This is a genomic window from Streptomyces sp. NPDC026394 (assembly GCF_055567735.1).
The window spans coordinates 401475-458245 of the sequence record NZ_JBVHPX010000004.1 but is presented as its reverse complement, the minus strand read 5'-3'; the positions used below and the strand labels follow the sequence as shown (position 1 = coordinate 458245).

The 56771-nt window shown below is 73.4% G+C and carries 46 protein-coding genes and 3 pseudogenes (2 of these 49 cut by a window edge); 24 read left to right on the top strand and 25 right to left on the bottom strand.

What is annotated here, in order from left to right; translation table 11 throughout:
- Together ACZ4QV_RS13345 and ACZ4QV_RS13340 are read left to right on the top strand one after the other, a co-directional pair.
- Nucleotides 1–1024, top strand: the end of a protein-coding gene (locus ACZ4QV_RS13345; protein ID WP_467762899.1) for an ABC transporter permease. The gene continues 1055 nt to the left of window position 1, outside the view; only the last 1024 of its 2079 coding nucleotides appear in the window; its start codon lies off the left edge, out of view; the stop codon is at nucleotides 1022–1024.
- 483 nt (nucleotides 1025–1507) lie between these two features.
- On the top strand, nucleotides 1508–2254 hold the full coding sequence (locus tag ACZ4QV_RS13340) for a transglycosylase family protein (protein ID WP_361148000.1): 747 nt from the start codon (nucleotides 1508–1510) through the stop codon (nucleotides 2252–2254).
- A 282-nt stretch (nucleotides 2255–2536) separates the two neighbouring features.
- On the opposite strand, the pseudogene ACZ4QV_RS13335 reads toward ACZ4QV_RS13340, so the two are convergent.
- Together ACZ4QV_RS13335 and ACZ4QV_RS13330 are read right to left on the bottom strand one after the other, a co-directional pair.
- A pseudogene (locus tag ACZ4QV_RS13335) lies at nucleotides 2537–3820 on the bottom strand (amino acid permease); the annotation flags it as partial.
- A gap of 186 nt (nucleotides 3821–4006) precedes the next feature.
- Entirely contained in the window at nucleotides 4007–5209 is a 1203-nt protein-coding gene (locus ACZ4QV_RS13330) for a lactonase family protein (protein WP_467762898.1), read from the bottom strand.
- Nucleotides 5210–5481: 272 nt separating this feature from the next.
- Here ACZ4QV_RS13330 and ACZ4QV_RS13325 point away from each other — a divergent pair, with 272 nt between their 5' ends.
- Entirely contained in the window at nucleotides 5482–6567 is a 1086-nt protein-coding gene (locus tag ACZ4QV_RS13325; protein ID WP_361635486.1) for a tetratricopeptide repeat protein, read from the top strand.
- Here ACZ4QV_RS13325 and ACZ4QV_RS13320 read toward each other — a convergent pair.
- Nucleotides 6464–7891, bottom strand: coding sequence for a lipase maturation factor family protein (locus tag ACZ4QV_RS13320; protein ID WP_361147992.1), 1428 nt, complete (start codon nucleotides 7889–7891; stop codon nucleotides 6464–6466). The genes ACZ4QV_RS13325 and ACZ4QV_RS13320 overlap by 104 nt on opposite strands.
- Nucleotides 7892–7986: 95 nt before the next feature.
- On the opposite strand from ACZ4QV_RS13320, the gene ACZ4QV_RS13315 reads away from it, so the two are divergent.
- Nucleotides 7987–8862 (top strand): Fpg/Nei family DNA glycosylase, encoded by an 876-nt coding sequence (locus ACZ4QV_RS13315; protein WP_361147990.1) that lies wholly within the window; start codon nucleotides 7987–7989, stop codon nucleotides 8860–8862.
- A 345-nt stretch (nucleotides 8863–9207) separates the two neighbouring features.
- Complete coding sequence (locus tag ACZ4QV_RS13310) at nucleotides 9208–9378, top strand: hypothetical protein (protein ID WP_331787188.1); 171 nt, start codon at nucleotides 9208–9210, stop codon at nucleotides 9376–9378.
- Between the two features lie 78 nt (nucleotides 9379–9456).
- Here the strand turns inward: ACZ4QV_RS13310 and ACZ4QV_RS13305 are convergent, their stop codons facing one another.
- Complete coding sequence (locus ACZ4QV_RS13305) at nucleotides 9457–10080, bottom strand: TIGR03086 family metal-binding protein (RefSeq protein WP_361587775.1); 624 nt, start codon at nucleotides 10078–10080, stop codon at nucleotides 9457–9459.
- 290 nt (nucleotides 10081–10370) lie between these two features.
- Between ACZ4QV_RS13305 and ACZ4QV_RS13300 the strand changes: the two genes are divergently transcribed.
- Both ACZ4QV_RS13300 and ACZ4QV_RS13295 read left to right on the top strand, forming a co-directional pair.
- Nucleotides 10371–11921 (top strand): AMP-binding protein, encoded by a 1551-nt coding sequence (locus ACZ4QV_RS13300; protein WP_467762897.1) that lies wholly within the window; start codon nucleotides 10371–10373, stop codon nucleotides 11919–11921.
- An 85-nt stretch (nucleotides 11922–12006) separates the two neighbouring features.
- A complete protein-coding gene (locus ACZ4QV_RS13295; protein WP_361635466.1) occupies nucleotides 12007–13134 on the top strand; it encodes a methyltransferase domain-containing protein in 1128 nt (375 codons plus the stop codon).
- Nucleotides 13135–13173: 39 nt separating this feature from the next.
- Here ACZ4QV_RS13295 and ACZ4QV_RS13290 read toward each other — a convergent pair whose 3' ends face one another.
- The 3 genes and pseudogenes from ACZ4QV_RS13290 to ACZ4QV_RS13280 all read right to left on the bottom strand — a co-directional run bounded on the left by ACZ4QV_RS13290 (nucleotide 13174) and on the right by ACZ4QV_RS13280 (nucleotide 15318).
- Nucleotides 13174–13602: a VOC family protein gene (locus ACZ4QV_RS13290; protein WP_361147983.1), complete on the bottom strand. Its 429-nt coding sequence runs from the start codon at nucleotides 13600–13602 to the stop codon at nucleotides 13174–13176.
- 135 nt (nucleotides 13603–13737) lie between these two features.
- Nucleotides 13738–14641, bottom strand: a pseudogene (locus ACZ4QV_RS13285) (LysR family transcriptional regulator).
- Nucleotides 14642–14793: 152 nt separating this feature from the next.
- On the bottom strand, nucleotides 14794–15318 hold the full coding sequence (locus tag ACZ4QV_RS13280; protein ID WP_361614524.1) for a DUF6790 family protein: 525 nt from the start codon (nucleotides 15316–15318) through the stop codon (nucleotides 14794–14796).
- Between the two features lie 57 nt (nucleotides 15319–15375).
- On the opposite strand from ACZ4QV_RS13280, the gene ACZ4QV_RS13275 reads away from it, so the two are divergent.
- Together ACZ4QV_RS13275 and ACZ4QV_RS13270 are read left to right on the top strand one after the other, a co-directional pair.
- Nucleotides 15376–15849: a MarR family winged helix-turn-helix transcriptional regulator gene (locus tag ACZ4QV_RS13275; RefSeq protein WP_361147977.1), complete on the top strand. Its 474-nt coding sequence runs from the start codon at nucleotides 15376–15378 to the stop codon at nucleotides 15847–15849.
- A 305-nt stretch (nucleotides 15850–16154) separates the two neighbouring features.
- The gene (locus ACZ4QV_RS13270; protein ID WP_361635462.1) at nucleotides 16155–17081 is read left to right on the top strand and encodes an SDR family oxidoreductase; all 927 of its coding nucleotides are present in this window, start codon (nucleotides 16155–16157) and stop codon (nucleotides 17079–17081) included.
- Between the two features lie 30 nt (nucleotides 17082–17111).
- Here the strand turns inward: ACZ4QV_RS13270 and ACZ4QV_RS13265 are convergent, their stop codons facing one another.
- From ACZ4QV_RS13265 to ACZ4QV_RS13245, 5 genes are all read right to left on the bottom strand, one after another.
- Nucleotides 17112–17309: a hypothetical protein gene (locus ACZ4QV_RS13265; protein ID WP_361147974.1), complete on the bottom strand. Its 198-nt coding sequence runs from the start codon at nucleotides 17307–17309 to the stop codon at nucleotides 17112–17114.
- Between the two features lie 179 nt (nucleotides 17310–17488).
- Nucleotides 17489–18502, bottom strand: coding sequence for a zinc-dependent alcohol dehydrogenase family protein (locus tag ACZ4QV_RS13260; RefSeq protein WP_361635459.1), 1014 nt, complete (start codon nucleotides 18500–18502; stop codon nucleotides 17489–17491).
- Nucleotides 18503–18560: 58 nt separating this feature from the next.
- Complete coding sequence (locus tag ACZ4QV_RS13255; protein WP_361147970.1) at nucleotides 18561–19037, bottom strand: RpiB/LacA/LacB family sugar-phosphate isomerase; 477 nt, start codon at nucleotides 19035–19037, stop codon at nucleotides 18561–18563.
- Between the two features lie 10 nt (nucleotides 19038–19047).
- Nucleotides 19048–19887, bottom strand: coding sequence for a triose-phosphate isomerase family protein (locus ACZ4QV_RS13250; RefSeq protein WP_361635456.1), 840 nt, complete (start codon nucleotides 19885–19887; stop codon nucleotides 19048–19050).
- A 147-nt stretch (nucleotides 19888–20034) separates the two neighbouring features.
- Nucleotides 20035–21354 carry an aldehyde dehydrogenase family protein gene (locus ACZ4QV_RS13245; RefSeq protein WP_361635453.1) on the bottom strand — a complete coding sequence of 440 codons (1320 nt, stop codon included), beginning with the start codon at nucleotides 21352–21354 and terminating at the stop codon, nucleotides 20035–20037.
- 152 nt (nucleotides 21355–21506) lie between these two features.
- Here ACZ4QV_RS13245 and ACZ4QV_RS13240 point away from each other — a divergent pair, with 152 nt between their 5' ends.
- From ACZ4QV_RS13240 to ACZ4QV_RS13230, 3 genes and pseudogenes are all read left to right on the top strand, one after another.
- Nucleotides 21507–21935: a MarR family winged helix-turn-helix transcriptional regulator gene (locus ACZ4QV_RS13240; protein WP_361147964.1), complete on the top strand. Its 429-nt coding sequence runs from the start codon at nucleotides 21507–21509 to the stop codon at nucleotides 21933–21935.
- Nucleotides 21936–22195: 260 nt separating this feature from the next.
- The gene (locus tag ACZ4QV_RS13235) at nucleotides 22196–24322 is read left to right on the top strand and encodes a restriction endonuclease (RefSeq protein ID WP_361147962.1); all 2127 of its coding nucleotides are present in this window, start codon (nucleotides 22196–22198) and stop codon (nucleotides 24320–24322) included.
- Between the two features lie 33 nt (nucleotides 24323–24355).
- A pseudogene (locus tag ACZ4QV_RS13230) lies at nucleotides 24356–25342 on the top strand (phosphotransferase family protein).
- 37 nt (nucleotides 25343–25379) lie between these two features.
- On the opposite strand, the gene ACZ4QV_RS13225 reads toward ACZ4QV_RS13230, so the two are convergent.
- Nucleotides 25380–26327 carry an aminoglycoside phosphotransferase family protein gene (locus ACZ4QV_RS13225; protein ID WP_361635450.1) on the bottom strand — a complete coding sequence of 316 codons (948 nt, stop codon included), beginning with the start codon at nucleotides 26325–26327 and terminating at the stop codon, nucleotides 25380–25382.
- Nucleotides 26328–27031: 704 nt separating this feature from the next.
- On the opposite strand from ACZ4QV_RS13225, the gene ACZ4QV_RS13220 reads away from it, so the two are divergent.
- The 8 genes from ACZ4QV_RS13220 to ACZ4QV_RS13185 all read left to right on the top strand — a co-directional run bounded on the left by ACZ4QV_RS13220 (nucleotide 27032) and on the right by ACZ4QV_RS13185 (nucleotide 36819).
- On the top strand, nucleotides 27032–28207 hold the full coding sequence (locus ACZ4QV_RS13220) for a CapA family protein (protein WP_467762896.1): 1176 nt from the start codon (nucleotides 27032–27034) through the stop codon (nucleotides 28205–28207).
- A gap of 184 nt (nucleotides 28208–28391) precedes the next feature.
- Nucleotides 28392–29018: a TetR/AcrR family transcriptional regulator gene (locus tag ACZ4QV_RS13215; RefSeq protein WP_361148776.1), complete on the top strand. Its 627-nt coding sequence runs from the start codon at nucleotides 28392–28394 to the stop codon at nucleotides 29016–29018.
- A 317-nt stretch (nucleotides 29019–29335) separates the two neighbouring features.
- Nucleotides 29336–30571 carry a cytochrome P450 gene (locus ACZ4QV_RS13210; RefSeq protein ID WP_361147956.1) on the top strand — a complete coding sequence of 412 codons (1236 nt, stop codon included), beginning with the start codon at nucleotides 29336–29338 and terminating at the stop codon, nucleotides 30569–30571.
- 43 nt (nucleotides 30572–30614) lie between these two features.
- Nucleotides 30615–30809, top strand: a complete 195-nt coding sequence (locus tag ACZ4QV_RS13205; protein ID WP_030022493.1) for a ferredoxin — start codon at nucleotides 30615–30617, stop codon at nucleotides 30807–30809.
- A complete protein-coding gene (locus tag ACZ4QV_RS13200) occupies nucleotides 30806–32089 on the top strand; it encodes an NAD(P)/FAD-dependent oxidoreductase (protein WP_361635447.1) in 1284 nt (427 codons plus the stop codon). The genes ACZ4QV_RS13205 and ACZ4QV_RS13200 overlap by 4 nt, the downstream gene beginning before the upstream one ends.
- 82 nt (nucleotides 32090–32171) lie before the next feature.
- Nucleotides 32172–34610 (top strand): excinuclease ABC subunit UvrA, encoded by a 2439-nt coding sequence (gene uvrA / locus ACZ4QV_RS13195; protein ID WP_361635444.1) that lies wholly within the window; start codon nucleotides 32172–32174, stop codon nucleotides 34608–34610.
- A gap of 118 nt (nucleotides 34611–34728) precedes the next feature.
- The gene (locus tag ACZ4QV_RS13190) at nucleotides 34729–34941 is read left to right on the top strand and encodes an EF-hand domain-containing protein (protein WP_361147950.1); all 213 of its coding nucleotides are present in this window, start codon (nucleotides 34729–34731) and stop codon (nucleotides 34939–34941) included.
- A 1194-nt stretch (nucleotides 34942–36135) separates the two neighbouring features.
- Nucleotides 36136–36819 (top strand): transglycosylase SLT domain-containing protein, encoded by a 684-nt coding sequence (locus tag ACZ4QV_RS13185; RefSeq protein WP_361587807.1) that lies wholly within the window; start codon nucleotides 36136–36138, stop codon nucleotides 36817–36819.
- 200 nt (nucleotides 36820–37019) lie between these two features.
- On the opposite strand, the gene ACZ4QV_RS13180 is transcribed toward ACZ4QV_RS13185, so the two are convergent.
- On the bottom strand, nucleotides 37020–38465 hold the full coding sequence (locus tag ACZ4QV_RS13180) for an amino acid permease (RefSeq protein ID WP_361635440.1): 1446 nt from the start codon (nucleotides 38463–38465) through the stop codon (nucleotides 37020–37022).
- A gap of 188 nt (nucleotides 38466–38653) precedes the next feature.
- On the opposite strand from ACZ4QV_RS13180, the gene ACZ4QV_RS13175 reads away from it, so the two are divergent.
- Nucleotides 38654–38875: a dodecin gene (locus ACZ4QV_RS13175; RefSeq protein WP_361147944.1), complete on the top strand. Its 222-nt coding sequence runs from the start codon at nucleotides 38654–38656 to the stop codon at nucleotides 38873–38875.
- 52 nt (nucleotides 38876–38927) lie between these two features.
- Here the strand turns inward: ACZ4QV_RS13175 and ACZ4QV_RS13170 are convergent, their stop codons facing one another.
- The 9 genes from ACZ4QV_RS13170 to ACZ4QV_RS13130 all read right to left on the bottom strand — a co-directional run bounded on the left by ACZ4QV_RS13170 (nucleotide 38928) and on the right by ACZ4QV_RS13130 (nucleotide 49739).
- Nucleotides 38928–39794 carry an ABC transporter permease gene (locus tag ACZ4QV_RS13170; RefSeq protein ID WP_361635437.1) on the bottom strand — a complete coding sequence of 289 codons (867 nt, stop codon included), beginning with the start codon at nucleotides 39792–39794 and terminating at the stop codon, nucleotides 38928–38930.
- Nucleotides 39791–40675, bottom strand: a complete 885-nt coding sequence (locus ACZ4QV_RS13165; protein ID WP_361147940.1) for an ABC transporter ATP-binding protein — start codon at nucleotides 40673–40675, stop codon at nucleotides 39791–39793. Before ACZ4QV_RS13165 ends, ACZ4QV_RS13170 begins: the two co-directional genes overlap by 4 nt.
- Entirely contained in the window at nucleotides 40672–41430 is a 759-nt protein-coding gene (locus ACZ4QV_RS13160; RefSeq protein WP_361614508.1) for a PIG-L deacetylase family protein, read from the bottom strand. Before ACZ4QV_RS13160 ends, ACZ4QV_RS13165 begins: the two co-directional genes overlap by 4 nt.
- Nucleotides 41427–42266, bottom strand: coding sequence for a DUF1796 family putative cysteine peptidase (locus ACZ4QV_RS13155; protein ID WP_467762895.1), 840 nt, complete (start codon nucleotides 42264–42266; stop codon nucleotides 41427–41429). Before ACZ4QV_RS13155 ends, ACZ4QV_RS13160 begins: the two co-directional genes overlap by 4 nt.
- Nucleotides 42263–43780, bottom strand: a complete 1518-nt coding sequence (locus ACZ4QV_RS13150) for a glycoside hydrolase family 3 protein (protein ID WP_361635433.1) — start codon at nucleotides 43778–43780, stop codon at nucleotides 42263–42265. The genes ACZ4QV_RS13155 and ACZ4QV_RS13150 overlap by 4 nt, the downstream gene beginning before the upstream one ends.
- 219 nt (nucleotides 43781–43999) lie before the next feature.
- Nucleotides 44000–45196: a methyltransferase domain-containing protein gene (locus ACZ4QV_RS13145; RefSeq protein WP_361587816.1), complete on the bottom strand. Its 1197-nt coding sequence runs from the start codon at nucleotides 45194–45196 to the stop codon at nucleotides 44000–44002.
- 307 nt (nucleotides 45197–45503) lie between these two features.
- Nucleotides 45504–45965 (bottom strand): universal stress protein, encoded by a 462-nt coding sequence (locus tag ACZ4QV_RS13140; protein WP_125043827.1) that lies wholly within the window; start codon nucleotides 45963–45965, stop codon nucleotides 45504–45506.
- Nucleotides 45966–46089: 124 nt separating this feature from the next.
- Nucleotides 46090–48951, bottom strand: a complete 2862-nt coding sequence (locus tag ACZ4QV_RS13135) for a peroxidase family protein (protein WP_467762894.1) — start codon at nucleotides 48949–48951, stop codon at nucleotides 46090–46092.
- An 83-nt stretch (nucleotides 48952–49034) separates the two neighbouring features.
- Nucleotides 49035–49739: a PAS domain-containing protein gene (locus ACZ4QV_RS13130; protein ID WP_361147930.1), complete on the bottom strand. Its 705-nt coding sequence runs from the start codon at nucleotides 49737–49739 to the stop codon at nucleotides 49035–49037.
- Between the two features lie 105 nt (nucleotides 49740–49844).
- Here ACZ4QV_RS13130 and ACZ4QV_RS13125 point away from each other — a divergent pair, with 105 nt between their 5' ends.
- The 3 genes from ACZ4QV_RS13125 (at nucleotide 49845) to ACZ4QV_RS13115 (ending at nucleotide 54897) form a co-directional block, all read left to right on the top strand.
- Nucleotides 49845–53060, top strand: coding sequence for a cytochrome P450 (locus ACZ4QV_RS13125; RefSeq protein ID WP_361147928.1), 3216 nt, complete (start codon nucleotides 49845–49847; stop codon nucleotides 53058–53060).
- A 133-nt stretch (nucleotides 53061–53193) separates the two neighbouring features.
- The gene (locus tag ACZ4QV_RS13120) at nucleotides 53194–54369 is read left to right on the top strand and encodes an FAD-dependent monooxygenase (protein ID WP_361635427.1); all 1176 of its coding nucleotides are present in this window, start codon (nucleotides 53194–53196) and stop codon (nucleotides 54367–54369) included.
- A 57-nt stretch (nucleotides 54370–54426) separates the two neighbouring features.
- Nucleotides 54427–54897, top strand: coding sequence for a hypothetical protein (locus ACZ4QV_RS13115; protein WP_361147925.1), 471 nt, complete (start codon nucleotides 54427–54429; stop codon nucleotides 54895–54897).
- A gap of 23 nt (nucleotides 54898–54920) precedes the next feature.
- On the opposite strand, the gene ACZ4QV_RS13110 is transcribed toward ACZ4QV_RS13115, so the two are convergent.
- Together ACZ4QV_RS13110 and glgX are read right to left on the bottom strand one after the other, a co-directional pair.
- Nucleotides 54921–55439, bottom strand: coding sequence for a DUF2165 domain-containing protein (locus ACZ4QV_RS13110; protein WP_361147923.1), 519 nt, complete (start codon nucleotides 55437–55439; stop codon nucleotides 54921–54923).
- 44 nt (nucleotides 55440–55483) lie between these two features.
- Nucleotides 55484–56771, bottom strand: the 3' portion of a protein-coding gene (gene glgX, locus ACZ4QV_RS13105; protein WP_361147921.1) for a glycogen debranching protein GlgX. 746 nt of this gene lie beyond the right edge of the window; 1288 of the gene's 2034 nt are visible here — the last part of the coding sequence; its start codon lies beyond the right edge, outside the window; it ends in the stop codon at nucleotides 55484–55486.

The following is a 56771-nucleotide window of genomic DNA, read 5'->3' as shown; positions in this document are numbered from 1 at the left end:
GCACGCGGACGTCACCGGCTTCAACCGGCTCACCCTCGACGCCGCCCCGGGCACCACCATCGTTGTCGTGGGCCCCAACGGCGCGGGCAAGACCACGCTGTTGCGCGCCCTGCTCGGCCTCACGCCGCGGGCGCACGCCGCACTGACACTCGGCGCGCAGGACGTCAGCGCCCAGCCGCCGCACCGCCGCGGCGTCGCCTGGGTCCCGCAGGACGGCGCGCTCTTCCCCCACCTGACGGCCCTCGGCAACACGGCGTACGGGCTGCGCGCCCACGGCACCGGACGCGCCGAAGCCCGCCGCGAGGCCCAGTTGTGGCTGGACCGGCTCGGTGTCGGCCACCTCGCGCACCGTCGGCCCGCCCAGCTCTCCGGCGGCCAGGCCGGACGGGTCGCGCTGGCCCGCGCGCTGGCCGCCCGCCCGCGCCTGCTGCTGCTCGACGAGCCGCTCGCCGCCCTCGACCAGAGCACCCGCGCGCACGTCCGGCACACCCTGCGCCGGCACCTGGCCGGCTTCGGCGGCGTCTGCCTGATGGTCACCCACGACCCGGTCGAAGCGGTCTCGCTCGCCGACCGCGTCCTGGTCCTGGAGGACGGGCACACGGTCCAGGACGCCGTCCCCGCCGAGGTGACCCGGCATCCACGCTCGCCGTGGGTCGCGCGGATGCTCGGCCGCAACGCGTGGCCGGGCACCGCCACCGGCGACGGACTGCGGATGACGGGCGCCGGGCGGCTGGTCGCCGCCGACCCGCTGCCCGAGGGCACCGGCGCGCTGGCGGTCATCGGCCCCGAAGCGGTCTCCGTGCACCGGACGCGCCCGTCCGGCAGCCCGCGCAACGTCTGGCCGGGCCGGGTACGGGAGATCACCGCGCTCGGCAGCCGGCTGCGGGTCCTCGTCGGGTCGCCGGAGGTGCCCGACCTGGTCGGCGAGATCACCCCGCAGGCCGCGGCGGAACTCGGCCTGGCCGAGGACACCGAGGTCTGGGTGAGCGTGAAGGCGACCGAGGTGACGCTCGTACCGCTCTGAGCGGCCCCTCCCGTACCGGAACCAAACCCTCCGCAGGGAGGGGTGCGTTGCGCCGCCCGGGGGCCCGTGCGCGGTGCGTGCGGACGCCCGCCGCGCGTGCCCCGAGCCTCCGAACGCGCTCCTGCGGCACCCCCGGCTCGGACAAGCGCTCGATACGCCCGGGCAGACCATGCGCTCGGTCTCCGGGGGTGCGCCCCTACCCGGCAGAAGGGGGTGCCATGCGGAGCCGTCGGCCCCCACTCCGGCGGTGCGGAGGCAGGGGGTACCGCCGAGGCGCTACCGCGCGCTCTGCCGGTGCCGTCCGTGGCCGTGGTTGTCTCGTACTCGTCGAATTCATGACGGCTCGGAAAACGCACCGCGGGAACTCGGTGGAACCACGGGGAAAGCCCGCGGAAAAGCCGGGAAAGCGCGCGCATTCACGGGACGTCATGCATCCCCAAGGCCGCCGGGAAACCGGGCGGTGAGCGACGGGAGCACAGGTCGATGGAATTTCCTCAGGGAACGGAAACGAGCGGACGCGGTGAGGTCCGGGGGCGTGGGGCCCGGGGAGCGACGGCGGCAGCGGTCCTGCTGGCGGCCGGCGCGCTGAACGTGGCGGCCGAAGGGCCGGCCGAGGCCCGCAGCGGTGCCACATGGGACCGGCTGGCCGGGTGCGAGAGCGGGGGCAACTGGCGGGCCGACACCGGCAACGGCTACTCCGGCGGACTGCAGTTCGCCCACTCCACCTGGCGTTCCTTCGGCGGCGGCAGGTACGGGTCCCGGGCGGCGCGGGCGTCCCGGGCCCAGCAGATCAGGATCGCCGAACGGGTGCTGGCCCGTCAGGGCTGGGGCGCCTGGCCGGCCTGCTCGGCCCGGCTCGGCCTGCGCTCGTCCGGCGCGCGGCACAGCACGCCGGACTCCGCCGCCCGCCGGTCGGCGCCGCGCGCCGACACCCAGGCCCGCACGAACGGTTCGAGCCGGTACCGCGAACGGTTGCGCAGCCCCCGGCACCGGGACGGGTCCGGCAGCCGGTACGGCCACGCCAAGCCGTACAAGCAGCGCGACGCCCGGCCCCGGCGGGCCTCCGGCGGCCATGTCGTCAATCCCGGGGAGACGGTGAGCGGCATCGCGTACGCCTACGGCTGGGGCTGGCAGGAGTTCTACCGCCTCAACCGCCAGGTGATCGGGGCGAATCCGAACCTCATCCATCCGGGAATGCGTCTCGCCGTCCGCCGCTCCGGCACCGGCTGACGCCAGGCCGACAAACCGTAAATCGGCCGGCCGGAACCCGGTCGGCCACCAAGAGGGCATGGTGGGGCATTTCTTCCCACCCTCCCGGGAATTCCCCGTGACGAATTCCCATGGAACGGCGGTCCGGCTGGGGGCGGGCGGACCGCCGCGGGAAGCGGTGGGCACCGGCAGGCCGTCCGTGGCGCCGCGGACGGCCTGCACCGCACCGGCGCCGGCGGCCGTGCACCCGTTACGTCCACCCGGCCCGATCCCTCCGGTGCGTCCGGTGGCGCGCCGCCGCCGTACCTCGTAGGCCGCCAGGACCACGCCCACCGTGAGCAGGCTCAGCCAGAACTGGGCCCGGCTGCCCGGCAGGAAGGCCATCGCCCCGATCACCGTGGCCATCAGGGCGACGGTGGCCCGGCTGAGCCAGGGGAACAGCCACATCCGCAGCGTCAGCCGCTGCGGTTCCTCACGTTCCAGCTTGCGGCGCAGGCGGAGCTGGGCGACCGCGATCGCCAGGTACACGAACAGGGCGACGGCACCGTAGGAGTTGATCAGGAACGTGAAGACGACGTCGGGGGAGGCCCACGCCGCGATCACCGACAGATAGCCGGCGGACGTCCCGGCGAGCAGCGCCCGGCGCGGCACCCCGCCGCGGCTGAGCCGGGTGAAGCCGCGCGGCGCGTCCCCGTTGCGGGTCAGCGCGAACAGCATCCGCGACGAGGTGTACAGCGCGGAGTTGAGGCAGGAGAGCACGGCGATCAGGACGACGGCGTTCATGACCGTGGCGGCGGCGGGCACGTCCAGCCGGTCCAGCACCGCCGCGTACGGACTGACCTCGACGGCCGGGGACGTCCACGGCACGACCGCCACGACGAAGAGCACCGACAGTACGTAGAAGCCCACCACGCGCAGCACGATCGAGCGGATCGCCGCCGCCACGGCGCGCTCCGGCTCCACCGACTCGGCCGCCGCGATGGTCACGATCTCCGCGCCGGTGAAGAAGCCGACGCAGGGCACGACCGCCGCCAGGACCGCGCCGACGCCTTCGGGCGCGAAGCCGCCGGAGTCGGTGAGGTGCGCCAGGCCGCCGTGGGCCTGCGGCCACAGCCCGGTCAGGTACAGCGCGCCGAGGAAGAGGAACACCACGATCGCGATGACCTTGACCGACGAGAACCAGTACTCGAACTCGCCGAAGGAGCGGGCCGAGACCAGGTTGGTCGCGGTCAGCAGCGCCAGCAGCGCCAGGCTGACGGCCCACAGGGGCACGCCGGGCAGCCACAGCCGTACGATCCGGCCGCCCGCCACCGCCTCGACGGCCACCACGATCACGAAGAAGTACCAGTACAGCCAGCCGACCGTGAAGCCGGCGCGGTGTCCCAGGGTCTCCCGCACATGGGCGTAGAACGAGCCGAGGGCGGGCCGGGCCACCGTCATCTCCGCCAGCATCCGCATGATCAGGACGGTGAGGAGACCCGCCGCGAGGAACGACAGCACGGCGGCCGGTCCGGTGGCCCGGATGACCACGCCGCTGCCCACGAACAGGCCCGCGCCGATGACACCGCCCAGCGCGATCAGGCTCATGTGACGCCGCCGGAGGCCCTTGCGCAGTTCTCCGTCGGCCTGCCCGCCGGCCTGTCCGCCGTGCGACGCGGTGGCCGGTGCCGTCTCCCGTGATGTTCCCGTACTCATGCGGGCCGACGCTATCGACGCAATCCTGCGGGGCTGTTGCCGCAGTGTTTCGGCTGCCGGGGCAGCGGCCCCCGGGCGTCAGAGCGGCAGCACGCACACCGGAACCGGCGCCGGGAACGGATCGCCCAGCCGCCGCAGCCCGCCCCCGGCGCCCACCGCGAACACCGTCACCGACCCCGACCGCTGGTGCGCCGCGAAGAGCAGCCGCCCGTCCGGCGAGAAGGCCAGGTGGCGGGGGAAGTCGCCGCCGGACGGCACCGTGTCCAGCAGCCGCAGCCGGGCGCCCGCCGCCTCGACCGCATAGCGCGTCAGGCTGTTGTGGCCACGGTTGGCGAGGTAGGCGAAGGCGCCGTCGCGGGTCACCAGGAACTGCGCCGGGTAGCTGGTCCCGGGACCGGTCCCGGTGGACTGCGGCGCGCCCGGCGTGAGCGTGCCGGTGGCCGGGTCGTACGCGCAGACCACGGCGGTGTCGTCGACCTCGTTGGCCAGGTAGGCGTAGCGGCCCGACGGGTGGAAGGTGAGATGCCGCGGGCCCGCGCCGGGGCGCAGCGAGGCGTACGAGATTTGGGTGAGTTTTCCGGTGGTGGTGTCCAGCCGGTAGGTGTAGACGGTGTCGTTCCCCAGGTCGACGGCGAGGACGTGGCGGCCGTCCGGGCCGGTGACGATCTGGTGCGCGTGCGGCCCGGTCTGCCCCGGACCCGGCGGGGGAGCGGTGTGGGTGACCAGGTCCGTACGCTCGCCGAGCGCGCCGTCCCGGGCCGGGTCGACGGGGTGCACGGCGACGCTGCCGGAGAGGTAGTGGGCGCTCAGCAGCCAGCGCCCGCCGGGGTGCACGGAAAGGTGACACGGCCCGGCGCCGCCGGCGGGGCGGCTGCCGAGGACCCGGTGGCGGCCGTCGGCGCGCAGGGCGACGGCGGTCACCGCGCCCTGCTGCCGTTCGTTGACGGCGTACAGGGTCCGGCCGCAGGGTGAGAGGGCCAGGTAGGACGGGTCACTGACACCGTCGATCACTCCGGTCGCGGTGATCCGGCCGCGGATCGGGTCGTACGTGCCGAGGCCCACGCCCGTGCCGCCGCCCGCCACGGAGGTGTACGTCCCCAGGAACAGCGGCCGGACCGCGTGCGGCCGGGTGCGAGCCCCGGATGCGGCCTGCTCGGGTGCGGCCTGCGCGGGAGCGGCCGCGCCGCCGAGGCTGCCGCCCGCCGCGGTCAGCGCGGCGCCCGCCACGACCGAGCGGAGAAAGCGGCGGCGGTCGGTCCCCGCCCGTGCCCTGCTGTCCATGCCACACCTCGGGGTCCGGAGATCGTGGTCGGCAGCCAGGGTGGCCCGGACCGGCCGCCCCGGCAAGAGGCGCAACCCGGTCTGCGTGATGTGCAACCGCTCGACGGTGTCGGCCGAAGGCCGGACGACCCGTACGTCCCGATGATGACCAGGTCCCTCTCGCGTAGGACCGGAGGCATACGGCACGACCAATCCGTGGAGGGATTCGCCGGCCCCTCTCCTGTCCGTAGCTTCGTGATCAAGCACATGCACGACCAGGAGGCCACGGATACATGTACGGCAAGGCATTCGCCCCGGAGTACCAAGGCGAGCTGGGCACCGCCCTCAGCGTGAACTCGTCCTACGAGGACGTGCTCGCCACGGCCCGCCGCGCGCGGCGCGACGCCCGCACGGCCCTGGAGCGCGCCCGTGCCTCCCTCGCCGTCGCCGAGGCCAACCGGCGCCTGGGACGGGTCGACGAGGCCCGCACGGCCTGGCGCGACAGCTACCGCAGCGCCCGCGGAGCCGGTGACCGCGGCGCGATGTCCTGGGCTCTGTGGAGCGGCGGCACGCTCGCCCGGCAGTGCGGCTCCCTCGCGCTCGCCCGCAGGCTGCTGGCCCTGGCCGTCACCCTCGCCGACGAGGGCGGCGACCGCCTCGCGCACGGCTACTCCCTCGCCGGTCTCGCCGAGACCGGCCGCATACAGGGCGACTACGCCGCCGTCGCCGACCTGCACGAGCAACTGCTCGAACAGGCACGGGCGCACGGCGAGGCCCGGCACATGGTGTGGGCGATGTCCGGCATCGCGCAGATGCACCGCAACACCGGCGATCACGCCAAGGCCCTGGAGCTGTTCGAGGAGTCCGCGCGCATAGCCGCCGACGGCGACGACGCACGGGGCCGCGCCTGGTCCCTGCGCGGCGTGGCCGACGTACTGTCCGTACAGGGCCACACGGAACGGGCCCTGACCCTGCTCGGTGAGGCCGAGACCATCTGCCGCGCCATGGACCTCGCGAGCGCCCTCGCCTACAACCACAAGATGCGCGGCAACGTCCTCTTCCGGGCCGGGCGTTACGCCGAGGCCTGCGCGGTCTACGACGGCGCGCTGCGCGAGTTCGAGGACATGCACGAGCCGCGCGGCACCGCCCTCGCCCGCCTCGGACTGGTCAAGTCCCGCTCCCGGACGGGCGGCTCGAAGGACCAGACACTCACCGAACTGGACGAGCTGGAGCGCGACTTCGAGCGGATCGGGCTGCGGCACGCCCGGGACATGGTCATCGCGTTCCGCGCCGAGCTGCTCCCGTCGGCGGGAGAAAGTCCCGCAGCTCCGTACGGTGCCACCACGCTCCGGTCTCCCGCAGTTCCCGCCACGTCGTGAAGCGGTACTGGAACAGCCGGGCCCGCACCAGCGCGGGCGGCGCGTCCGGGAACGGGTTGTGGCGCAGCAGCCGCAGCGTGTCGGTGTCGTTCTCCAGCAGGCGTTCCACGAACGGCCCGAACCAACTGCGCGCGTAGCCGGGCGAGAGCGCCGCGAACCACATCAGCCAGTCGAGCCTCAAGTGCATGGGCGCGTACTGGCGCGGCATGCGCCGTACGTCGCCCGGTTTGCCCCGGAACCCGTACTCCCGCCACACCGCGTCCGGCGAGGCCACCGCCGAGTCCGTGCCCTCGATCACGATCTCCCGGCGTACGCGGGTGACGCTGCCGAAGGCGCCGTAGGAGTTGACCAGGTGCAGCGGGTCGAAGGAGGTGTTCATCACCTGCTGCCGGGACAGCAGATTGCGTACCGGACGGTAGCTGCGGCAGGCGACGAAGACGGTGACGGCCACGGTCAGCACCGCGAACCAGACCGGGGGAGCGGTGGACGCGGACGCGGGCGCGTCGGCGAGCCAGGAGACGTCCACGGCGGACAGGGCCAGGGCGACGGTCAGCCAGTTCAGCCAGGCGAAGTTGCCGGACAGCACCAGCCAGAGCTGCGTCACCGCGATCCCCAGTGCCGCCCAGGTGGCCACCGGCTGCGGCGTGAACAGCAGTACCGGCAGCACCAGTTGCGCGAAGTGGTTGGCAGCCGTCTCCACCCGGTGCAGCGGCTTGGGCAGCCGGTGGAAGAACCAGCTCAGCGGGCCCGGCATCGGCTGCGTCTCGTGGTGGTAGTAGAGGCAGGTCAGATCGCGCCAGCAGCGGTCACCCCGCATCTTGATCAGCCCCGCCCCGAACTCCACCCGGAACAGCAGCCACCGCAGCAGCCACATCACGAGCACCGGCGGCGCCGTGTCGTCGTTGCCGAGGAAGACGGCGAGGAAGCCGGTCTCCAGCAGCAGCGACTCCCAGCCGAAGCTGTACCAGGTCTGTCCGACGTTGACGATCGACAGGTACATCGCCCACAGCACCGCCCACATCGCCATCGCCGCACCCAGCGGCACGGCGTCGGCCGCCCCGGCGGCCACGGCGGCGGCCAGCAGGGCGCCCGCCCAGGACCACAGGGCGAAGAACCGGTCCGAGTAGCGCCAGTGGAACACCGAGGGCGCCTTGCGGAACGGCGCCCGGCGCAGGAAGTCCGGCACCGGCGTCATCCCGCGCTCGCCCATCAGCGCCCGGAACTGCCGCGCCGCCGCCACGAACGCCACCAGATACAGCACGGCCAGCATCCGCTGGAACACCAGCCGCCCCAGCCACACGTCGCTCTCCGTGAACCAGTCCACAGGACCATCCCTAGCACCGCCGGGCACCTGGCCGCCCGTCCGGCGCGCGGCGCGCACGAGATGTACCGGACCGCCGTACCGTGCAGGCTGGAGCCATGCCCGAACTGCCGGAAGTCGAAGCCCTGCGGGAATTCCTGGACGGGCGCGCCGTCGGCCGTGTCCTGGTCCGCGCCCAGCCGACCGCCGTCAACGTGCTCAAGACGTATGACCCGCCGCTGACCGCCCTCGAAGGCGGTGCGGTCACGGCGGTGGCCCGGCACGGGAAGTTCCTGGACCTCACCGTCGGCGGGCTGCACCTGGTGATCCACCTGGCCCGCGCCGGCTGGCTGCGCTGGCAGGACGCCCTGCCCGACGCCCCGCCGCGCCCCGGCAAGGGCCCGCTGGCCCTCCGCGTCCGGCTGAGCACCGAAGGAACCGGCCCGGCGCCCGGCTTCGACCTCACCGAGGCCGGTACGCAGAAGCGGCTGGCGGTGTACTGCGTGACCGACCCGGCGCTGGTCCCCGGTGTCGCCCGGCTCGGCCCCGACCCGCTCGCGGCGGACTTCACGGAGGATTCCCTGGCCGCCCTGCTGAAGGGGGAGCGGCGGCAGATCAAGGGCGTACTGCGGGACCAGAGCGTGCTGGCCGGCATCGGCAACGCCTACTCCGACGAGATCCTGCACGCGGCCCGTATGTCCCCCTTCAAAGCCGCCGCCCGTCTCGGCCCCGAGGACACGGCCCGGCTGTACGCCGCCGTACGCGACACGCTCATGACGGCGGTGGAACGGTCCAGAGGGGTGGCGGCCGGGGAGCTGAAGAAGGAGAAGAAGAGCGGGCTGCGGGTGCACGGCCGTACCGGGGAGGCGTGCCCGGTCTGCGGTGACACCGTCCGCGAGGTCTCCTTCAGCGACTCCTCGCTCCAGTACTGCCCCACCTGTCAGACCGGCGGCAAGCTGCTGGCCGACCGGCGGATGTCCCGGCTCCTGAAGTAGGGCCCGGTACGGTGGCGTGTACGGCAACCGGGTGAACACCGGGCGGTAACCGGAAGGGCGCCGGGCGGTACGCGGGTGGGGCCGCGGAGCCCGCCGGACACGGTGCGGTGACCGGTGCGCGGGGCGAGGTGGAATCTTTGCATTGTCCCCGACTTGACTTCATATCCGGTAAATGTCGAGCGCCCGCCGGTCGCGGTCGCTAATCTGGTGGACGACGGACGGCTTGTCCGGTAGATGCCAACACCCTTGGCCCGTCGCGGGAAGTGCCACAAACCCTGGCTGACATCCCGGTTTGTGCGAAGGCGCCACCGCGTCGGAAGTGTTCCCTCGATGAAGGAGTGCGTGGTGGCATTGGAAAACGCGCAACGCCAGCAGCCGCGGCCCAAGCCGGGCGAGCGGCCGGGTCGGATCAAGGAAGTCCGCAATCTGGAGGTCTGGGGCCGCTGCGTCCCGGTCAGAGTCGCCGGCTGCGACGACGACCCCACCGAGACCCACATCTTCCGCGGCATCGACTGACCGGGACCGCCGTATCGGACGGCCGGCCCGCAGGCCGCGCACGGCCCGCGGATTCCGGCCGGTCGGCGTCGGCGGTCGTCACGGCCGGCGGCCCAGCAGGCACAGCAGCCGGGTGAGGTCGTCGGCACCGGGCGGCGGCGGGACGGGATCGGCGAACATCGACGTGCCGGCGAGCTCGTCCGCGTACGGCTCGACCTCGCGCAGGGCGGCGGCCGCCAGATCCTGCGGCAGGTGCTCGTCGGCGCGGATCGCCCGGGACAGGTCCCAGGAGTGGACCACCGCGTCCATCATCATCTGCGAGCAGTACCCGGCGGCCGTACCGGTCCCGGACGACAGGTGCACCGTACGGTCCAGCGCCCCGGGTTCGGAGAACGCCGCGACCGCGGCCACCGCCGCCCGGTCCCAGGCGCCGGCCGGATCGTCACCGAGCTGGTCACCGTCGTACGCGTCCCCGACCTCTTCGATCGTGGCGCCGTCCCGCACCAGCCGCGGCACCCAGAGCTGCTCCACGGTCAGATGGCCGACCAGGTCGCGTACCGACCACTCGGCGCACGGGGTCGGGTCGTCCCACTGGCCGTCCCGCACCCGGTGGACCCGGCTGCCGAACAGGGCGATGGCCTCACCGTGCCGACGCAGAATCTCGGCATGATCTCCGTTCCCTTCCGTGCCGGGACCGTTCTTGTCCTCTTCGTGTTGGCTCATGTCCACCGAGGATAGGAGCGGGCACGGCGGCCACCGCGGCGCGACGCACGGACACGCCAGGACGGGTACAGCGCGCTCCGCGGCTCGTGCGGGGTGGTGCTGCCGATGCCGAGCCGGTCGCCCACCCGTACCTGTGCGGTGTCGTCGAAGACGGACTCGCGTGTCCGTACCACCGGTGAAACCGTCGCGCCGCCCTGTCCCGAAATGTTTGCTGACAATGTGTCAGCACCCTGGCGGGCTGCCGGAAGCGCTTGTTCAATGGGCGCCAGCCGCAACTGTCTGGAGGCTACATGGACGTCGCCGTCACGCCCCCCGCCATCCGCTGTGCCGGAGTGGAGCACACCTACCCCGTGTTCCAGGAACGGTCCGCCCGCATCGCTGCCGGACTGCGCGCCCTGGGCGTCGAACCCGGGGAGCGGATCGCGATCGTGATGCGCAACGAGCCCGCGCACCTGGAGATAGCCGCCGGAGCGGCCCGGCTGGGCGCCTCGGCCGTCCCCGTCAACTGGCACTTCCGCCACGACGAGCTGCGGCACGTGCTCGGCGACAGCGACAGCAAGGTCGTCTTCGCCCACACCGACCTGGTGCCGGGCGTCGCCGCGGCCCTCCCGGAGCGGGCCCGCCTCATCGAAGTGCCGGTACCCGACGGCACGGCCGCCGCCTGCGGCTTCCCGCCGCCCCCGGTGACCGGCGACCACCCCCTCCTGGACACCTGGCTGTCCGGCCACCCGCCGCTCGCCGAGGAAGCCGCCCGCCGGCCGTCCACCGTCATCTACAGCTCGGGCACCACCGGCCGGCCGAAGGGCGTGCTGCGCGACCCGGTCGGTACGGACCAGCTCGCCGAGGCCGTGTCCAAGTTCCTTGAATACTTCGCCGTGGAACCCGGCGGCCGCACCCTGATCCCCGCCCCGCTCTACCACGCCTCACCCAGCCAGCACGCCGTCCTCGCTCTCGCCGGCGGCCTGGACATCACCCTGATGCCGCGCTTCGACGCCGAGGAGTTCCTGCGGCTGGTCGAGCGCCACCGCATCCAGCAGGCGCAGGTGGTGCCGACCATGTTCGTACGGCTGCTGCGGCTGCCGAAGGACGTCCGCGAGCGCTACGACCTGTCCTCGCTCACCTCGGTCGTGCACGCCGCGGCGCCCTGCCCGCCGCACATCAAACACGCCATGATCGACTGGCTGGGCCCGGTGCTCCGCGAGTACTACGGCGGCAGCGAGACCGGCGCCGTGACCTGGTGCGACAGCCAGGAGTGGCTGGCACACCCCGGCACGGTCGGCAGAGCCGAAGGGACCTGCTCGGTGGTGGTCCTGGGCCCCGACGGCGTGGAACTGCCCACCGGCCGGACCGGCGAGGTCTACATCAAGCCGTCCGACACCTGGCCGCAGTTCACCTATCTCGGCGACCCCGCCAAGCGCGCGGCGATGGAGGCCGACCGGCTGCCCGGTTACGTCACGATCGGCGACATCGGCCACCTCGACGCCGACGGCTACCTCTACCTCAGCGATCGCCGCAACGACCTGGTCATATCCGGCGGCGTCAACATCTACCCGGCCGAGATCGAGGGCTGCCTGCTCGCCCTCGACGGACTGCGCGACGTCGCCGTCTTCGGCATCCCCGACGAGGAATTCGGCGAAGTACTCGCCGCCCACGTCGAACCCGAACGGGGCGCCGCCCTCACCACCGAGGACGTACGGGCCCACGTCGCCGACCGCCTCGCCTCGTACAAGGTGCCCAGAACCGTCGTCTTCGAGGAGAGCCTGCCGCGCGACGAGTCCGGAAAGCTGTTCAAACGACGGCTGCGGGAGCCGTATTGGGCTGGGCGGGAGCGCGCGATCTGAGGGCCGCCGGTCCGCGGGACCGGGACCACGGCGGCAGCGCGTTCGTTCCTCTACTGTTGCGCACCGGACGAGACTTGAAGTGGTGATGACCGTTCCACCGCAGGTTCACGCAGGGCAGGCCGCGCTGGTGGGCAGGCTGGCCGAGCGCGGCCTGCTCGCGCCGCCATGGCGGGGCGTCTGGGAACGCATCCCCCGTGAGCACTGGCTGCCGGAGCAGATCTGGGTCCAGCGGCCGGACCGGTGCGAGCCCGTGCCCGTGACCGACGCGGACGCGCGGTACCGGCTGACCTACAGTGACTCGCCCGTGGTGACCCAGGTGGACGACGGCCGGGCCGGCGGGCCGGGCGTGGCGACCTCCGCCAATTCGATGCCGTCCATGGTCGCCAAGATGCTCGGACTCCTCGGCCTCGAGGACGGCATGACGGTCCTGGAGATCGGTACGGCGACCGGGGACGTGGCGTCCAAGCTCTGCCTGCGGGTCGGTGACGACAAGGTCACCTCCGTGGAGATCGACGCGGGCCTGGCGACGCGGGCCCGGGCCAACCTCGCGCGGGCCGGCCTGGCGCCTGCCGTCCACGTCACGGACGGCGCGGGCGGATGGGCGCCGGGCGCGCCGTACGACCGCGTCATCGCGACGTGCGCGCTGCGCACCGTCCCGTCCGCGCTCCCGCGCCAGCTCCGGCCGGGCGGTGTCCTGGTCGCCCCGCTGGTGCGCGACTTCGCCTCCGGCCTGCTGTCACGGTTCGTCAAGGACGCCACGACCGGCGCCGTCACGGGTTCCTTCCATGGTGGCGCCTCGTACATGCCGCTGCGTGCCCACCGGTCCACGGCGTCGTCAGCCGTGGACGGAACCACCCCGCGCCACTGTCACGAACTGCTCGACGGGCAGCCGGACGCGTTCACGGACCTGGCCTTCGGCCTGTACGCCGGTAGCCGCCTGCCCGGGGTGCACATGACCGGGTCGCCCGACCGCCTCTTCCTGTGGGACGGGGCCGGGGTCCTCGCCGAGGAGGGCTGGGCCGCGGTCTACGGCCGAGGCCGCGACCTGTGGCAAGAACTTCTGCACGTCTGGCAGGAGTACGTCGCGGACGGCCGGCCACCGCTCAGCGACTTCGGGGTGACCCTCACCAAGGACGGCGGGTTCCGGACGTGGCTGCGCACGCCCGACGCCGTGGTCGGGCCTGCCCTCACCGTTCCGGCGCGCCGGCCCTGAGGCGAGGCGGCCCCCCTCTCCAGATCCGGGGGGGGGCGCTCAGTCGATGCAGAACTCGTTGCCCTCGATGTCCAGCATCGGAATGCACGCATCGTGGCCGTCGTACAGCGTTCGCACGTGGACAGCGCCCAGCGGGATCAGCCGAGCGCACTCGGCCTCAAGGGCGGCGAGGCGCTCTTCCCCCACGAGTCCGGTGCCGACCCGTACATCGAGATGCACCCGGTTCTTGGCGGCCTTCCCTTCGGGGACGCGCTGGAAGTACAAGCGCGGGCCCACACCAGAGGGATCACTACAGGCGAACCACGCGTCCCGCTGCTCGGGCGGCTGCGAGTCGGTGAAGTCGTCCCACGTGGCGAACCCCTCCGGTGGCGGCGGTACGACGTATCCCAACACCTCGCACCAGAAGCGGGCGAGGCGCTCGGGTTCCGCGCAGTCGAAGGTGACTTGGAACTTCTTGATCGCAGACATCGGCGCACCCTACCAGGGGCAACTGCCGCTGTTCCCGGGGGAAACCGGTCGCGATCCCGCGATTCCGTGACCCCGTGGTATCGCGGCCGCCGCTCTCGACCCCTGCTCTCCCCGGGCTCCCCGGCTCGCCGGACCTCAGGCCGGGACGGGCCCGGTGAGACGGGCGCGGGCCGCCTCGCGGAACGCCGTGACCAGGCGGCTGTGGTCGCCCGCGCGGGTCGCCAGCAGGACGTGGCTCGGTTCGACGCCGTGCAAGGGGATGCCGGTGACGTCCGGGCGCATCGTGGCCGCGCGCAGCCCGGCCGCGACGGCCACGGCCTCGCCGGCGGCGATGAGTTCGAACTTGTCCTCCAGCGCGTCGATGAAGGGGCCGTCGGGCGCCGGGCGCCCGTCGGGCCGGGGATCGAAGCGCCAGTAGGCGTTCCAGGCCGGGTCGGCCTGTCGGAGGCGGGGGAGGGGCTCGTCGGCGATGTCGGCGAGGGTGACGGTCTCCCTGCCCGCGAGGCGGTGGTCGAGCGGTACGAGCAGTACCCGCGGCTCGTCGTACAGCACCGACACCCGCAACCGGTCGGCCGGGAACGGTGACCGGGCGACCATCGCGTCCACCTGGTGGCCGAGCAGCGCCGTATGGATCGCGTTGCACCCCACGAACTGGGTGTGCACCTCGGCCTCCGGATGCCGTCGGCGCAGCTCGCGTACGGCCGGGGGTGACGATGACGCCCGTGCTGTACCCGACGCCGATGCGGGACGGGTCGGCGGCGGCACGGGCGTGGGCCACGGCCTGTGCGGCGGACCGCAGCAGCGCCTCGGCGCGGGGCAGGAAGGTTTCCCCGGCCTCGGTGAGCCGGCTGCCCCGCGGCGTACGGTCCAGCAGCCGGGCGCCCACCTGCTGTTCGAGGCGGCGTATCTGGCGGCTCAGGGAGGGCTGGGTGATACGGAGGGCCTCGGCGGCCCGGCCGAAGTGCCGGTGCTCGGCGACGGCCGTGAAGTAGCGCACGAGGCGCAGGTCGAGATCGGGCGCGGAAGCTGGGTCGGGCATGTCCGCAGCGTAGTCCGGGGCGGTGGTTCACCGTCGTCGGCTGACCTCCGGACCCACCCGACGGCAGCGGAGGCCGGGGAGGAACGGCCGTCGGTCAGGACGGGCCGTTCACATCGTCGCGGGCTCCGCTGCCGGGCGGCCGGGCGCCGTGGTCAGGTGGCCGGGTGAGCTGCGTGGACGCGGCCGGGATCGGTGCGGCGGACGTCCCGGGCGGCCAGAGCGATCATGACGGCGGGAATGAGGATGTCGTTGGCCAGGATGCCGCCCGTGTTCCCGGCGGCGTGGTCGCCGTTGGCGAACCACTGGTAGACGTGGCCGATCGCGGCTCCCCACAGGAACGCGGCGGCCGCCAGCCCGCTCGTGAGGCGCTCGCGGGGCGACGCGGACGCGCCACGGAAGCCCAGCAGGGCGAGGCCGAGGTTGGCGAAGGCGATCTCGAACTGGAACGGCGAGGAGGTGAAGCCGATGGCGTCGGCCATGCCCTCCGGGATCGCGAGGAACGAGAGCGTGATCCACAGGCTTCCGATGCCGAGGGCGCCGACGGACCACCAGCGCTGCCAGATCTCCGCCTTCGGCCGGTCCGGGTCGCGGCGGCAGCTCACCAGCGCTCCGAGGGCCGGGACCAGCATGAAGAGAAGGGGAAACGTGGTCTGAACCGCGTAAGGGAGAGTGTCCATGGCGCTGAGTGTTGCATGGTTAATATTAACGGCGCAAGTGTCCGGTAGGGTGGACACATGGACGAAGGACTGGCAGAGCTCCTGTACCGCGTGGTCATGCTGATGGGTGAGGCGGCCCGGCGCCGCTCCGGCCCGGACCAGCGCCTCTCCCCGAGCCAACTGCGGCTGCTGGGCACCCTTGAGGAGATCCAGCCCGCCACCCAGCACCAGCTCGCCGAGGCCCTGACCGTCTCCGACCCCGCCATCAGCCGCGCCCTGCGTCCGCTGGAGGCGGAGGGGTACGTGACGATCAGCGTCGACCCCGCCCACCGGCGCCGACGCCTGGTCGCCCTCACCCCGGCGGGCCAGGCCGCCTTCCTGGCCGAGGGCAAGCCGCTGGAGGAGGAATTCCGCACCGCCCTCCAGAAGGCCGGCTTCCCCTACGAGCGCTATCTCGCGGACACCCACCGGCTCGCCGCGCTGCTGACCCCCACGGAGCCACGGCGCGGAGCCACGGCCCGGAAGCCGGACGGCACATCGGAACTGGAGTGAGCGGGGCGGTGGCGGGACCGAGGAGAAAGTGATTCCCAGCCACCTGTCTCGCCGCTTCCGAAGGCCGCGCCGCCGATCGCGATGCTGCGCAAGGGACGCTGGCTCATCCGCGTACGGCCGGTCCAGCCTGCGGTGATGCCCGAGGCGCAGGTCGCCATGCGGAAGAGGCTTTGGACGAGCGGCGGTTCGCACGCGGACGATGGAGCGGTACCGGCCGGGGGCGGAGCAGCACCGGCCGGGTGGCCTGGCGTCCGTCTGGCGGCCGGGCTCGCCCCCTTTCGTTCATGCACCGAAGGAACTCACCCATGCGCGTATTCGTCACCGGAGCGACCGGATTCATCGGGACCGCAGTGGTCCAGGACCTCCTCGAAGCCGGGCACACGGTCGTCGGCCTGGCCCGCTCGGACACGGCCGCCGCGACGTTGCAGGCGGCCGGTGCCGAGGCGCACCGGGGCTCCCTGGACGATCCCGGCAGTCTGCACGACGGGGCCGCCGCGGCGGACGGCGTCATCCACCTCGCCTACCGTCACGACTTCTCGGACCACGCGGCCTTCGTGGACGCCGGCAAGCTGGACCTGCGCGCCGTCGAGGCGATCGGAAAGGCACTCGACGGTACCGGCAAGCCCTTCCTCGCCACCTCGGGAACGCTGCCGCTCGCGGCGTTGGCGCCGGGCCGCGTCGCAACCGAGGACGTCAGGGCCGAGCCCCGGACGGACCGGCCCCGGCTCGCGACGGAGAACGCGGTCGTGGCGCTGGCCGGACGCGGCGTGCGCGCCTCGGTCGTACGGCTCGCACCGTCCGTGCACGGTGAAGGCGACCGGGGCTTCGTGCCGTTGCTGATCGACACCGCCCGCGCGAAGGGCGCCGCGGCCCATGTCGGTGACGGGGCCAACCGCTGGCCCGCCGTGCACCGGCTCGACGCGGCCCGCCTGTTCCGGCTGGCGCTGGAAGCCGCACCGGCCGGTGCGGTCCTGCACGGAACGGCCGAGGAGGGCGTGCCGTTCCGCGACATCGCCGAAGCGATCGGTGCCGGGCTGGGCGTGCCCGCCGTGGGCATCACCGCCGAGGAGGCGGACGGGCGTTTCGGCGTCCTCTCCGGCATGGTGCCGGTCGACAATCCCGTGTCGAGCGCCCTGACCCGCGAGCTGGTGGGCTGGCACCCGGTGCGTCCGTCCCTTCTCGAGGACCTCGCGGCGGGGCACTACTTCTCGGGACGGACGAGCGTTTTCTGAGGGGAGGGAAGGGGCGTGGGGGAGGAGCGGTCAGCCGGTCTTCTGCGAAGTCCGCTTCGCGGACCGGCGCTCCCGCCGCCAGTCCGAGACGGTGAGCACCACGATCCATCCGAGCCAGGAGCCCAGCCCGGGCCCCAGCATGTCGCTCCACGGCCGGTCGTCCCACAGCACCGTCAACCAGGCGAAGACCAGTGCGGGCGGTACGGCCCACCCCGTGTTCCGTGCCACGCGTCGCCACATGGCTGCCGCCTACCCGGCGAGAGGCAGGGCGCACCTCCACGGCCTGTTGCGGCGGTCACGCCGGACCGCCTGCGCCCCTCCGCCCGCGCCCAGCCGTACACGCCCTCCGTACGTATCCGTCCGTCCGCGCCGGACGGCCTGAACCGCTGGAACCGCCCGCGGCCCGCTCAGTCCACCGGCCCGTTCGGGACGATCTGCAGCTTCCGGCCGGTGCCCAGTTCGAAGGTTCGCAGCGCCTCGGCGTACCGGTCCAGCCCGAAGCGGTGGGTGATCATGGTTTCGCAGTCGATCACGCCCTTGCCCAGCATCTCGACCGCCCGGCCGTACGTGTGCAGGATCGCCATGCTGCCGACGATGCGGATCTCGTCGTTGTAGATCCGGAACGGTGAGAACCGGGCCGTCTCCTGGTCGGGCGCGCAGCCGAACTGCTGGAACGTGCCGCCGCGGATCGGCCGGGTCAGGCCGTCCTCGATGGCCCGTACGTTGCCGGTGCAGTCGGTGACCACCTGCCAGCCGAGCGGGTGGCCGGCGGTGAGGTGGCCGGCGCTGGTGGCGACGGCGTCGGCGCCCAACTGCCGGGCGACCGCCAGCCGCTCCTCGTTGATGTCGACCACCGAGACCGACGCGGCGCCGGCGCGCTGGGCGACCTGGAGGTAGAGCAGCCCCATGGTGCCCGCACCGTAGATCAGGAAGTGGTCGCCGAGCTTGGGGCCGACGATGTCGAAGCCGCGCAGGATGGTGGAGAGCGGCTCGATCAGCGGGGCGTGCCGGAGCGCGACGGTCTCCGGGAGGCGGTAGCAGTTGCCGGCCGGGACCTTGACGTACTCGGCGGCGGCGCCGTCCACCGTGATGCCGATGGTGCCCCACTTCTCGCAGAGGTTGCCGTGGCCGATGGAACAGAAGTGACACGTACCGCAGTAGACCGCCGGGTCGGCGGCGACGGCATCCCCCTCGGCGAGACCGGTCACCGCCGAGCCCACCGCCACGATCTCGCCGGAGAACTCGTGACCGGGGATCACCGGGTACCGCGTCGGCCCGAACTCGCCCGCCAGCATGTGCACGTCGGTGCCGCACAGCCCGGCGGCGGTCACCTTGACGACCACGTCGTCCGGGCCGGGCACCGGGTCGGGGACCTGGCTGACGGACAGCTTGTGCGGCTCCTCGATGACAACTGCGCGCATGGTCGTGACCGCCTTTCGAAGGGGGAGAAGAAGGGGAGGGCCGGGGTGGCGGGCGGTCTCAGACCGCGGGCAGGCCCGGGGACGTCAGGTTGCGCGACTCGACCTGCTTGATCTTCTCCACCTTGGGCGCCGAACCGCCCCCGGCGAAGTCGGAGACCAGCCAGTGTTCCAGGCAGACCAGAGCGGCCTCCACGCCCATGGTGCGGCTGCCGAAGCAGGCGATCTGCGCGTCGTTGGACTTGCGGGCGCGCTCCGCGCTGTAGCTGTCCGGTATCTGGGCGGCCCGGATACCCGGCACCTTGTTGGCGGCGATGGCCATGCCGATGCCGGTGCCGCAGACCAGGACGGCGCGCTCGTGCTCGCCGCGTGCGACGCTGCGCGCGACCCGCTCCGCGACGTCCGGGTAGTCCTCGCCGTCCGCGGCGCTCAGGTCGGTCACCCGGTGGCCGCGTTCGGTGAGGTACGCGGCCATGGTGTCCTTCATGGCGGTCGCGGCGTCGTCGGCGCCGAGGGCGATGCGGTACGTGTCCTGCACGGTGAACTCCCTAGGGGCGGAGGGGAAGCGGGGCGGGCACGGTGGCCGCGGCGACTTCTTCGAGGACCTGGCGCAGGCCGGCGGTGTCATGGGCGCGCCGGCCGAGGAACAGGCCGTCGACGCTGCCGGCCAGCCGGCCGAAGGTGCCGGGCCCGGCGGTGCCGCCGTAGACGACCCGGCCGCGCACGCCGTGGTCGCGCAGACAGGTGCGGACGGCCGAGGCCACCGTCCGTATGTGCGGGGCGGGCGCCGGTTCGCGGGCGCCGATCGCCCAGACCGGTTCGTACGCGACGATCACCTCGCTGTCCGGTCCCGCGCCGCCGAGGGCGGCCCGTACCTGGATCAGCGTCTCCTCGACGGCTTGCGCGCGGCCGTTGTCGTGCCGCTCGCCCGCGCAGATGACGGGCACCAGGCCGGCCCGTACGGCGGCGCCCGTCTTGGCGGCCACGGTCGCGTCCGTCTCGCCGAAGTGGCGGCGCCGCTCCGCGTGGCCGACTTCGACGTAGCGGGCGCCCGCCTCGGCGAGCATGCCCGCGGACACCTCGCCGGTCCACGCGCCGGACTCGGCCCAGTGCACGTCTTGGGCGCCGTACGCGACGCCGGTGCCGGCCAGCAGCTCCCGGGCGTCGGCCAGGGCGGGGAAGGACGGCAGGACGAACAGATCGACGGGGCGGGGAAGTTCCGCCAGAGCGCCCTTCAGGGCGGCGACGTCCGCGAGCCATGTCCGGGTCGCGGCCAGCCCGAAGTAGAGCTTCAGCGATACGCCGACGACCGGGCGGCGGCCCGCTTCCGGAGGCCCGGAGGCCCCGGAGAGCCGGGCCGCCGCAGACGGCGAGTTCTCAGGGATCACGTCGTTCATGATGCTTCAAACAAAAGCACATGTGAAGTTCTCAGATCAAGACGTTATGTTTCCCGGTCTGGTGAGATTTTTGTGGGGATGGGTGGGAGGGAGCGGGGGCGGCGTGCCGCGTACGGCTGTGCGTGCCCCCGCACGGCCTCAGGCCAGCGGCTTGGACAGGACGGCCTTGCGGTGGCTGAACGTCTCGATCGAGTACCGGCCGTGGTAGCGCCCCATTCCGCTCTCCCCGACGCCGCCGAACGGCAGGTCGGACACGGTCAGATGGGCGACCGGCAGGCCGAACCCGAGGCCGCCCGACGAGGTCTCCCCGGTCAGCCGCCGCCGGGTCTCCGCGGACTCCGTGAAGGCGTACAGCGCCAGCGGCTTGTCCCGGTCGTTGACGAAGTCGATGGCCGCGTCCAGGTCCGCCACCTCGACGACGGGCAGGATCGGCCCGAAGATCTCCTCCCGCATCACCGGGGCGTCGGGCGCCACACCGCCGAGCACGGTCGGCGCGATGTACTTGCGCTCCCGGTCGTGCGCACCGCCCGTGACCGTGCGGCCGGAGCCGAGCAGGCCGGTCAGCCGGTCGAAGTGCCGCTCGTTGACGATGCGGCTGTAATTCGGCGCGGCGGCGGGGTCGTCGCCGTACAGGGCGGTGACGGCGCGGGCGAGGGCGGGCTCCAGGCGGGCCGCCGTCTCCGGGTCGGTCAGGACGTAGTCCGGCGCCACGCAGGTCTGGCCCGCGTTGAGGAACTTGCCGGCCACCAGCCGCGCGGCGACCGCGTCGGCGTCCGTGTCGCGGTCCACGAAGGCGGGCGACTTGCCGCCCAGCTCCAGGGTGACCGGGGTCAGATGCTCGGCCGCCGCGCGCATCACGATGCGGCCGACGGTGCCGTTGCCCGTGTAGAAGATGTGGTCGAAGCGCTGCTCCAGCAGGGCTGTCGTCTCCGGGACGGCGCCCTCGACCACCGCGACGGCGTCCGCGTCCAGGAAGCGGGGCAGCAGGCGGGCCACGGCGGCGGAGGTGGCGGGCGCCATCTCGCTGGGCTTGGCGACCACGCAGTTGCCGGACGCCAGGGCGCCGACCATGGGCGCGAGCAGCAATTGCAGGGGGTAGTTCCACGGGGTGACGACCAGGACGACACCCAGCGGGTCGAACACCGTCCACGCTTCCGCGCCGCTCAGGTGGGGCGGCACCGGCGCGGGCTCGGGCCGCAGCCATTCCTCCAGGTGGTCGAGGGTGTGGTCGATCTCGCGCAGCGTGAAGTCGATCTCGGTGCGGTACGCCTCGGTCTCGCCCTTGCCCAGGTCCGCGTGGAGGGCGGCGGCGAAGTCCTTGCCGTGCTCGGTGAGCAGGGCGCGCAGCCGCCGCAACTGGTCGGTGCGCCATTCCAGGGAGGCGGTGCGGCCGGTGCGGAAGGTGGCGCGCAGGCGCGCGACCACGGCGTCCGGCTGCTCGGGGGTGCTGCTGGTCATGGTGTCTCCGATGCGTACGGGGTGGCGCGGGGCCGGGCGGCGGGGGCGGGGATGTGGTCCCGCCGCCCGGGCGGTCGCTTGACAAGGTCAAGCACCCATTCCATGTAAATACCAACGATTGCGGAAGTCAAGTAACCCGCTATCCTGGCCGCGTGTCCGACACCACCCGGCCCGCCCCCGACGACCTCCTCCCGCCGTTCGCCCGTACGGTCCGCGGCTACTACGACGATCTCGCCGCCGCCGCCCTGCGGCACGGCCTGAGCACCGCGCAGGCCCGCGCGCTCATCGCCCTGGAGGAGCCGCTCTCGATGAGCGCGCTCGCCGGCCATCTGGTCTGCGACGCCTCGAACGCGACGCGGCTCATCGCGCGGATGCAGGAGCGCGGGCTCGTACGGCGGGAGGCCGCGCCCCAGGACCGCCGGAGCAAGGTGGTCACGGCCACCGAGGAGGGCCGGGCGCTCGCCCTCCGGGTGCGCGCCGACATGCACGCCGTGCGCGGCGCACTCGAAGCGCTCACACCCGAGGAACGCACCGCACTGCTGCCCTTGCTGGAACGCCTGGGCGCGCTGCTGAACCGCTGAAACCCGGTCGGCTGTCCGCCTGGGCTCCGCTTCCGGACCGCTGAGGCCCCGCCTCCGGACCGCTGAGCCCTCGTCTCCGGGCCGTCGGGCCCCGCCTCCGGACCGCTGCGGCCCCCTCGGGCCGTCCCCGCCGGATCCGGCCCGACCCGGCGGGGGACGACCCGCCGGGATCCCGCTAAAGTCGGATGAATACCCGCTGGTGGATGGGCCTGTGCGGGCTGTTTCGGGGTGGGCTGCCCCAGGGGAGGACGTAGATCCACATGAGTCGCCGCTCCAACGGATTAGTGGCCGTCTGGGCCGAGGCGCAGCGTCAGCAGCAGCGCCGCCAGGAGGCTCAGCGGCGAGCCGGAGAACAGGCCCGCCGCGACCAGGAGCGGCAACAGCGCGACACCGAACGCGCCATGGCCCGCATGCAGCGCGAACGCCGGGACGCGTACCGGCAGCAGCGCGAGGCCGACGCCCGTCGCCGCACCGAGGAACTGGACGCGCGCATGGCCGAGCTGTCCGGCCTGCTGGCCGACGGCTGCCGGGCCCCGGCGTTCACCGCCGACGCGCTGCGCCGCCCCGAGTACGTCGAGGCGTTCGCACCGGGCCGGCTCGCCGTGCCTATACCGATGCCCGACCCGGCCGCCTACCCGCCGCAGGCCACCGGATGGAGCCTCGGCGGCGCCCGCCGCGCGCAGGCGCAGGAAGAGGCCCGGGCCCGTTACGAACACGACTGGCACGCCGCGCAGGCGGCGGAGGCGCAGCGCCTGCGCCAACTGGAGGACTACCGGAGGCAGTACGACCAGTGGGCCGCCGGTCGGCTGGCGGAGATCAGGAACCACAACGCCGCGGTCGGGGAACTGCTGACGGGCCTGCGCGGTGGCGACCCCGACGCGGTGGTGGAGTACTTCTCCGCCGCGCTGTACGCCGCCACCGGTTGGCCGCAAGGCTTCCCGCGCCGGGTCCACGCGGCCTTCGACGCGGCGGCCCGTCAGCTCGTACTGGACTGGGAGCTGCCCGGCTTCGACATCGTGCCCGCGACCAAGTCGGTGCGCTACATGTACGCGGCCGACCAGGACAAGGACGTCGCCCGGCCGGTGACCCAGCGGCGGGCGGCCTACCGCGACGTGCTGGCCCAGTCCGTCCTGCTGGTGCTGCACGACCTGTTCACGGCGGACCCGTCCCGCACACTCGACTCCGTGGTGGTCAACGGCTTCGTCGACGATGTGGACCCGGTCACCGGGCGCCCCGCGCAGCTCTGCCTGGCCACCGTCACGGCCTCCAGGGACGCCTTCGAGGAACTGCACCTGGCGCAGGTCAGTGCCGTGGACTGCCTCACCGACGGGCTGCGCGGCCGGCTGTCGGCCCGCCCCGAGCAGCGGTCGGCGGTCCGGCCGGCGCGGCAGCCGGGCGAGGTCGGCGGCGGCGTGGTGACCCACGGCGGCGCGGCGGAGCCGGACCTGTTCACCATGGACCCGATCGCCTTCGAAGGGCTGGTCGCCGAGCTGTTCCGCGCGATGGGGATGCAGGCCGTGACGACCCAGCGGTCCGGGGACGGCGGGGTGGACGTGGACGCGCTGGACTCCGACCCCATCCGGGGCGGCAAGATCATCGTGCAGGTGAAGCGCTACCGCAACACCGTGCCGCCGACCGCCGTGCGCGACCTGTTCGGCACCGTCCAGTCCGAGGGCGCCAACAAGGGCGTACTGGTGACCACCTCCCGCTTCGGGCCCGGCGCCCACGCCTTCGCCAACGGCAAGCCGCTCACCCTCGTCAGCGGCCCCGAACTGGTCGACCTGCTGGCCCGTCACGGTCTGCGCGGACGCCTCGGCGCCGCCCCGGTCCCGGCCCAGCGGCAGGCGCCCGCCGAGGAGGAGGCGGCACAGGACCCGGACGCGGCCCCGGAGGCGGAGCGGGACGCGGGCAGCATCCTCGGCATGAACTGGTCCGGCAGCGTCTCCCTCGACGTCTGCGCGCTGGTCTGCCAGGGCAACCGCGTACTGAGCGACGACCACTTCGTCTTCTACAACAACCCGCGCACCCCGGACGGCACCGTACGGATGCTGTCCGGCTTCGCCCCCGACCGGGCCGCCGTGCAGGTGGCCTTCGACGCCCTGCCCGCCACCGCCGACCGGCTCGTCCTCGTCGCGGCCGTCGACCCGGAGACCGATCCGCACGCGGACCTGTCCGGCTTCACCGACGCGTGCATCCGCCTGGTCGACGCGTCCGGCACCGAACTGGGGCAGTTGGAGGTCTCCGACGGGCGCAGCGGCGAAACGGCGCTGGTACTCGGCTCCTTCCGCCGCCGCGCCAACGGCGACTGGGACTTCGTCCTCGGCGGCAAGGGCTACGAAGGCGGCTTGGAGGCGCTGGTGCAGGAGTACGGGATCGAGGTGGCCTGAGCCCGGCCGCGGCAGACGCTCCACGTCGTGGCCATGGTGACGCCTGAGAACGTGGATGTCTCGGCAGCCGACCGCGGCGACCACGGGTGGGAGGGCACGCGTGCCTGGGGGGAGAAGCAGGCGGGCGGCGGTGCCGGGTCGAGGCCGCCGAGCGGCTGCGCGGCGGCTGGACCTCGGAGAGGCGGCAGCTGCGGATCGGCGGGCCCGATGTGCCGCGGTGGCTGGTACTCGGATCCATCGTCCGGCCGTTCTTCGCGCGGCACGCGGAGGGCCTGCTCACGCGCGAAGCGGACACCCTGCGTCTGCTCGGTGGGACGGACGTGCCCGCGGCGGCGTTCCACGCGGTGGACGCGACGGCGGCACACTGCGCGCCCACCCGTCGTTGCCGATGTCCCTGCTGCCCGGCACGGTCCGCGTGGACGAGGCGGAGGCAGCCCTGCGTACGCCGTTGCCGGCGCGCCAACTCATGGGCATCCACCGGATACACGTCCCGGCCGAGGCCCGCCCGCGCGGGTACGAGGCGTGGGCCGCGCCCGACCGGGTGCGCCGGCCCGAAAGCACCGGCCGCCCGGGCCTGTGGGAGCGGGCCGTGGACGTCATCCGCCGCGAACCCCCTGACCACCGGCCGTGTTTCCTGCACCGGTACGTCCATCCGGGCAATGTGTTCTTCACCGGACAGGGCACCGGCCTGCGGATCACGGGCGTCGTCGACTGGGGGGGGAGACGTCCTGGGGGCCGGCCGACCTGGATGTGGCGCACTGCTCCACGGCCCTGGCCCTGCTACACGGCGTCGAGGAGGGGATGCGGCCGGCCGACGCCTACGTGGCGGCCGGAGGGGCGTTGAGCGACAACCCCGCGGATCACCTGTACTGGCGCGTCCTGAACGCGCTCGGGTTCGCCCCGGACACCGGGAAGGTAGGGGAGCCCTGGCGGGAACTGGGGCGCGACGACCTGACTCCGGGCCTGTCGGCAAGCAGGCTGGAAGACTGTCTCCAGGAACTGTTCCGCACGTTCGGCTGATCGCACCCGCCCGGGGGAGGGGCGCCACCGCCGCTTCTCACAGTCCCGCCAGCCCCGCCAGTACCGCCGCCACCTCCAACTCCGCCTCGCCGTCCTGGATGTCACCGTGGTCGGCGCACCACAGAGCGTTCTCCACCGTGCGGGCCGCCGCCCATGCCAGCAGGCGGGCCGGGGGCTCGGAGAGGGCATCGGCCACCAGGGCGAAGCGTTCGCGCAGGACCGGGCGCGGGTCGTCGTACTCGAACGGGTCGTCGATCTGCTCCAGCAGCGGCCAGGGGTCGTAACCGGGGTCGCCGACCATGGACTTGGGGTCGATGGCCAGCCACGGGCGACGCCGGGCGGAGAGGACGTTGCCGGGGTTGAAGTCGCCGTGCACCACGACCTCGCGGGTGGCGGTGGCGGGCAGTTCGCGCAGCAGCCGGGCGCCGAGCCGGACGAGCCCGGGGTCGTAGCCGGGCCGGATCCGGGCCATGCGGTCCTCGACCGTGCCGGCCCATTCGGCGCACACGTCCGCGACCCGCTCCAGTTCGCCGTCGGGCGGTGCGGGCGCGGCCCACAGTTCGCGCAGGACGCCGGCGGCGAGCAGCAGCCGTTCGTCGGCGGGGAGCGGACTGTCCTCCAGTTCGCCGCCCGGTGTGCAGCGTTCGATCAGCAGCGCGTACCGCTCCCGGTCGTGGCGGAGCAGCCGTACGGCGCCGCTGCCGTCCCAGGCGCGCAGGGCCGGTGCCTCCCCGGCGGCCTCCCGGTGCGGCCAGGTCACCTTCAGCACCGCGTCGCCGCCGTCCGGTAGTCCCACGGGGGCGACCCACGAGCAGCTGCCGCCGTGCAACGGCGCACCCAGCCGCAGGTCCCACTCCTCCTGGACGGACCGGACGGTGGCGGGCAGCCGGTCCAGCCACGCGCGCCCGTCCGGGGTGCTGCCCACGGTGGCGTACACGGGGAGGTCGGCGGGGAAGAAGTCACTGTTCAGAGAGGCTCGGGCCATCCGGGCACCCTAGCTTTCCCGGGTTTCCCGTGGGGCTCGTTCACTTTCGGATCGAGTGATCCCATATCTCTGACGGTTCGTGCGGCGGGTCGAGCATGACGGCATGACCGATCCGGAACCCCTCGCGGACGGCACGGCGGGCCCTTGCTCCGGAGCCCGGCCCCCGGCCGCTGAACCCGCACTCCGGGCGAACTCACCCTGAGCCACGTCCCTGACGCGGGAGTCCTCACCCACTTCCACGGCGATCACACCGGGTGGGCCCGGCCCGACGCCGTCGGGGGCGATCCACGGAGCCTGTTCCCGGGCGCGCGGTGGATGGTCGGGCAGGGTGAGCCGGAGAGCGCCGAGCCCGGGGCCGGCCCGGTTCTGTCCGGTCAGGACGTCCGTACGGTGAGTGGCCGACGGGACCGAGATCGCCGACGGCATGCGCGCATGGTCCCTTCCGGGGCACCCTCCCGGGTACCCGGCCTGACCGGCGGCGTACGGACGCCCGGAGCCGGGGCGGTGCCGTACAGGAGCCCGGAGCCCGGCCGGCGCCATGCAGAAGCCCGAAGGCCGACCACCACCCCGGAGCGTGCGGATTATGCGGGCTCCGCCGGTCCGCGCGAGCCGGTGCGCCCCGGTCGGGCGGTGGCGGGGGACCACCGGTGTCAGCGGGTGTATTAATCGGTTTATTGCTCTATTCGGGCTGTTATGCGTCTTGCATGAACCAGCACCGACCGTACGGCGCCGCTCTGCTCCTGATATTGGCCGTGGGCTGGGCGGCCCAGCAGGGCCCCGGACGGCCCACGCGTCCCGCCTCCGGGCCGGGCGACCGCGCTTCCGCCGCCGCGACCGCCGCGCCGCAGCACTCCGGACACCGGGCCTCCCGGGGGTTCACCCTCGCCGCGTCCGGGGACGTCATCGCCTCGTACCCGTCCGTACTGGAGACGGCGCGCCAGGACGCCGGAGACGGCGGATACGACTACCGGCCCATCCTCGCCGGGGTGAAACCGGTGATCGAGGGGGCCGACCTGGCGATCTGCCACCTGGAGACGCCCTTCGGTCCCGACGGCGGCCCGTTCACCGGATATCCCGCCTTCAAGGCGCCGCCCCAGGTGGCCGACGCGCTCAAGGCCACCGGCTACGACTCCTGTTCCACGGCGTCCAACCACACCCTCGACGACGGCGCCGAAGGCGTCCGGCGCACCCTCGACCGGCTGGACCGGGCCGGAATCAAGCACACCGGATCGGCCCGCGACGCGGCCGAGGCCGGCCGGCCCGCGCTGCTGAAGGCGCCCGGCGGGGCACGCGTGGCCCAGCTCTCGTACACCTACGGCACGAACGGCGTCCCGCAGCCGCAGGGCAAGCCGTGGACCGTCCGCGTCATCGACGCCAAGAAGATCGTCGCGGACGCTCGGGCCGCCCGCCGGGCCGGCGCCGACGTGGTCGTGGTCAGCCCGCACTGGGGCACCGAATACCGGACCGAGCCGGACGCGCAGCAGATCGAGGTCGCCAAGGCGCTCACGGAGGCGCACACCGGCGGCCGGCCCGACATCGACCTCGTCATCGGGACGCACGCGCACACCCCGCAGCCGTACGAGAAGCTGAACGGCACCTGGGTCGTCTACGGCATGGGCGACCAGATCGCCGGGATCATGGAGAGCCCGCGCGGCAACTGGGGCACCATCGCCCGCTTCCGCTTCGAGCCGCCCGCGAGGGAGGGGGAGCGCTGGCGGGTCACCAAGGCCGAGTACATCCCCCAGCTCTCCGCCCACGGACCCCCGCTGCGCATGGTCAACCTCGCCGCCACCGGGGACCGCCCCGACGTGCGGGAGGGCATCCGCGAGGCCGTCCTCAGCCGGGGAGCGGAGGGTGCCGGGCTGACCATGGGCCGCTGACGGGCGCGCGGCCGACGAAGCCGCGCCGGTGGCCCGGTAAGGGAGCGTTCCGCGATGTGAAACCCTGAGGACCGGCCCGGACCGGTCCTGAGCACCATGGACGCGGGCGTGCCGGACGGCCGCTCCGTCCGGTGGACGGCGAACGGTGGACAGTGGCGCGGAGCGCGGGAAGGGCGTGACGGCGGTGGGTGAGAGTGCGGCCGTGCGGCCCCGCAATCCGCGCGGACAGGGCGAGCGCCTGCGGGAGGAACTCCTGCGCGCCACCGAACGCCTCCTCGAAGAGGTCGGCAGCGAGGACGCCCTGTCGCTGCGCGCCGTGGCCCGCGAAGCGGGTGTCGCCGCCCCCAGCATCTACCGGCACTTCGCCGACAAGACCGAGCTGGTGTGGGCCGCGCTGGAGGTCAGCTACGAGCGGCTGCGGGCGGCGATGGCGGAGGCGTCGGCGGCGGCGGACACCGACGATCCGGTGGACCTGCTCCGCGCCCAGCTCCGCGCGTACTGCCGGTACGCCGTCGAGCACCCCGCCAAGTACCGCCTCCTGTACGAGACCCGTCAGACGCCGGTCGAACCGGAGCGACTGGCCGGGCACCCGGCGGGCCGCCTGGTGCGGGGGCTGCACGACGCCCTCACCGCGTGCGAGGCCGCCGGGTGGCGGGTGCGCGGGACGCGCGAGGAGGCGCCGTACGTGCTGTGGGCGGCGGTGCACGGCCGGGTCATGCTGTGGCAGGTCATGCCCAGCCGCAAGGACGCCGAGCGGCTGTACCGCTACGTGGACGAGATCCTGCATCTGCTGATGGAGCGGGAGAGCTGAGCTTCTGGCCCGGGTGCTTCGGGAGAGCTGAACTCTTGAACCGGGTGCTTCGGGAGCGCTGAGCTTCTGGCCCGGGTATTTCGGGAGCACTGAGCTTTTGCACCGGGCCCTTCGGGAGCGCTGAGCCCCCGAACCGGGGCGCTTCGGGAGCGCTCCGGTCATTTCCGGCACCCCGGCCGACGCGGTGTGCCGCTCATCGATCACCACCCCCACCCCCCACCGTCGCACCCCTGCGTTACGCATGTAAGTTTACGGGCGTTAGGTGAACGTCCGACACCGGGCGCACGCCCCTGCCCGCGTGCTCCCCAAGGAGCGACATGACCCCCTCTCCCGCTTCACCCGCCCCCGCGCCGGCCGCCGCGCCCGCGCTGCCCGTGCAGCCGCCGCAGGGCTGCCCGTTCGACCCGCCCGCCGAGTTCGCGCGACTGCGCACCGAAGCACCGCTGTCGAAGATCTCGCTGCCGGACGGCACCGAAGCCTGGCTGGCCACCCGGTACGCCGACATCCGCGCCATCCTCGGCGACACCCGCTTCAGCTCCGACACCACCCGCCCCGGCTACCCGCTCAGCGGCATGACCGGCGGCGCGACCACCGAGCACCGCGGCTTCATCCGCATGGACCCGCCCGAGCACACCCGGCTGCGCCGCATGGTGACCCGGGAGTTCATGGTCAAGCGGGTCGAGGCGATGCGCCCCGAGATCCAGCGCCTGACCGACGAGCTGTGCGACGCCATGGAGAAGCGCGCGGGCCAGGACGTCGACCTCGTCGAGGCGCTGGCACTGCCGGTGCCCTCGCTCGTCATCAGCCTGCTGCTCGGCGTCCCCTACGACGACCACGAGGTGTTCCAGCGGCTCACCGGCACCCTGCTCTCCCGTACGGTCACCGACGAGGAGCGCGAGAGCGCGCGGGCCGAACTGCGCACCTACCTGCACCAACTGGTGAGCGCCAAGGAGGCGGCGCCCGGCGACGACATCCTCGGCCGTCTGATCACCGAGCAGCAGGTCCCGGGCGAGATCACCCACGACGACGTGGTGGCCTTCGCCGCCCTGCTGCTCATCGCGGGCCACGAGACCACCGCCAACATGATCGGCCTGAGCGCGCTGACCCTGATGCGCGACCGGGACACCGCGGACCGGCTGCGCGCCGAACCGGGCCTGATCCGCGGCGCCGTCGAGGAACTGCTGCGCTTCCACAGCATCATCCGCAACGGCCCGCGCCGCGTCGCCACCGAGGACATCGAGATCGCCGGACGGCTGATCCGGGCCGGTGAGGGCGTCGTGGCGGCCGTACCGTCCGCCAACCGCGACCCGGAGGTCTTCGCGGACCCCGACGCGCTCGACGTGTGCCGCCCCAACGCCCAGCACCACGTCGCCTTCGGCTACGGCATCCACCAGTGCCTCGGCCAGGCCCTGGCCCGCGTCGAGCTCCAGGTCGTGATCGGCACGCTGCTGCGCCGCTTCCCCGAGATGCGGCCCGCCGTCCCCGTGGACGAGATCCCGTACCGCAGCGACATGGCGATCTACGGCTGCCACACCCTGCCCGTCACCTGGTGACACACCCCCTCCCCGCCCCGTCTGCCTTCAGGAGCCACCTGCCATGAACATCACCCTCGACGCCGACAAGTGCTGCGCCGCCGGACAGTGCGTGCTGATCGCGCCCGACGTCTTCGACCAGCGGGACGAGGACGGCGTGGTCGTCCTCCTCGACGCCGCGCCGCCCGCCGACCAGCACGACATGGTCCGCGAGGCCGCCGCCATCTGCCCGGCCGCCGTGATCCAGGTGCACGAGTGACCCCCCGCCGCATCGCCGTCGTGGGCGCCTCGGCGGCGGGACTCGCCGCCGCTGAGGCCCTGCGCCGCTTCGGCTGGACCGGCACGCTGACCCTGGTCGGCGACGAGCCGCACCCGCCGTACGACCGGCCGCCGCTGTCCAAGCAGCTCCTCCAGGGCGCCTGGCAGCCCGACAAGCTGCACCTGCGCGCCGCCGACCAGCTCGACACCCTCGGCCTCGACCTGCGCCTCGGCACCCGGGCGACCGGCCTGGACACCGCGACCCGCACCCTCACCCTGGACGGCGGCGAGCGGCTGACCTGCGACGGCGTGATCGTCGCGACGGGCGTCGCGGCCCGCACCCTGCCGGCGGCGGCCGGTCTGGACGGGGTGCTCACCCTGCGCACCCTGGAGGACGCGCTCGCCCTCAAGGAGCGGCTGTCCGGCACGGACCGGCGCCTCGTGGTCGTCGGCAACGGCGTCCTGGGCTGCGAAGCCGCGGCCGTGGCGCGCGAGCTGGGCCACCAGGTCACGCTCGTCGGCCGGGAAGCGCTGCCGATGGCCCGTACGGTCGGCCCGCAGATCGGCGAGCTGCTGGCGGCCGAGCACCAGGAGCACGGCGTACGGCTGCGCACCGCGGCCGTCGACGGCTTCGAGGCGGACGGTGACGGTCCGGCGCGGCACGTGACCGCCGTACGGCTGGCCGACGGCACCCGGCTGCCCGCCGACACCGTCCTCGTCGCCATCGGCTCGGAGCCCGCCGTCGGCTGGCTGCGCGGCGACCCGGCCCTGGACACCGCCGACGGGCTGCGCTGCGACGCGTACTGCGCCGCCGCGCCCGGCGTCTACGCCGCCGGTGACGTGGCCCGCTGGCAGCACCCCGTGCACGGGCGCCACCTGCGCGTCGAACACCGGATGAACGCCACCGAGCAGGGCATGGCCGCCGCCCGCAACCTCCTCGCCGAACTGGAGGAGACCCTGCCGGACGACGGGGACGGGGCACTGGCCCCCGCCGCCGGGCGCGAGCGCCGCCCCTTCACGCCCGCGCCGTACTTCTGGTCCGACCAGTACGGCCTGAAGATCCAGGCGTACGGCGTGCTCAACGGCGCCGACCGGTCCGAGGCCACCGTCCTGGACCCGGACTCCCGCAAGGCCGTCGCTCTCTACGGGCGCGACGGGCAGGCCACCGGCATCCTGGCGATCGGCGTGCCACCGCGCCAGACCAGGGGCCTGCGGGCGCTGATCGCCACCCCCGCCCCCTGGGAAGAGGCCCGCGAAGGCGTGCGCAACGCCCTCGCGTGACGGCCGCCGCGGGCCCGCCTCCACCCCGACCTCGGGGGCGGGCCCGCGCGCTGCCGACCGGCGCTGACCGATCATGGAAGGTATGACCGACTCGTACGTACGGGTGCGCGGCGCCCGGGAACACAACCTCCGCAATGTCGACGTGGACATCCCGAGGGACACCGTCACGGTGTTCACCGGCGTGTCCGGCAGCGGCAAGTCCTCGCTCGCCTTCGGCACCGTCTACGCCGAGGCGCAGCGCCGCTACTTCGAGTCGGTGGCCCCCTACGCACGCCGCCTGATCCACCAGGTCGGCGCGCCGAAGGTCGAGGACATCACCGGGCTGCCGCCCGCGGTCGCCCTGGAACAGCGCCGCTCGGCCCCCACCTCCCGCTCCTCCGTCGGCACCGTCACCACCCTCTCGAACTCACTGCGGATGCTGTTCTCGCGCGCCGGTACGTACCCGGACGACGCCCGGGAGCGGCTGGACTCCGACGCCTTCTCGCCGAACACCGCGGCCGGCGCCTGCCCGGAGTGCCACGGCCTGGGCCGCGTCCACCGGGTCACCGAGGAGTCGCTGGTACCGGACCCGTCGCTGTCCCTCCGGGACGGCGCGATCGCCGCCTGGCCCGGCGCCTGGCAGGGCAAGAACCTGCGGGACGTGCTGGCCGCGCTCGGATACGACATCGACAAGCCGTGGCGCGACCTCCCCGCCGCCGACCGGGACTGGATCCTGTTCACCGACGAGCAGCCCGTCGTCACCGTGCACCCCGTACGGGAAGCAGGCCGCATCCACCGGCCCTACCAGGGCCAGTACATGAGCGCCAAGCGCTACGTACTGCACACCTTCGCCGACTCCAAGAGCGAGACACTGCGCAAACGCGTCCAGCGCTACCTGGTCTCCGCACCCTGCCCCGCATGCGGCGGGCGGCGGCTGCGACCGGAAGCGCTGGCCGTCACCTTCGCCGGCCGCGACATCGCGGAGCTTTCCGGGCTGCCGCTCAGCGGCCTCGCCGAGTTGCTGCGCCCGACGGCCGCGTCCGACGGCGACGGGGTGGCGCCGACCCTGGCCCGGGACCTCGTCGCCCGTATCGACGTCCTCACCGAGCTGGGGCTGGGCTACCTCAGCATGGACCGGGCCGCCCCCACCCTGTCCTCCGGCGAACTCCAGCGGCTACGGCTGGCCACCCAGCTCCGCTCCGGCCTCTTCGGCGTCGTCTACGTACTGGACGAGCCCTCGGCGGGCCTCCACCCGGCGGACACCGAGGCCCTGCTCACCGTCCTCGGCCGCCTGAAGGAGGCGGGCAACACCCTGTTCGTCGTCGAGCACGACATGGACGTGGTGCGGCACGCGGACTGGATCGTGGACGTCGGGCCCGAGGCGGGCGAGCACGGCGGGCGGGTCCTGCACAGCGGGCCCGTCGCGGACCTCGCGCAGGTCACCGAGTCCGCCACCCGGCGCTTCCTCTTCGACGACGCGCCGCCCGCCGCACGCCCGCCCCGCGAGCCCACCGGGCGGCTGTCCCTGCACGGTGTCACCCTGCACAACCTGCGCGGTGTGGACGCCTCCTTCCCGCTCGGTGTCTTCACGGCCGTCACCGGCGTCTCCGGATCGGGCAAGTCCACGCTGGTCACCCGGGCCCTCGCGGACGCCGTCACCGATCACCTCGGCGCCGGCCCCGACGAGGACGAGGAGAGCGGCGCGCGGGCCCGGCTCGCCGCCGCCAAGGGCCTGGAGGCGGTCGACCGCCTCGTACGCGTCGACCAGAAGCCCATCGGCCGCACCCCGCGCTCCAACCTCGCCACCTACACCGGCCTCTTCGACGCCGTACGCAAGGTCTTCGCCGCCACCGACGAAGCGCGCGCCCGCGGCTACACGGCGGGCCGCTTCTCCTTCAACGTCGCGAGCGGCCGCTGCGAGACCTGCCAGGGCGAGGGCTTCATCGCCGTCGAGCTGCTCTTCCTGCCCGGTACGTACGCGCCCTGCACCGCCTGCCACGGCGCCCGCTACAACGACGAGACGCTGGAGATCACCTACCGCGGCCGTACCGTCGCGGACGTGCTCGGCATGACGGTGGACACCGCCGCGGACTTCCTCGCCGACGTCCCCGCCGCCGCCCGCAGTCTGCGCACCCTCCAGGACGTCGGCCTCGGTTACCTGCGCCTGGGGCAGCCCGCGACCGAGCTGTCCGGCGGCGAGGCCCAGCGCATCAAACTCGCCACGGAACTCCAGCGCGCCCACCGGGGCCACACCCTCTACCTGCTGGACGAGCCCACCACCGGCCTGCACCCGGCCGACACCGAGGTGCTGCTGCGGCAGTTGCACGGGCTGGTGGACGCGGGCAACACCGTGGTGGTCGTCGAGCACGACATGGGGGTGGTCGCGGGCGCGGACCACGTCGTCGACCTGGGGCCGGGCGGCGGCGCGGCCGGCGGCCGCATCGTGGCCACCGGGACACCGGCCGAGGTGGCGGCGTCGGCGGACAGCCGCACGGCGGCCTACCTGGCGCGCCGGACCGGCACGCGCCGGCCTGGCGGCTGACCCGGGGGGCGGGGGCGGGGGCCGGGGAACGGGCCGGGGTGGGGTCGGGAGAGTGGTGACAGTCGGTTAATGTACCCAGGTCAATTCAGTGGTACAGCGACTTCAAGGGGGCACTCCCGTGGCAGACAAAGAGACGGCCGAGGCGGCGTTCAACCGGTTCGACGCGGACGGCGACGGCCTGATCACCGCCGACGAGTACAAGCGGGCGATGGCGGAGATGGGAGACCCCTACGTCACCGGGCCGGTCGCCGAGGCCGTCATCGCCGCCAAGGACGCGAACGCGGACGGCAAGCTCTCCTTCGAGGAGTTCTGGAAGTCGCTTCAGGGGTGATTCGGGGTGGGCGGCCGGGGGGGCTGGTCCGGGGTGACCAGGGGCGGCCAGGGGGAGCCCGGGGCTGGCTGGGACGGTCCGGGGCGGCCAGGGGGAGCCCAGACAGGCCGGGGCTGACCCTCCCGGGTACCCCGGCGTGAGTCCGTTCCTGGGCGGAGGGCTGTGGCTTCGTTCCGGCCTGCTCCGGGTAGGCCCCCGTTGGGGGGACGTGGGTGCTCGCCCCGTATGGCGGGCGATCCGTCCCCGGCCCGGTTCGGCCCCGGCCTGCTTTGTCCCCGGCCCGGTCGGACGCGCGAGCTTCGGCGTGGCTACCTCTGGGTAGGCCCCCGGTGGGGGATGTGGGTGCTCGCCCCGTATGGCGGGCGGCCTGGCCCCGGCCCGGTTCGGCCCCCGCCCGCTTTGTCCTCGGCCCGGTTCGGCCCCGGCCCGCTTTGTCCGCCCGGTTCGGCCCCGGCCCGGTCGGACGCTCGGCCCCGCCCGTTCGGACGCGCGAGCTTCGGCGTGGCTACGCCTGGGTAGGCCCCCGGTGGGGGGATGTGGGCGTTCGCCCCGTATGGCGGGCAGCCGCCCTCGGCCCTCGCCCACCCGGGGCCCGTCCTCGCCCTGGGCCCCGCCTGCCGCCCCGCTCCCCTACGCCCCGCCCCCGCGGTCGCCCAACCGGTCGGCCGCGTTTCTCTTTCCAGAACGCCTATTGCGTTCATAGATTCCCCCGATCAATCCCTTTTCCAGGTGACCGGCACCACTTACCGGTGCGGCGCCACGCCAAACGGTGACGCGGGCCACAAGGGTTTTCGCGGGGCAACCGAAAACCGGGTTCCGAGGCCATTTCAAGCGGTTTCCGCCGGGCGCCACGCCCGGCCTCGAACGTGACGCGCAGCACGGGACTTCGGTCCCTTACGGCCTTTCTTAGTAAACCGCCGCGGACCTTTCGCGGCCCGCGCTCATGGACTGAGACGCGCCGAAAGGCCCTTTCTACGTAAAGGGACCGTAGCCGGGACCCGTGGAGCGGCTATTGCTTTCCAATTCGGCCGTCGCTAATCATTGCTGAGGCGCCGGGTTGATGCGTCGCGTAAATGCCCTCGGGGTGGACGCGGACAAGAACTCGGTTCTCGTGCCGCCAGTGGCTTCCTGCTCGTACCTCCCGCCAATGGCTGCCGCCCGCTCATTTCAGTGATTGGAAGAGGAATCTCCCGCATGACCGCTCACACCCTGCTCCGCTCCGTCCGCGTGACCAAGACCCACAAGCTCTCCGTCGCCGTGCTGGCCGCCGCCGGTGCCACCGCGGCCCTGACGGTCCCCGCCGCGACCGGTGACGCGCACGCCGCCACCTCGGCCGCCCCGGCCGCGGTCAAGCCGGTCTCCGCGAACGGCCAGCCCGCGGGTGCGAACACCAAGGCCGCCGACGCGCCCAAGGCCGGCGACGCCAAGGACGCGACGGACACCAAGACCCTCGCCGACTCGGTGAAGGTCACCGCCGTGGCCGCCCAGGGCCACACCGCCAAGGAGGCCGCCAGCCGCGCCGCCGACCGCAAGCCGGTCGAGTCCAAGCCGCAGTACGCGAACAACCTGGACGGCTGGATCAAGGAGTCGCTGGACATCATGAAGAAGAAGGGCATCCCCGGCAGCTACGAGGGCCTGCACCGCAACATCATGCGGGAGTCCAGCGGCAACCCGAACGTGGTCAACGACTGGGACATCAACGCCAAGAACGGCATCCCGTCCAAGGGCCTGCTCCAGGTCATCCAGCCGACGTTCGACCGCTACCACGTCGAGGGCACGGCCAACGACCTGACCGACCCGGTCGCCAACATCACGGCCGCCGCCAACTACGCCGCCCATCGCTACGGCTCCATGGACAACGTCAACTCGGCGTACTGAGCCCGGTGAGCAGGCAGCCGCGGCACACGGACCGCACCGCCCGGGACCACCCTCCCGGGCCGGGCAGGCCGCTGCCGCACGCTGAAACGTGAGCGCCCCAGGACCACGGTCCAGGGGCGCTCCGTCGTGTTCCGGGCCCTCGTGTCCGGCGCGGCCGTCACATCCGTCCGGCGCGGCCGTCACCGCTGTCCGGCGTGGCGTCACAGCCGCCCGTCGCGGTCCTCCAGGTCGGTGATCTCCCGCTCCGCCTTCGCCAGCTCGGAGCGCCGGCGGGAGTACGCGAAGTAGATGACCAGGCCGGCCAGGAACCACACCGCGAAGCGCACCCAGGTCTGCCACTCCAGGAACGTGATCAGCCAGAGCGAGAAGACCACCCCGACGGCGGGTACCACCGGCATTCCGGGGGTACGGAACGTGCGCGGCAGGTCGGGCCGCCTGTAGCGCAGCACGATCACCGAGACGCACACCACCACGAACGCCAGCAGGATGCCGATGTTGGTCAGCTCGGCGGCCTCCCCGATGGGCAGGAAACCCGCGATGGCGGCCGAGGCGACACCCACGGTCCAGGTCACCCGGGTCGGCACGTGCCGCCGAGGATGGGTCTTGGCGAACCATTTCGGCAGCAGCCCGTCCCGGCTCATGCTGAACCACACACGGGTGACCCCCAGCATGAACGTGAACATCACCGTGAGAATGCCGATGATCGCGCCCACCGCGATCACGTCGGCCAGACTGCTCAGCCCCACCGACTTGAACGCCGAGGAGAAACCGCTCTCCGGGTCGATCTCCGTGTAGTTCTGCATACCGGTGAGCACCAGGCAGGCCAGGACGTACAGCACCATCGAGATCAGTAGCGAATACAGGATCGCCTTCGGCATGTGCCGCTGGGCGTCCTTGGACTCCTCCGCCGCGGTGCTCATCGCGTCGTAGCCGAACACGGCGAAGAAAACCGTGGCCGCGCCGGTGAAGGCGCCGCTGACGCCGAAGGGGAAGAACGGTGTGTAATTGTCGGTCTCGACGTGGAAGAAACCGACTCCGATGACCAGCAGTACGACCAGGACCTTGAGGCCCACGACGATGGTCTCGAAACGGGCCGCGTTCTTGATGCCGAGGGTCAGCAGATACGCGATGAGCAGGCACAGTGCCGCCGCGAACAGATCGACCTGGTGCCCCTCGCCGGTCCCCGGCGCCCCCAGCATCCAGGCGGGCAGCTCCACCCCCATTTCGCCGAGCAGGAAGCTGATGTAGCCGGAAATGCCGATCGCGACCACCGCCACGATCGCCGTGTACTCCAGCAGCAGGTCCCAGCCGATGAACCAGCCCGCCAGCTCTCCCAGCACCGCGTAGCCGTACGTGTACGCCGAGCCCGCCTTCGGGATGAGCCCCGCGAACTCGGCGTAGGAGAACGCGGCCGCCGCGCTGGCCACGCCCGCGACGAGGAACGACAGCAGCACCGCCGGTCCGGCCTTGCCGTTCGCGACGGTCCCGGCGAGCGTGAAGATGCCCGCGCCGATGAGGCCACCGACCCCGATGGCGGTCAGCTGCCACAGTCCCAGCACCCGGTTGAGCTGTTCGCCGGAGCCGCCTTCCGTGTCCTGGATGAGTTCGATCGGTTTACGCCGCCACACTCCCCGCCCCGCGCGCATCCCCGTTCCCCTTCCTCTCGTCGTCGGCCGACGGCCGATCATCATGGCCCTTCGGAGGCGGCAGGGGAAGGTGACTGTCCGGCGGGGCGGAGTGGAACCGGTGAATCCGGGCACCCGGGCGTGCGGCGGTCCGTACGAGGCCGCGTACGGACGGCCGGCACGGACACCGGCAGGACGAAGGAGCGGACATGTCGAATCACACGTACCGGGTGACGGAGATCGTGGGGACGTCCCCGGAGGGCGTGGACGCCGCGATCCGCAACGGCGTCAAGCGGGCGGCGCGGACGCTGCGGGGCCTCGACTGGTTCGAGGTGACCCAGGTGCGCGGGCACATCGTCGACGGGGACATCGAGCACTACCAGGTCGGGCTGAAGGTCGGGTTCCGGCTGGAGGACACCGAGGAGGGCTGACGGGGCCGGACACGGCCGAGGGGCGCGCCGGGGGCCCGGCGCGCCCCTGCCCTCACGAGTACCGGGTCACCAGCCCCCGGCGCCGGAAGGACGCCACCATGCGGCCCAGGAAGAACAGGGCCAGGAGAAGCAGCGTGACGGTGCCCAGCGTGGCCACGGCCAGTTCGCGCCACGGTGTGGGCCCGCCGCCGGCCAGGGCCCGCCCGGCCGCGAAGACGTGCGTCGTGGGCAGCGCCTGGGCGACCGGCTGGAGCGCCCCCGGCAGCGTCGAGACGGGGTAGAACACGCCGGACAGCGGCATCACCACCGACAGCCCGCCCCAGACGAGGGCCTCCGCGCCGCTGCCGTAGCGCAGCACCAGTCCCACCACCGCCAGGGCCACCGCCCAGCCGCACAGCAGGAGCAGTGCGGCGACCGGGATCAGCCCCAGGCCCAGGGACGTCACGTCGAAGGCGTACGCGCTGAAGGCCAGCGTGGCCACCGCGAGCGTGCTCAGCGCCGTACGGACCAGGGCGAAGAGCCCCACCCCGGCCAGGTACTCCCAACCGCGCAGCGGCGTGGTGAGCAGCCCGATCACATTGCGTGACCAGGTCTCCTCCAGGAAGCCGGTGGCCAGCGAGATCTGCGTCTGGTGGACCAGGTGCCACAGAACGGTGCCGCTGAGCAGGAAGACCGCGAACGCGGTCCCGGTGCCCGGCTCCGTGCCGGTGCCCGGCTCCGTTCCGCCGCCCGTCGCCTTCGCGGCGAACAGGCCGATGGAGCCGTACAGCAGCGTGTCGACGACCGGCCACACCAGCACGTCGAAGATCCGGTGCGGGCTGCGGCGCAGCACCAGCCAGTGACGGCGGGCGACGGCACGCACCCGGTGCGCGCTGGCCGCGGCGGGACTGCGCAGGTCCGGGGCCTCTACGACGCTCATACGGCATCGGCTCCTTCCCGCGCATCGGCCCTCTTCGGAGCACCGGGCCCTTTCCGGGCACCGGCCCCTGCCCGTTCGGCGGCCCCGGTACGGGCGTCGGCACCCGCTCCGGCGTCGCCCCGCGCCCGCTCGCGGTCCCGGGCCTCCGCGAGGTGCAGGAAGACCCCCTCCAGGTCGCGCTGCTCGAACTGCCGCGCCACCTCCTGCGGCGTACCGTCCGCGGTCACCCGCCCGGCCGCCAGGAAGACCACCCGCTCGCACAGCCGCTCCACCTCGACCATGTCGTGGCTCGTCACCAGGAGCGCGGTGCCGTGCCGCTCGCACAGGTCCAGCAGCCCGGTGCGCACCCGCAGGGCGATGTCCGGGTCCAGTGCCGCGGTGGGCTCGTCCAGGACCAGCAGCCGGGGCGTGTGCAGGGACGCCTTGGCGATGCCGACCAGGGTCCGCTGGCCGCTGGACAGCTCGGTGCCGATCGCGGTGGCGAGGTGGCCGATGCCGAAGTGGTCGAGGGCGCCCTCCACCGCCGCGCGCGGCGCGCGCAGCCCGTACAGGTCCGCGTACAGCCGCAGGTACTCGCGCACCCGCAGCCGGTCGGGGAGCGGCAGGTAGCCGGCCGCGAAGCCGACGCCGCGCATGGCGGCCGGGCGCCCGGCGGGCAGCCGGTGACCGAGGACGTGCACACTGCCGGCGTCCGGCGCGACCGCGCCCAGGCACATCAGCAGGGTGGTGGTCTTGCCCGCGCCGTTGGGGCCGAGCAGCCCGACCCGCTCGCCCTCCCGCACGGTCAGCCGTACGCCGTCCACGACCCGGCCGCGGCGGTACTCCTTCACCAGGCCGTGCGCGTCCAGGACGGTCGGCGGCGCCGCGCCGCGCGCGGTCATGCGTCCGCCCCGGCCGGTTGCGGGCGGAGCACCGGCGACCAGACGCGCTCGGCGCGCAGCGGTCCGCTCCGGGCCAGCAGTCTGCCGTGGTCGGCGGCGAGCGGGGCGAGCTGCGAGCCGTAGCAGTGCACCGCTTCCCGCTTACGGGCCCACTCCTCGTCGGTGAGGACCAGGTCGTGCGCGAGGTCCATCCGGTAGCGGGTCGCCAGGTCCTGGTAGGAGAGCCCGAACGTCTGGTCGCCGCCGAGGGCGCGGTCGGTGTCCGGGGTGCCCCACTCGGGCAGGTGGCCGGTGTACGGGAGGTCGGCGTACAGGAGGGGCAGCGGTGCGCCCAGCTCGTCGAGGACGCGCAGGGCCCGGTCGCGCACCCGCCGGTGGTCGGCCTGGTTGGTGCCGATGGGCAGGAGGACGAGCGGGAGCGGCGTCGGAAGGGACCGCAAGTAGGCGTCTATGTCCGTGAGCTCGTCCCCTTCGCCGTACGGCCCGTCGGGGTGGCTCAGTACGGCCCGGTCCACGCCGAGCAGGGCGGTGGCCCGCGCGTCCTCGGCGAGCCGGGCGCGGTGTGCCTCGGCGGCGGTGGAGAAGCCGCAGGTGCTGTCCCACCAGGAGACGGCGTGGTGTTCGGCGGGGGCGCCGCCGAACACGGTCACCACGGTGACCGGGGCCGGGAGCCGGGGGATCAGTCCCGCCAGGGAGAGGACGGCGTCGTCGAAGTGCGGGGAGAGGATGACGGTGCGCGGCGGGGGAGGCGTCATGCGGTTCCTTCGTGCTGGGGCGGTGGCGGGTCGTGGGGAGGGGTGAGTACGGGGACGAGGGCGGCGTCCCAGGCGGCGTCGTCGCCCTCCCAGCGGCCGGGGGCGGCGGCGACGGTGCCCCAGGTGATGCCGGGGCCCGCCGCGGCGGCGTCGGGCGGCGGGGTGCGGCGCAGCCAGTGCAGGTCGAAGCGGTGGCCCGGATGCTGGGACGCGATCACCGCGCGCAGTCGGCGCAGGTCGGCGGCGGTCAGTTCGTCCCAGGCGTCGTGGTGGACGTAGAGCACTCGGGCGGCGGAGCCCGCGAGGGCCCGCCAGCGTCCGGCCAGGGCGGCGAACTTGGCGCGCACGCGCGGGAGTTGCGCGTCGATGTCCGCCTGGGTCAGGGTCGTACCGGCGCCGGCCGCGGGGTGGAACTCGTGGTAGAAGCGGATGTCGGAGCCGCGGTCCAGAGCGCACCGGCCCTCGTCGAACGGCTCGACCAGACCGGGGCGCAGCACGGTACGGAAGTCCTCCGCCACGGCCTCGACGACCGACTCGAAGTCGAGGTCCAGCCAGTCGAAGAAGTGGGCGCGGGTGACCCCCGTGACGCGCCGGATCTGGTACGTCGACTCGCAGTGGTAGCCGAGGCCGACGCAGTGGTCGTACCCGCCGGACAAAACTTGACCGCATCCGTCGGCCGGTCCTCGGCCGTACGCGCCGGCCGGTCCTTGACTGTACGTGTCGGCCGCTCCTCGGCCGTACGCGCCGGTCGCTTCCTGCCCGTATCCGGCCGCCGCCCCCGCGCCCCTGGCCGGGAGCGGGTCCGCGGCCCGGACGCGGGCCTCCTGGGCGCTCACGGCCGCAGCAGGCCGTGCCAGGCCCGGCCGGTCAGGTACTCCGCCGCCGCGGTGGCGTTGGCCAGGCCGGCGCCGCGGGTGAACAGGGTCGCGGGGGCGTCGGCGGGCAGCGGACGGACCGGGGCCAGGCCCATCTCCACGGTGACCAGGTCAGGGCGCCGGGCCCGCAGTTCCTGGAGGACCGCCCGCTGCCACGGGTCGCGCTCCGCGTCCCGGACGACGACCGCGAGCGGGACGCCGTCGTCCGGGGGCGGGGCGACCGCGGCCGGGTCGGTGCCCGGTTCCACCTCGGTGACGGAGGCCAGTGCCCCGAGGCTCCGGAGCGGGGTCTCCAGGCCCCACGGGGCGTCACCCACCGCCAGGTTGGCGGCGGTGGCCAGCCGTACGGTGTGCAGACGGCGGCCGTCGGCGGCCCGGGGCACGCCGTGCGCGAGGAGGGCCCGGCGGGCGGCGGTGAGGCCGACGGGCTCGCGGTGTCTGTCGGGTGCGGGCCCGTCGCCGTCCGGTGTACCGGTGCGCCGGGCCGGGTCGGCCCAGGCGCGCAGCGACGCGACCCGGCAGGCGGCCTCCGCCACCCGCTCCAAGGTCAGCGTGCCCCGGTCCAGTGCCTCCTGTACGGCGTCGTGGATCTCGGGCAGCAGCTTCTCCCCGTCGGTCGCGCCGAGCACCACCAGGTCCGCTCCGGCTGCCAGCGCGGCGACCGCCGCACCGCCGTACCCCCAGCGCCGTACGATCGGCGCCATCTCCAGCGCGTCGGTCGTCACCACGCCCCGGTAGCCCAGCCGTTCGCGCAGCAGACCGGTCACGATCCGCCGGCTCAGCGTCGCGGGCAGGCCGTCCAGCCGGGAGAGCCGGATGTGACCGGTCATCACCGCCCGGGCGCCGGCCGCGATCCCGGCGCGGAACGGCGGCAGATCCACCGCGTCGAGGGACGCCGCGTCACGGTCGATGTCCGGCAGTTCGGCGTGCGAGTCGGTCCGGGTGTCACCGTGCCCGGGGAAGTGCTTGAGGGTGGCGGCGACCCCGGCTTCCTGGACGCCCCGGACGTACGCCGCGGTGTGCCGCGCCACCAGGTCCGGCCGGTCGCCGAAGGAACGTACGCCGATGATGGGGTTGTCCGGGCGGGAGTTGACGTCCGCGCACGGCGCCAGGCACAGGTTGACGCCCTCGGCCCGCAGGTCGCGGGCGATCGCCGCGCCCACCTCCCGGGTGAGCCCGGTGTCGTCGACGGCGCCGAGGGCGTGGCAGCCCGGGTAGGCGCTGCCGCGCCGGTAATCGAGCCGGGTCACGTCACCGCCCTCCTCGTCCAGCGCGATCAGCAGGTCGGGACGTACGGCGCGGAGCGGATCGGTGACCTCCTCGCGCAACGAGCCGGACCCGGCGGGGAAGTTGGTCCCGAACAGGCCGACGCCCGCGAGACCCTCGTCCGCCGCGCGCAGGATCCAGTCGGCGGGCGAGCGGCCCGCGTAGGCGGGGAGCAGGCAGGCGTTGACCAGGGAGATGTCGGCGCGCATGGAAACCTTCCGGTACGGGGCGGCGGGGGCGGCGGCAGCCCGGCGTACGGCCGGGCCGCGGCCGGTGACGGCGCGGCGGAAAGGGGAGCGGCGGGCGGGGAGGCCCGCCGATGGCGGGACGGTGGGCGGGAAGGCTCACCGGCAGAGGGACGGCGGGCGGGGAGGCTCACCGGTGACGGAACGGCGGGTGGGAGGCCCGCCGGAAAGGGTGCGGCGGAGTCAGCGGTCGGCCCGGCGCAGTACGAGTCCGACGCTGCCGCGCTTGCTCAGGTACGCGCGGCCGCCGCAGACCGGCTCCACCCGGGGCGCGACGAGCCGGGTCTCCTCCACCACGCGCCACACCGCGGAGGCGGCGAGCCAGGGCCGCAGCCGTGCCTCCAGCGCCTCGGGTTCCAGCGCGAGGAAGAGCAGGCCGGTGGGCAGGTCGTCGAGGAGCGCGAGGTCCTGGCCGTAGTAGAGCATCTCGATCAGCAGGTACGCGGCGCCTTCCGGTCCGTCCTTGGCCAGCCCGGCGAGGTCTTCGGCGCCGACCTGTACGGCGTCGGTGCCCCGCTGCGCGGCGGCGAGGCGGTGCCGGAAGTGCGGGTTGGGTTCGGTGGCGTGGACGGCGAAGCCGTCCGCCGCGAGCCGGGCCGTCAACGCGCCCTCGCAGGCGCCCACTTCCACCAGCGGTTTTCCGCCGGGCGGGCAGTGGCGCCGTACCCAGGCGGCGGTCGCGTCCAGGCGCCGGGCCTCGTACGGGGAGGTGGCGAACTCCCACGGGTCGGTGACGGCGGCGGCCTCGTCGCCCAGGCTGGCGAGCAGGGCGAAGAGCCGTTCGCGTTCGGTGGGGTCGGCGCCGAAGAACCGCTCGGCGGCCGGGATGCGGGGCGTCTGCACCATGAACTCGGGCGACGGGGTGTCGAGCAGACCGGGCGCCGCGCGGTTGACGAAGTCCAGCTTGGCCGCGATCTGCGCGCGGTCGAGCGGACGGTCCAGGTCGCTGACGAACTGGAGGAACGGGGAGTACCCGACGGCGTGCCGCACGGTCAGCACCGGCGCGGCGGTCTCCCCGGCGGCGTCCGTCGGACCGGCACAGGCCAGGGCGGTGTCCCGGCCCACGCGGCCCCGGCTGCGCCGGTTGTCGGCGGGGGAGTGGGTCCACACGCGGGCGGAGTGGCCGTCGGCGGCCCGGCGTATCAGGCCGGCGAGGACGTCGGGGCCGGGTGAGGCGGCGTTCTCCTCGGCGGGCCGTACGTACGGGGCGAGCAGGGCGAGCCGTTCGGCCGGTGGCGTACCGGCGGGCAGGGAGAGGACGTCTCCCCGGTCGGCCAGGACCACGGCGGCCGGGCCGGCGCCGGGGTCGGGGTCGGTGAGGACGGAGAGGAAGTCGAGGACGGCGTCCTCGACCCGGAGTACGACCACGATTTCGATCATGGACCGGTCCCAGGGGCAGAGCTGGCGGGGGCGGCGAAGCGGGGTGCTGGCGACAGCGCGGTCCGCGCCAGGCGGGCATGCGACGACAGGGCCTGGGCGCGCCGGACCGGACCGGCGGGGCGGTGCTGTGAGCAGGGCGGTGCGGGGTCGGTACGGCCGGGCGCCGTACGTGGAAGGACCCTAACCGCCCCCACCTTCGTGGTCCAGACCAATCTGGTTGACCCCTGCATTCCGGCCACCGCGGTGGCCGAAAACAGCCGGTAGGCGTGCGCTGTGCCCTGTGCCCGGTACCCCGTGCCCCGACCGGTTACGGCACGACCGTCACCGGCCAGCGCCCTGCCTTGACCAGCCGGACCGCCACCGACCCCATGATCCGGTGCCCCGCGGACTCCGACGCGCCCACCACCACGGCGTCCGCCGTCAGCTCGTCGGCCATCTGCACCATGCCCGAGTACGGGTCGCCCCGCAGCGTGTGGAACTCCCAGCGCAGGTCGTAGGTCCCCCGCGCGCGCTCCGTCGCCGCCCGGATCTCCGCCATCAGCTCGTCGGCGACCTCGTTCGTCGCGTCCACGATCGGCGCCCCCATGGCCGCGCCGGCCGGCAGCACCGGCTGGACGTACACCAGGGCCAGCTTGGACCCCTGCCTCCGGGCCAGCCCCGCCGCGTAGGCGGCGGCGCGCCACGACGAGTCCGACCCGTCGACGCCGACGACGATGACCTTCGGGCCGTCCGTACCGCGCTCGAAGGGCGCGGGCGTGTTCTCCTCCACACGAGGAGGTTATCGGGCGCCTTGTACGCGTTTTGCGCAGGGCCGTGCGCGACCCGACCGCAGGGCTGCGCGGGACCCGTGACAGGCCCCGCGCCCCGCCGGAGACGCGGCGCGGCCGCGCCCCTCACGAACCCGCGCCGCCGCCGCGCCCCGGGAGCACCGGCCGCCACGGCGCGAAGGCGGTCGCGCCGCGCGGCAGCATCGCGGCCAGCTCCGGGCAGTGCCGCAGGATGACGGAGTTCATGCCGCCGCGGGCGATCCAGTCCATACCGAGCGGCGTGTACAGCTCCGGCCGGAAATCGACGGTCAGGAACCGGTCCGACTGGATGCGGCGGGTGGCCATCAGGATGAAGACCCGGAAGGCGGTGTCGCTGAAGCCGAAGCCCTCCGGGGGATTCTCGGCGAACAGCCCCACCATGGTGTCGACCTCGTCGACGTTCCGGTAGACCTCCTTGAGCTGCGCGACCGTCTCCGGGTCGGAGCTGATGTCCTCGAAGCGGCGCACCCGCGACTTGTGCAGCCCGGCGCGGAAGTCGTTGTAGCGCGGCACCCCGCGCCGCCGGGTCCGTACGAGGTCGACCACCGACAGGTCGATGATCTCCCCGTCCCGCTCGAAGCGGGTCAGCGCCTCCGGGTAGTTGTGCAGGGTGATCGCGCCCGGGTGGGCGATGCCGAGCGAGTACAGCGTGTCGGTCAGCCCGGTCTTGCGGGCCACCCCTTCGGCCGCCGTGCCCTGGATGTCGTCGAACGTGACGGTCTCCACGCGCTGCCCGAAGCGGTGCTCGCGCAGCTCGTAGTCGTCCGGGATCAGCGGGTGCATCCGGTAGACCGTGACGAAGTCCTCGGTCAGGGAGTACGGCACCTTGTGGTGGTCCGGCAGCGTCTCCGGTATGCCGCGCAGCGCGTGCGACTCGACCAGCCACAGTCCCAGCCTGCTCAGCCACTTGTCCGGCGGGCCCTGCCAGTTCGTCTTCAGGCCGACGTCGATGGCCTCGGTGGCCAGGATCGCCGGCGTCCACTCCACGGTATGGATCTTCGCGATCAGCGCCGAGACGATCAGCCGGGCCGTGTGGTGGACCCGGTCCTGGCTCATGGTGGGGTACTCGGCGTGCAGCGCGTCGCACAGCGCGTTGTGCTCCCGGGCGAAGAGCGTGTGCATCACACTCAGGCCCAGCCACCAGTTCTCGCTGAAGCCGGTCAGCGGGATGCCGCCCGCGCCGATCGGCAGATGCCCGTCCTCCAGCCGCAGCTTGGCGCCGTCCGGCTCGCGCAGCGACCGCGCGGTGGCCTCGTCGCCGCCGTACACCTCCGAGCCGTCCCACCACGGCGACGTGGTGTTGGTGAACAGCAGCGGCGGCTCACCGGGCCGCTCCACACCGATGTTCTCGGCGAACCGCATCACGTCCTCGGGCGGCCCGCCGGGCGTGTTCGTCCAGGCGCTGCCGGGCGGCATCGGGATCTCCACCGACCGCTCGCCCGGCTTGTACCGCCGGTGGTTGACCCAGTCGTGCACCTGGAACTGGATCCACGCCGCGGCCAGGATGTTCAGCGAGGGCGCCGGCCGGAACGCCGTACGGTGCAGCAACTGGCGCGCCGTCGTGACCGGGTTCGGGACGAGGTCCAGGTCCGGCCGGTACACCGGCGGGAGATTGCGTCCGAAGGCCGAGCCGATCGCGCCCATCCGGGGCTCCGACAGGTCGGTGGACGAACCGTCGTACGTACGGGCCGTCCGCGCGCCCTCGTCCACCGTCTCCGGCACCGGCACGGCCTGCGGCGGCGCCTCCGGGACCTCGGTGTCGATGAGGTTGGCGCGGCGCAGCGCCTGCCGCAGCGCCACCAGGTTGAGCAGACTCAGGTCCAGCGGCAGCTTGTGCCACGGCACGTACCGGTTGACGACCCGGAAGGCCGCGCGCACGGGCACCCCGATCACGGTGTTGCGCAGCGGCTCCTCCGTACGGAACCGGGTGCCGAGCCGGTGCCCGGCGCTCGCCCGGTACGCCGCCTTGCGCGCCCGGTTCAGATTGCCCAGCGGACGGAACTCGTCCGTGGTGTGCCACGGGTTGAACGCCAGCGCCTCCACCCGGCGGGCCGCGGAGCGGGCCGCGGCGGTGGTCACGTCCTGCCGCGGGATGGTCAGCCGCCCGACCGGGACGACCGGCGCGTCCGTCTCCCGCCACTGCGCCGCCCCGTTCTCGATGGGCGTGCGCTCCTCGCTCACGTACCGCTGCACACACAGCTCGAACTCGACGTCGGCCAGCGCCAGCCGCCCCGCCAGCTCGTGGCGCAGGTGGTCGGGGTCGTGCCGGTCCGGCCGCGGCGCGGGGGCGCCGCCCGGCGCGGGCCGTAGCTGGTAGCGGACCGGCCCCGCGTCGCCCCACATGACCGCGCCCCGGCTCCAGTACGTCTCGCGCGCCAGCGAACCGACCACGTGCCGGGTGGCGGCCTGCACGTTGAGGCGCATCCGCGCCGCCGTACCCCAGCCGACCGCCAGCGGCAGCTTCACCAACAGCCCGAACGCCTTCTGCAACGTGCTGTCGGCCCCCGCCATCGCCCGGGCGAACGCCACGAACTCCCGCGCGTCACGCGCGTGCGACACCGGGAAGTTGGTCGCGAGCAGATCGTGCGTCTCCTCCGCCGACACCTCCACCCGTACGGCGATGCCGCGCAGATCGGGCGAGATGTCCGCCTGCGCCGTACCGCTCGCGTTCGACAGCCGCACCACGGCCGGGTACTGCGCCCCCGGCCGCACGAAACCGGACGCCAGCGCGGCGGGCAGCCGCTCGTCGAACCGCAGCCGGGCGTTCTCCACCCCCAGCACCGTCTTGGCGTGGAAGGCCCGCTCGACGCCCTGTGCCCCACGGCCCTTCCGGTTCGCGAGCTGCACCCGCATCAGCTGCCGCGCCAGCTCCTCGAAGACCACCCGCTCCGCCTCCGGGCTGCCGCCCTCGTACCTCTCGTACTGCGTGTGACTCACGGTGTCGGCCATGGCAGGACACCCTCCGTACGGAAGAAGGGCGCCCGACGCTACTCGCCTCCTCCGCGGCCCGACAGGGTTCGTTTCGGGCGGATTCATGGATCTTTGCGGAGGGGACAGTCGCCGGCGGCCGAGCCCTCCGGCGACTCGGACGACAGCGCTTCCGCCGGCGCCGGCGGCCACACACCCTGCGCCAGCACGCCCACCACGTACGCCTTGGCGACCAGCGCGGTACGGCCCTGCACGCGCCAGCGGCGGGAGAGGCGGGTGAGGTGGTAGTTGACGCCGTCGACGGTGAGGCCGAGGTGGCTGCCGATACTGGCCGTGGTCGCACCGGCGGCGGCCAGGGCGAGAATGCGGGTCTCCACGGGACTGGCCGCCTCGCGCCCCGGGGCCTGGGCGGGCGGCGTGTCCTCGTGGACCCGCAGCAGGGCCAGCAGGACGGGCAGGTTCTCCGACGGGTCGCCGACCGGGTCCACCGTCAACTCTCCTTCCCGCTCACCGCCGTCCGCCCCGGCCCGCCAGCGCACCCCGACCGGATACCGGGACCTGCGGCCCAGGCGCAGCGCGTCGACCAGCCGGTCTATCTGTGCCGGGGAACGGGGCCGGAAGAGGTCCCGCAGGTTGCGGCCGCGCAGCTGCCCGGGCGCCGCGCCCCACTCGGCGGCCATCGCGGGGTTGGCGATCAGCACCTCGCCGTGCGCCGTGCACACCGCGGTCGGCACCGGGATGCGGTCCAGCAGGATCAGGAAGTAGTTGCGCCACGGGCCCACCGGGCCGTCCGCCGTCGCCTCGTCCATTGCCCCTTCTCCGGTCCGGCCGCAAGAGCGGACAGCGAAAAACCACTGCACAATCATGCAGTTACCCGGCGTCGCACGGTACACCGGGCGGGTCACGCTGGAGACATGACCGAGACGATCCCGTTCGAAGCAGTCGACGGCGCGGTGCGCCCGTACGAGGAGGTGCCGGTCGTCGACCTGTCGGCCACCGGACTCAGCCCCACCCCGCTCCAGCAGGCCATGGACCTGGTCCGCGAGCACGGCCCGATCTACCGGCGACGGCTGCACGGTCACGAGGCGACGTTCGTCTCCTCACTGGAACTGGTCACCGAGCTGGCCGACGAGGAGCGCTTCGCCAAGGGCATCGCGGTCGCCCTGGAGAACGTCCGCGAGTTCGCCGGGGACGGCCTGTTCACCGCGTACAACGACGAACCGAACTGGGCCAAGGCGCACGACATCCTGATGCCGGCCTTCGCGCTCGGCTCGATGCGCACCTACCACCCGGCGATGCTGAAGGTGGCCCGCCGGGTCCTCGGCAGCTGGGACCGGCGCGCCGCCGACGGGACCCCCGTGGACGTCGCCGACGACATGACCCGCATGACCCTGGACACCATCGGCCTGGCGGGCTTCGGCTTCGACTTCGAGTCGTTCTCCCGTGACACCCCGCACCCCTTCGTCGAGGCGATGGTCCGCTGCCTGGAGTGGAGCATGACCCGCCTCGGCCGGGAGCCGGGCGGCGACTACACCGAGCAGGACGCCGCCTTCCGGGCCGACGCCGACTACCTCGCCTCGGTCGTGGACGAGGTCATCGCCACCCGTACGGGCGAGGGCGGCGGCGCGGACAGGACACCCGGCGGCTCCGACGGCTCCGATGACCTTCTCGGGCTGATGCTCGGCGCCACCCACCCCGCCGACGGCACCACCCTCGACCTGGCCAACATCCGCAACCAGGTCATCACCTTCCTCATCGCGGGCCACGAGACCACCTCGGGCGCCCTCTCCTTCGCCCTCCACCACCTGCTCAAGGACCCGGCCGCGCTGCGTCTGGTCCAGCGGGAGGCGGACGAACTGTGGGGCGACGCCACCGACCCCGACCCGTCCTTCGAGGACATCGGACGGCTGCCCTTCACCCGGCAGGTCCTCAACGAGGCACTGCGGCTGTGGCCCACCGCCGCCGCCTTCAGCCGCCAGGCCCGTGCGGACACCCTGCTCGGCGGCCGCTATCCGCTGAAGGCGGGTCAACTGGTCACCGTCCTCACCCCGATGCTGCACCGCGACCCGGTGTGGGGCGACAACCCGGAGCTGTTCGACCCCACCCGGTTCGCTCCGGAGGCCGAGGCGGCCCGCTCCCCGCACGCGTACAAGCCCTTCGGTACGGGGGAACGCGCCTGCATCGGGCGGCAGTTCGCGCTGCACGAGGCGACGATGCTGCTCGCGATGCTGGTGCACCGCTACCGCCTCATCGACCACGCGGACTACCGGCTGCGCATCAAGGAGACCCTGACCCTCAAGCCGGACGGCTTCACGATGACCCTCGGCCGGCGCACACCCGCCGACCGCGCGGCCCTGCGCGCCGCGCTGGCGGTCCTGCCCGGCGGGGCGACGGAGCCGGACGGCACGCAGCCCGGTACGGACGACGGGCTGCCCACCCGGGCCCGTCAGGACACCGGCCTGCTGCTCCTCCACGGCACCAACTACGGCACCTGCCGCGACTTCGCCGAACGCATCGCCGACCAGGCCACCGGCCTCGGCTTCACCACCGAGGTGGCCCCGCTGGACGCCGCGGCCGGCGCCCTCCCCACCGACCGGCCGGTCGTCGTCGTCACCGCCTCCTACAACGGCCGGCCGACCGACGACGCGGCGCACTTCATGCAGTGGCTGGAGAGCGCGCAGGCGCAGGCCGAAGGCGTACCGTACGCCGTCCTCGGCGTCGGCGACCGCAACTGGGCCGCCACCTACCAGCGCGTACCGGCCCTGCTCGACGAGCGGCTGGCCGCCCTGGGTGCCGAGCGGCTGCTGCCGCGCGGCGAGGCCGACGCGTCCGGCGACCTGAACGGCGCCGTCCAGGCGTTCACGGCCGCGCTCCGCACCGAACTGCTGGTGCGCTACGGCGACCCCGCGACCATCGGCGCGAGCGCGGCGGCCGATGCCACGGACGCGTCCTACACCGTCCGCGAGGTCACCGGCGGCCCGCTGGACGCGCTCGCCGACCGCCACGGCCTCCAGCCGATGACCGTCACCGAGGCCCGCGACCTCACCGCCCCCGGCCACCCGCGCGTCAAGCGTTTCCTGCGCCTCGCCCTCCCCGAAGGTGTCACCTACCGCACCGCCGACCACCTGGCCGTGCTCCCCGCCAACGGGACGGCGGCCGTGGAGCGCGCGGCACGGGTCCTGGGCGTGGACCTCGACACCGTCCTCGACATCCGCGCGGGAGCGGGCCGTGCGAGCCGGGACGCCCTTCCGGTGGACCGCCCCCTCACCGTACGAGGCCTCCTCACCCACCACCTGGAACTGGGCGCCCGCCCCACGCCGGAGCAACGCGCCGCACTCGCCGTCCGCAACCCCTGTCCGCCCGAGCGCGCCGCCCTCGAAGCGCTCGCCGACGACGACCCGCGCACCGTCCTCGACCTGGTCGAGGCGTACCCGGCCCTGCGCGGCGAGCTGTCCTGGCCGGTCCTCCTCGACCTGCTGCCGGCCATGCGCATCCGCCACTACTCCCTCTCCTCCGCACCCGCCATCGACCCGCGCCATGCCGACCTGATGGTCTCGCTGCTCCCCGGCGGCACCGGCTCCGGACACCTGCACACACTCCGGCCCGGCGACACCGTCCTGGCCCGCGTCCAGCCCTGCCGGGAAGCCTTCCGCCTCGACCCGGCCGACCCGACGCCGGTCATCCTGGTCGCCGCCGGAACCGGCCTGGCCCCCTTCCGAGGCGCCATCGCGGACCGCGTGGCCACCGCCGACGGCCAACGCCCCGCCGCGCTCCTCTACTTCGGCTGTGACGCCCCCGACGCCGACTACCTGCACGCCGACGAACTACGGAAGGCCGAAGCAGCCGGCGCGGTCTCCCTCCGCCCGGTCTTCAGCACCCGCCCCGAAAACGACTGCCGCTACGTCCAGCACCGCATCGCCGCCGAAGCCGACGAGGTCGGAGCACTGCTGGACGCCGGAGCACGGGTGTACGTCTGCGGCGACGGCAGCCGGATGGCCCCCGGCGTACGGGCCGCCTTCCGCGCGCTCCACGCAGCCCGCACGGGCGCCACGGACGAGCAGGCAGAGACCTGGCTGCGCGAACTGACGGACGCCGGACGGTACGTGGAGGACGTGTACGCGGCGGGGTGACACCCGGCGCCACGGCGCCCCCGGCGGGAGCCGGCCCCGCGCACGGGGTCTGGCTCCCGCCGCCGACCGGCGGCAAGGTGGACGAGGGCGGAGCGGACCTCCGCACCGCGGCCGATTCACCTGGGGGAGCGCCATGACCAAGGCTCTGATCATCGGTGGGGGCATCGCGGGAGCGGTGACCGCGATGGCTCTGCGGAAGGCGGACATCGACGCGGAGGTCTTCGAGGCGTACCCGACCGGCGCGGACGACGTCGGCGCGTTCCTCGTCGTCTTCGCCAACGGGCTGGAGGCGCTGCGCGTCATCGGTGCCCATGGCCCGGTCGTGGCGAACTCCTTTCCCGCCGAGCGGGTGGAGTTCCTCAGTGGTACGGGCAAGCGGCTCGGCGAGCGTGCCATCGCCGGCTCCTCCGACGGGACCGCCATGGGCCCCCGTACCCTCACCCGCGCCACCCTCTACCGCGTACTGCACGACGAGGCGCGCCGCCGGGGAATCGCCGTCCGGCACGGCAAGCGGCTGGTCGCCGCCGAGACCGTCGGCGACCGCCGGGTGGTGGCCTCCTTCGCGGACGGCAGCCGTGCCGAGGGGGACCTGCTGATCGGCGCGGACGGGATCCATTCGGTGGTCCGCAAGTTGATCGACCCGGCGGCGCCCCGGCCCCGCTACACCGGCCAGCACACCGTCTGCGGCTACACCCGCGACGTCGAACCGGCGTCCGCGCCCGACACGTACACCATGATCTACGGCAGGCGGGCCTTCTTCGGATGCACGGCGGCGCCGGACGGGGAGGTGTGGTGGTTCTCCAACGTGCCGGGGCCGGAGCGGTCCCGGCAGTACCTGGCCGCTGTCACGGCCGGCCAGTGGCGGCAGCGGGTCACGGCGCTGCTCGACGGTGACCGCACTCCGGCCGCGGCCGTCGTCCGGGCCACCGGTGACCACATCGTCGGTTCGCACGCCTACGACCTCGCCACCACCCCGCGGTGGTTCTCCGACACCATGGTGATCATCGGCGATGCGGCACACGCCGCAGCCCCGAACGCCGCCCAGGGCGCCTCGATGGCGATCGAGGACAGCGTCGTGCTCGCCAAGTGCCTGCGCGACCGGCACGAGCCCCGACGGGCCTTCGCCGCGTACGAGGAGCTGCGCCGCGCGCGCGTGGAACGGGTGGTGGCGCACAGCGCACGGATGGCCCGCCGCTCGGCGCCGGGGCCGGTGCGGCGGCTGGTCCGCGACGTGATGCTGCCGCGTAGCGTCGAGCGCGGTGGCGATGGGGCCGACGACTGGCTGACGGGCTACCGTATTGCCTGGTGAGCGCCGGTGGCCGGCAGGATCGAGCCGGGCCGCGCCCAAGGTTGAGGAGTATGTTTCGTGACAGGTCTCGCAGGGCTTCTGCGGACAGGGGTACTGGGAGTGGCCGCCCCCGGAGTCCATTACCGCGACGTGGTGGCCCAGTGGGGCGAGCCCGAGGCGTTCGCCGCGCGATCTCCGGACCCGGTGTACTGCCTGTACGGCGACCTGGAGCTGGGGTTCACCGCGAAGGGCCGCCTCTGGCACCTGCAGATCGAGCCCGGTGACAGGGTCGCCTCCCTGCCCAGCGCCCCGGGGCAGTACGTCCGGGAACCCGTTCCGGAGATTTCCCGGCTGGTCGCCGAGCTGGCCGCGGACGGCTTTCAGGTCACCCGGTGCGCGCCTTTCGACCCGGAGGACGACCTCTGGCACCGCGTCGACCGGTCCGGCGTGCTGTTCCGCCGGGATGCGCCGGACGGCCCGACGAGGATTCACAGCACGGCCAAGGAGATCTGCGACGCGGACCACGAGGACGCCCCTCGCTACGTCTGAGCGGGCGGCCGGCCCGTGCCCGGCTACCGCTCCTCCGCCCCCCGCAGTTGCACCACCACCAACGCCACCCCCGCCACCACGAAGTTGCGCGTGGCGGCCTCCAGGCCGTTCCAGGTCTTGGACTGCCACATGGAGAACCACTCGCCGCCGATCGCGATGAAGCCCGCGCCGAAGAGCAGCAGCACCATCAGCAGCCCGGCGGTGGCGACACGGCGCGCCCCGATGTAGCCCGAGCCCCGGCGCAGTTCACGCGCCCCCAGGACGGTCGCCGCGACGAGGACCAGCGCCGCGACCGTCTCCCACGCGACGATCAGGACGTACGCGATGTTCTGGAGCGTGGTGGACTCGACGGCCCGCCACATCAGGTCCGGGTCCTTGAAGGTGGTGTCCATGGCGAGGACGTGCTGGACGAAGGCCTGGTTGGTGCCGAAGTCGGTGATGTTGCCGAACGCGACGAGCGCCATGTAGAGCGCGACCGTGCCGGTGAGCACGGTCGCGGCGAGCGGTAGGGCCTGGAGCGGTCTGGTGGCGCGTATCGGCATTCCGGTTCTCCCTGGCCTGCGGTGAAAGTGCTGTCCCGGGCACTTTACGGGTGCCGTCGGCCGGTCGGCAGCTCAGCCGTCGCCACCAGCACCGTGCGGGCCGGGACGGTGCACACGTCGCCCGTCCTGAGCGTGGCCGAGGCCGCCGGGGCGCCGTCCGGCGCGGTGGTGTCCAGTACCACTTCGTACACCGCGCCGGTCCGCCCGGGCACGGCGAAGCCGACCGCGTCCGCACCGGAGTTGAGGAGCGCGAGGAGGTCGGTGTCCGGTGCTGCCGCGTGGTCTCCGGCGAGGAGGAAGGCGAGGAAGCGGGTGGCCGGGTCGTCCCAGCGGGCCGGGGTCATCGGGCGGCCTTCGCGGTCGTACCAGGCGATGTCCGGTGGAGTGCCGGAACCCGTCAGGAAGCTGGTGCGTTGGAGTACCGGGTGGTCGCGTTGCAGGGAGACCACCCGGCGCACGAAGTCGGTGAGGGGGGTGGGTACCGACCAGTCGTACCAGCTCGTGGGGTTGTCCTGGCAGTAGGCGTTGTTGTTGCCGCCTTGCGTACGGCCGAGTTCGTCGCCGCCGTGAAGCATCGTGCAGCCCTGGGAGAGGAGCAGGGTGGCGAGCATGTTGCGGCGCTGGCGTTCGCGTACGGCGACGATGGCCGGGTCCCTGGACGGGCCTTCGACGCCGTAGTTGGCGGAGCGGTTGTCGTCCGTGCCGTCGCGGTTGTGCTCGCCGTTGGCCTCGTTGTGTTTGTGCGCGTAGGTGACCAGGTCGGTCAGGGTCATGCCGTCGTGACAGGTGAGGAAGTTGACGGAGGCGTCCGGGCCGCGGCGTTCGGGGGCGTACAGGTCGGAGGAGCCGGCGATCCGGCTCGCCAGGTCGCCGACGGCCGGACGGCCCCGCCAGAAGTCGCGCACGGTGTTGCGGTAGCGGTCGTTCCACTCGTTCCAGCCGGGCGGGAAGCGGCCCACCTGGTAGCTGTCGGGCGCGCCGACGTCCCAGGGTTCGGCGATGAGTTTGACGCGGCCGACGACCGGGTCCTGGTAGAGCAGGCCGAAGAAGGCGGCCAGCCGGTCGACGTAGCCGTACTGGCGCGCCAGGGTCGCGGCCAGGTCGAAGCGGAAGCCGTCGACGTGCATCTCGGTGATCCAGTAGCGCAGCGAGTCCATGATCAGGCGCAGTACTTCGGGGCGGCCCGCGTCGAGGGTGTTGCGGGTGCCGGTCGTGTCGACGTAGCGGGACGGGTCGGCCGGGTCCAGGCGGTAGTAGATCTCGTTGGCCAGGCCGCGGAAGCTCAGGGCGGGATCGTCGGGCGGGCCTTCGGCGGTGTGGTTGTAGACGACG

Excerpts from the sequence above, each read along its gene's own strand:
- ACZ4QV_RS13110 (WP_361147923.1), bottom strand. The coding sequence starts at position 55,439 with ATGCCGATACGCGCCACCAGACCGCTCCAGGCCCTACCGCTCGCCGCG.
- ACZ4QV_RS13145 (WP_361587816.1), bottom strand. The coding sequence starts at position 45,196 with ATGATCGAAATCGTGGTCGTACTCCGGGTCGAGGACGCCGTCCTCGAC.
- ACZ4QV_RS13340 (WP_361148000.1), top strand. The coding sequence starts at position 1,508 with ATGGAATTTCCTCAGGGAACGGAAACGAGCGGACGCGGTGAGGTCCGG.
- ACZ4QV_RS13220 (WP_467762896.1), top strand. The coding sequence starts at position 27,032 with ATGAACCAGCACCGACCGTACGGCGCCGCTCTGCTCCTGATATTGGCC.
- ACZ4QV_RS13300 (WP_467762897.1), top strand. The coding sequence starts at position 10,371 with ATGGACGTCGCCGTCACGCCCCCCGCCATCCGCTGTGCCGGAGTGGAG.
- ACZ4QV_RS13160 (WP_361614508.1), bottom strand. The coding sequence starts at position 41,430 with ATGACGCCTCCCCCGCCGCGCACCGTCATCCTCTCCCCGCACTTCGAC.
- ACZ4QV_RS13170 (WP_361635437.1), bottom strand. The coding sequence starts at position 39,794 with ATGAGCGTCGTAGAGGCCCCGGACCTGCGCAGTCCCGCCGCGGCCAGC.
- ACZ4QV_RS13290 (WP_361147983.1), bottom strand. The coding sequence starts at position 13,602 with ATGTCTGCGATCAAGAAGTTCCAAGTCACCTTCGACTGCGCGGAACCC.
- ACZ4QV_RS13245 (WP_361635453.1), bottom strand. The coding sequence starts at position 21,354 with ATGACCAGCAGCACCCCCGAGCAGCCGGACGCCGTGGTCGCGCGCCTG.
- ACZ4QV_RS13125 (WP_361147928.1), top strand. The coding sequence starts at position 49,845 with ATGACCGAGACGATCCCGTTCGAAGCAGTCGACGGCGCGGTGCGCCCG.
- ACZ4QV_RS13205 (WP_030022493.1), top strand. The coding sequence starts at position 30,615 with ATGAACATCACCCTCGACGCCGACAAGTGCTGCGCCGCCGGACAGTGC.
- ACZ4QV_RS13150 (WP_361635433.1), bottom strand. The coding sequence starts at position 43,780 with ATGCGCGCCGACATCTCCCTGGTCAACGCCTGCCTGCTCCCCGCCTAC.
- ACZ4QV_RS13325 (WP_361635486.1), top strand. The coding sequence starts at position 5,482 with ATGTACGGCAAGGCATTCGCCCCGGAGTACCAAGGCGAGCTGGGCACC.
- uvrA (WP_361635444.1), top strand. The coding sequence starts at position 32,172 with ATGACCGACTCGTACGTACGGGTGCGCGGCGCCCGGGAACACAACCTC.
- ACZ4QV_RS13305 (WP_361587775.1), bottom strand. The coding sequence starts at position 10,080 with ATGAGCCAACACGAAGAGGACAAGAACGGTCCCGGCACGGAAGGGAAC.
- ACZ4QV_RS13225 (WP_361635450.1), bottom strand. The coding sequence starts at position 26,327 with ATGGCCCGAGCCTCTCTGAACAGTGACTTCTTCCCCGCCGACCTCCCC.
- ACZ4QV_RS13275 (WP_361147977.1), top strand. The coding sequence starts at position 15,376 with ATGGACGAAGGACTGGCAGAGCTCCTGTACCGCGTGGTCATGCTGATG.
- ACZ4QV_RS13235 (WP_361147962.1), top strand. The coding sequence starts at position 22,196 with ATGAGTCGCCGCTCCAACGGATTAGTGGCCGTCTGGGCCGAGGCGCAG.
- ACZ4QV_RS13260 (WP_361635459.1), bottom strand. The coding sequence starts at position 18,502 with ATGCGCGCAGTTGTCATCGAGGAGCCGCACAAGCTGTCCGTCAGCCAG.
- ACZ4QV_RS13315 (WP_361147990.1), top strand. The coding sequence starts at position 7,987 with ATGCCCGAACTGCCGGAAGTCGAAGCCCTGCGGGAATTCCTGGACGGG.
- ACZ4QV_RS13180 (WP_361635440.1), bottom strand. The coding sequence starts at position 38,465 with ATGCGCGCGGGGCGGGGAGTGTGGCGGCGTAAACCGATCGAACTCATC.
- ACZ4QV_RS13185 (WP_361587807.1), top strand. The coding sequence starts at position 36,136 with ATGACCGCTCACACCCTGCTCCGCTCCGTCCGCGTGACCAAGACCCAC.
- ACZ4QV_RS13175 (WP_361147944.1), top strand. The coding sequence starts at position 38,654 with ATGTCGAATCACACGTACCGGGTGACGGAGATCGTGGGGACGTCCCCG.
- ACZ4QV_RS13165 (WP_361147940.1), bottom strand. The coding sequence starts at position 40,675 with ATGACCGCGCGCGGCGCGGCGCCGCCGACCGTCCTGGACGCGCACGGC.
- ACZ4QV_RS13330 (WP_467762898.1), bottom strand. The coding sequence starts at position 5,209 with ATGGACAGCAGGGCACGGGCGGGGACCGACCGCCGCCGCTTTCTCCGC.
- ACZ4QV_RS13270 (WP_361635462.1), top strand. The coding sequence starts at position 16,155 with ATGCGCGTATTCGTCACCGGAGCGACCGGATTCATCGGGACCGCAGTG.
- ACZ4QV_RS13135 (WP_467762894.1), bottom strand. The coding sequence starts at position 48,951 with ATGGCCGACACCGTGAGTCACACGCAGTACGAGAGGTACGAGGGCGGC.
- ACZ4QV_RS13210 (WP_361147956.1), top strand. The coding sequence starts at position 29,336 with ATGACCCCCTCTCCCGCTTCACCCGCCCCCGCGCCGGCCGCCGCGCCC.
- ACZ4QV_RS13120 (WP_361635427.1), top strand. The coding sequence starts at position 53,194 with ATGACCAAGGCTCTGATCATCGGTGGGGGCATCGCGGGAGCGGTGACC.
- ACZ4QV_RS13130 (WP_361147930.1), bottom strand. The coding sequence starts at position 49,739 with ATGGACGAGGCGACGGCGGACGGCCCGGTGGGCCCGTGGCGCAACTAC.
- ACZ4QV_RS13295 (WP_361635466.1), top strand. The coding sequence starts at position 12,007 with ATGACCGTTCCACCGCAGGTTCACGCAGGGCAGGCCGCGCTGGTGGGC.
- ACZ4QV_RS13280 (WP_361614524.1), bottom strand. The coding sequence starts at position 15,318 with ATGGACACTCTCCCTTACGCGGTTCAGACCACGTTTCCCCTTCTCTTC.